Raw genomic sequence first — 55,905 nt, 5'->3', positions numbered from 1 at the left:
GGTCGCAACGATCAAACGAAGATCAGTCCGGGCGGGGTCATATGCCATCCACTGATCGTCCAAGAAACCATAGAACTGTCAGGCAGGTCCCGAGACAGAACTGTCAGAAAAGCAACGAGACAGAACACGCAGATCTCGGTGGTCATCAACCGTCTGCGTGCCAGTTCGGTCGGTAGCAACGCCCAGCACCAGGTGCAGCAGACCTTGAGGCGATTCGGCGGGCTCGATGATGCGGTCTTCGTGCCGCTCGACGTGCCGGGTGTCGATGCGGCAGTGCTCTCAGGCAAGACGATCCACGATGCGGCTCCCCGTTCTCCCGTTCGCGCAGCCATAGCGCACCTGGTCGACATCGACATCCTTCCGCCGTCGTCGCGGGGCACGTCGAGAAAAGAGGTGCGACGAGCCGCCCGACAAGGGCAGAAGGCCGGGCCGCTGCAGACTCTGCGCGCCCGTCGCCTAGGCTAGGCAGGTGTCGACGCTCAGTGATCTCGTACTTGCCCAGGGCCGCTCCTCCGAAGCGGATGTCGAATGGCTGCATCTGCTGGTCAGCGACTGGCAGTTGCTCGCCGACCTCGCCTTCGCAGACATCGTGCTCTGGGTCCCTACCGCAGACGACTCGTTTCTGGCCGTCGCGCACGCGCGCCCGTCGAGCTCGGCGACTCTGTTCTACCGCGACTTCGTCGGTCAGAAGATCAAGCCGGAGTGGAACACGCAGGTCACCGAGGCGTTCCGCAATTCGGTCATCGTCGACACTGCGGCCCCCGACTGGTACGAGGAGACCCCGACTCGTGTGCGTGCCGTTCCCGTGCTTCGACGTCTGGCGCCCAACGACCGGCAGACCACCGACAATCCCATCGCGGTGATCACCCGGCACACCAACCTCAGTGAGACGCGCACCCCCAGCCGCCAGGAGCTGACGTTTAACGAGTGCGCCAACGATCTCTTCGCCATGATCGGCACCGGCGATTTTCCCGACCTGGGCGCACCGACCGGGCCGCGCCGGGGTGCGCCCCGCGCATCCGACGGTCTCATCAGGCTCGACGCCGACGGCATCGTGACCTTCGCTAGCCCCAATGGCCTGTCGGCATTCAACCGCATGGGCTTTCCCGAGGAACTCGAGGGACAGTCGCTCGCTGAGGTCACGACGACGCTTCTCGGTGGCCGGCTCGAGGTCGATGAGTCGCTGCCGCTCGTGGTTACCGGTCGTGCGCCGTGGCGAACCGACATCGAGGCGAAGGGCGTCACGGTGTCGCTGCGCGCCATTCCGCTGCGTCTGCAGGGCACCCGCTTCGGCGCGATCGTGCTGTGCCGTGACGTGACCGAGCTGAGGCACACCGAACGCGAACTCATCACCAAAGACGCCACGATCCGCGAGATCCACCACCGAGTCAAGAACAACCTGCAGACCGTCGCGTCGCTCCTTCGAATCCAGGCCCGACGAACCCACTCGGAAGACGCGAAAGACGCTCTGACCCAGGCAATGCGCCGGGTCGCGGCGATCGCGGTTGTGCACGACACCCTGAGCGAGGGCCTCAATCAGCGTGTCGACTTCGACGAGGTCTTCGACCGCGTGCTGCTACTGGTGGCCGAGGTCGCCTCGGCTCACAACACCACCGTGCATCCGAAGTCGAGCGGAAGCTTCGGCGTTCTTCCCAGTGAGTACGCCACACCTCTCGCGCTTGCCCTCACAGAACTCGTCACGAACGCCGTCGAACACGGTCTTGCGGGGCAGGAAGGCCAGGTCGAGATCGTGGCCACGCGCTCTGACGAGAACCTGACCGTCGAGGTGCGCGACAACGGAACAGGCCTGCCGGAGGGCAAGGTCGGCTCGGGTCTCGGCACGCAGATCGTGCGCACCCTCATTCAGGGTGAGCTGGGCGGCACGATCGACTGGCACACGATGGTGGGGTCGGGCACGGTCGTCACGATCGAGATCCCGTTCCGCTGGCTGACAAAGCCGTAGCGCAACACGAACGAGCCGCGATTTCTCAGGTTGTCGCGGGTAAGTACGACAGCCGGCGAAATCGCGGCTCGTGTGTGCCGTGCAGGCTAGGAGGCGCGGCGGGCGCGGGCGGCGCGGCGCTTCAGAGCGCGACGCTCGTCTTCGCTGAGTCCACCCCACACGCCCGAGTCCTGACCGGTCTCGAGGGCGTACTGCAGGCAGATCTCGGTGACCGTGCATCGTGCACAGACGGTCTTGGCCTTGTCGATCTGGTCGACGGCCGGGCCGGTGTTGCCTACGGGGAAGAACAGCTCGGGGTCTGCGGTGAGGCAGGCTGCTTTGTCGCGCCAATCCATGGGGGGTGCTCCTTATAGTGCGGAAGCTTGGGCTGCCCTACGGTAGTAGAAAAAGGCTCGGCCTAAGATTCGGGTGAAGGTCAATGGCACAGGGACTGCTGCAAAGAAAAATCTGCATCCACCCACGTCACTGTGAGCAACATTGACCTCAAATATGGTCGCATACTGGTAATTGCAAATCAAGACTTTTCTAGGGGTAACGGCTGTGAGTGAACCGCTGAATTCGAAGCCAAATCCGGGTGAACAGCTATCGGATCAGTCGTCACGACGACCGATTCTGTTGATCGCGCTCTCTGTCGTGCTCGGTGCCGAGGCTGCGCTCGCCACGGGCGTCACGGTCTGGCTCGTCTTCGAGTTGCTCACCGCTACCCCCGACTCGTTCGCCTCGGCCGTGGTCATCCTGCTTCTTGCCGCGGGTCTCGCGTGCGCCCTCTGGGCGATGGCCGTCGGCCTTCTCCGCGGCCAGAGCTGGGTGCGGGGCGCGGCATTGACGTGGCAACTCCTGCAGATCGCCGTCGCGATCGGATGCTTTCAGGGCGTTTTCGCCGTGCCTTCGCTCGGGTGGGCGCTTCTGATTCCGGCGGTCATCGCGATTCTCCTGCTGATGAGCCCGCCCGTCGTGGCAGCGACGCGCAGGCTCTCCTAACGATCCGAGCCCTCCCTGAAATGGAGAGGGCTCGCAATCAGGAGCGCAGGATCGAGGTCATCTTCTTTCCGCGGCCGACCTCGTCGACGAGCTTGTCCATGTAACGGATCTTCTGCATCAGCGGATCCTCGATCTCTTCGACCCGAATGCCGCAAATGAGGCCCGTGATGAGCGACGCATTCGGGTTCAAGGCCGGCGCATCGTCGAAGAACTGCTCGAACGTCACCTCGTCGGAGATGGCCTTCTCGAGCTGCTCCTGGCTGTAGCCCGTGAGCCAGCGGATGACCAGATCGACGTCGGACCGCTGCTGGCCTTTGCGTTCGATCTTCGCCACGTAGTGCGGGTAGACGCTCGCGAAGCTCATCGTGAAGATGCGGTGTCGTTCCACGGCTCTGCTCCTTTCGATTCAGCTGTCGATGCCGAGCTTCTTGCGCAGTGAGGCTACGTGGCCCGTTGCCTTGACGTTGTACAGGGCGAGGGTGATGACGCCGTTCTCATCGAGCACGAAGGTCGAGCGGATGACGCCGGTGACGGTCTTGCCGTAAAGCGACTTCTCGCCCCAGGTTGCGTATGCCTCGTGCACGGCCTTGTCAGGGTCGGAGAGGAGTGGGAACGTGAGGTTCTGGTGTTCCTTGAAGGCGGCGAGTTTCGCGGGCTTGTCGCGCGACACACCGAGAACCTGATAGCCGGCGCTCGAGAGCGAGTTGAGGTTGTCGCGGAAGTCGCACGCCTGGGTGGTGCATCCGGGGGTGTCGGCCTCGGGGTAGAAGTAGACGATCGTCTTCTGCCCACGGAAGTCGCTGAGCGACACCTCAGCGCCATCCTGGTCGAGCAGGGTGAACTCGGGGGCAGGTGTACCCGCGGTCAGGCGCGAAACGGTGTCGGTCATGGTTCTCCTCAGTGTCGAAAGCGTCGCACGACGCTCATATCTCATGGTAGTGTTTTCCCTCGGCGCTGCAGTTTCGCGCCAAGGCACCTCTAGCTCAATTGGCAGAGCAACTGACTCTTAATCAGTGGGTTCCGGGTTCAAGTCCCGGGGGGTGCACCGAAGGCCCGGAATCGTGACGATTGCCGGGCCATTCCATTTTTCGACTGCCACGCAGACCTGCAGGAGCCGGACGCATCCATCGTCAAAGCGGACACTAGTCCGTTCCGTTGCAGGTGACTGCAGCGGCGGGGCCGCTCGACGTCTGTGACACGACGGACGTGCCGTCCACACTGATGTCGCAGGTGATCGTCGTGCCGCTTGAGCCGAGCTGGCCAGCCAATCTGAGGATGCTGTTGCTGAAAGCGCCGTCTGGCATCTGCACGGTCTTGCTCCATGGCAAGGTTTCATCGTTCGCCTGGGCCAACGAGACGTCGGCCCCGTCGACGATGGCGTACGTGATCGTGGCCGACGAGTTCGCGTCGCTGGTGATCGAATAGACGACGACGTGCTCGCCCCTCGCCCCGCTCTCTGCGGAGGAGCAGCCGACGAGCGCAAGGGTCGACACTGCGAGCACACAGACGGTCAGTAATTTGCGCATGGTCGTACCCTTCATCTTTTGCATTCGGAAGTCTCGCAGACATGTGCGGCTTCTGGATTCACCCCCTGGGGAAGCGAAGCGAAAGGGGCCCGAGGTTGTTGCGACCTCGGGCCTCTTTCTGTCGCGGTGCCTACGTCAGCGCGCCGTCTGCGTCAGTCCCACTTCACCACCGGGTTGTCGGATGCCATGTCGACCGACGGGGTGCCGAGCGCCGGTGCAAAGTAGATCGAGCAGCGTCCAGATGCTCCGTCTTTCGTGCAGTCGGCGCTGACCTCCGGCGAACCGATGTACTCACCCTCGACGAGCGTGGGATTGTCGTAACTCGGCGTGGCCTCGAGCGAGTCGAGCGTGGCGTTCGAATCAGCGCTCAGGGTGCGGGTGATCGTGCCATCGGTCAGCTGGGTACCGTCGCTGATGGTGGCGGGCAGGTCAAGGCCGCAGCCTGCCGCCAGCGTTGTTGAGGCGACGCAGGCTTCGACCGCCGCCCTGACGAGGCTGCGGAACTGCTGCAGTGCCTCGTCTGTGAGCGCGGGCTCGATCTGGCTGGTGTCGGCCGACGAGTAGGACTCCGTGACGGTCACGGTGGTGGGGCCGGTGAGCGTGAAGTTCTTCAGCGAGGTGGCCAGCTCGTAGGTTCCCGGGAACACGTCCACCTGGTCGGTGTCGACCGCTTGGCCGTTGATCGTCAGACCAAGGCTGTCGAACGGCTCCGTGTAGATGGAACCAGTGCCGCCGCTGATCTTCCACTTTCCGCCGTCGACGTACGCGCTGAACGTGGTGCTGACAGGCTCGCCATTCATCAGATACGAGGCCGTCACGTCTGCGGAGCCGCCCTTGCCGTCTGACTTGGGCACCTCGATCTTGGTGATCGGGCCGAGCTTGTTCGACGCCTCCAGGGCCTCGTCCGTGAGCAGTGTGGAGTCGCTCGGCGGCGAGCTGAGGTAGCTGAGCGCCGTCTTGGCGTCGCTGCCGGCGATGGCCGTGAGGTAGCCCTTGACGGCATCGGAGGGCGACGAAGCCTCAGCGGCCGGCGCGCCCCCGCCCCCGCCGCCAGGGTTTCCCACGATGCGAGAAACACCGAAGCCCACAGCGATGACGAGGAGAATGACCAGCACGAGTGCTCCGCCGACGATGCCGATGATCGCGCCGGTGCCCAGCTTGCCCTTCGGTTTGGTCGGCGGCGCATAAGCGCCGGCGGGCTGCGATCCGTACTGCGGAGAGGCGTACGGGGGAGTGCCGGGCTGAGGGGCCCCGTACTGCGGCTGCTGCGGCGCGGCTGGAGCCTGTGGTGCCTGGGGCGCGGTCGGAGCCTGGGCCGCCGACGGAGCCTGAGGAACATAGGGTGCCTGCGGTGCGGCGGGCGCCTGGGGCACATACGGCTGCTGCGGCGCGGAGGGCGCCGGTGGCGTGATCGGCGCCTGTGGCATATCCGGCTGCTGTGGCCCGGCGGATGCCGGCGGTGCGCTCGGCGCGTCCGGCTCGGCGGCGGCACCGGGGAAGGCCGGCAACGGGTTCGCGCCGTTCTTGTCTGCAGCCTTGTCGTCGTTGTCGCTCATGGGATCCTTCTCGTTTGGGGGGTATCGGCTTTACCCAGTGTGGCCTCTGACGAAGTCGACGGCTAGGTTCAGCGCGGCAAGTCCTTCGGGGCGGTCGAGATCGAACTGGTACTCGTGCGGCAGCGGCGGCGTGAGATCGGTGGGCTAGAAGAGCCGCGTCACGTCGACTCCGAGCGACTCGAGCCGGTCGGCGAACGGCTTCGCCTGGGTTTCGGTCAGCGGATCGCCGTTGCCTCCGCTGATGAAGGTCGGTGGAAAGGCGGCGGTCGCCCGGTGCATCGACGACATCTCTGCGAGAGCGGGCGACTCGGCGAAGCGCCGCCCTCCCACGTATGCGCGCAGTGCTGTGCGGTTGCCCCATCCGATGATGCCTGTCGCGTCGAGCAGGCCGGACATCTCGTAGATTCCGCAGTGCAGAATCACCCCGCGCAATTGGTGCGGGGCCAGTCCGGGCCGGATGCCGAGCTCGGCCGCGAAGGCCGGATCGGTGATGGCGGTGGCCAGCTGGCTCGAGAGCTGCGCGCCCGCCGAGTCGCCGGCGAGAACGATGCGGTCGGGGTCGATGTGCAGCTCGTCGGCGTGAGCGACGAGATAGGCGTGGGCGTCGTTCAGCTGGTGCACGGCGGCGGGATATCGGCTCGCCGGACCTCGGGAGTAGTCCACGCTCACCACGGTGAAGCCCGCCGCGGCGAGCAGCTCGAAGTAGGGTGCGGCATTCGCGCGCCCGCCCGAGATCCACGCGCCGCCGTGCGTCCAGACCACGGTCGGCAGGCCGGCCGACGCGCCCGACGGGTGGTAGACATCCAGAAGCGTATGCGGGTCATGCGGGCGGTATCGGATGCCGGTGGCCCGGTCGATCCCGCCCGGCGCGTGGGCCTGGAGCGCCTTCAAGACCCGCGCGCCGTCTTTCTCGAAGATGTATCGCACGAGGAGCGCCGACGGCCAGGGGCTCAGCTTCCAGGCGGAGATCGCGGCCGCCGTGGCGGCGCCGATCACGACTGCCGTCGTGCCGATGCGGGCGCGTGCGCGTCGATGGGTCATTGCAGGGCTCCCGTGATCGTGTCGGTGATGATGTCGCGCATATCGGAGTCGTCGATCGAGGAGTCGCCATCGCCCGCCTGCAGTCCGTAGTTGCCGAAGGCCGCGTGGTTGGCTCCCTCGATCTCGACGAAGGTCGTGTCTGCGGGCAGGGTCTTTGCATTGGCGGCGATATTGGCGGGCGTGCTGAGCCCGTCGTCGCTTCCGGAGAGCGAGATCGCGGTCAACTCCGAGTCGGAGAGGTCGTTGGCGCAGTACGACCCGAAGAGAACGAGCCCCCTCACATCGGGCGAGTCCGCGTACATGCACGCCTTCACGCCGCCCAGGGAGTGCCCGCCCACGAACCAGTCGGAGACACTCGGAGCCAGGTCGGTGAAGGCCGAGAGTGGCCGCGTCTCGAACAGCCCGAAATTGAGGAACGGACGCACGATCACGACCGTGTATCCGGCATCGACGAGGCCTGAGAGTTTGTAGGCGTACGCGACGGGCTCGATCTTCGCTCCCGCGATGAAGACGAGGCCTTCGCCGTTCGGATCGGAGGCGGGAGTGAGCACCACCGAGTCGTGCGAGTAGTCAATGACGACGGCCGGGTCGTCGGCGACGTCAGCGAGGGGCGCGCGCTCGGCGGCGGATGTGACGTTGGCATACACGAGAAAGCCGCTGGCGCCCACAACCAGCGCGGCCAAGGCGACGACCGCGACGGTGCGCAGCGCGGCTCGGCGGCGGAGAGACATGCCCTCATTCTGCCTCGAAGCGACCGCGCGCAGGGAGTTAGGCTGACCACTATGTTACGTCGAGGTGAAGAGGCGGCGATGGTCGGCGAACGACCACCCCGGCAGACGCGCTGGCGCGTCGTCCGGCGAATTGTCGGAATAGTGGTCGTGCTCCTCGTGGTGGGTTTCTTCGTCCGTCAGTGCGCATCCATGACGATCGCATCCCTGCAGGCGGTGCCGAAGCTGCAGAGCGTCGTGGGGGACCACGGCACAGTGTCCAGCTACACGCGCGAGTCGCAGATCAATGTGACGCCCACGTGCACGCTCACGATCGAATTCGCCGAGACGGCGTCAGCCGAGGGGATGGCTGCTGTTCTGTCTGAGGTTGCTCCGCTCGACCGCTATGGGGCGTGTCAGGTGGACGGCGCAAACATTGCGAATCTATCGTCCAGAGGGAAACTGTTCGTTGACCCGGATGCGTGGGAGACCATTTCTCCAGAGGGATGGCGCGCGGTCGCCGAGAAGCTGACTCTGCCTGATGCAGTCTGGATCTCGCTTCATATGGACACCGCATCCGTTCTGACCAGTCATGCTGTCTCGGCCGATCCTTTCTATATCGGCCGAGCAGTCTCAGACGACGAGTATTCGGCGTTCGTCTCGATGCTGGGCTCCCTGACTGAAGGCACTCCGCTCGAGGAGACCATCGGGCCGATTCGCTGGAAGCTTGACTGGTCTCATCGTGCAAGCGCTTTTACCGGGGTAAGAATCACGACAGATGCGACGACGCCGCCGGCGGAACTGGCTGTGCTCCTTGACGCCCTGACGCCCTATCTGGATGGGAGGACGACGTCGGTAGACAGCCTCTCCTTCGACGTCGAGGGCGGGTCGATGGTCACTCATGTCGCACTCACCCAACCCGACGACGGCGCGATCGAGATCATCAAGCGAGAATTCGAGACCTCGGGCCTCCGGGGCGAGATCGAGTTCTCCACAAGAGCCTCCGGCGAGTAATGGCCGCACGAATCGTGCAACGCTAGCTGTATGGATCTCGAGGTGGTGCCTGGCCTCACCATCCCGGCGGCAGAGCTCGACTGGCGATTCTCGCGGTCGTCCGGGCCGGGCGGCCAGCACGTCAACACCTCCGACAGCAGGGTGCAGCTAACGTGGAACGTCGCCGACTCCACTGTGCTGAGCGAGTCGCAGAGGGCCCAGCTGCTGAGCCGGCTCGGTCGACGCCTGACCGCCGGACGCATCACGGTCACGGTCTCCGAGCAGCGCTCGCAGCTGCGCAACCGTGAGACCGCCCTCGAGAATCTCGGCGAACTCGTGCGCGACGCACTGGCGCCTCCCGCGCCGCTCCGGCGCGCGACCCGGCCTACGAGAGGCTCGGCGAGGCGGCACCTCGCCGGCAAGAAACGCCGGTCAGAGACCAAGCAGCGGCGTCAACGGCCGTCAGCCGAGTAGACGAGCAGGGCGTCGCCCGCGTTAGTTCTCTTCTGTCGTCGTCGGTGAGTTGCGGGCGATGGCGTCTGCCGCGCGAACCAGGGCGAGGTGCGACAGAGCCTGGGGTGTGTTGCCCATCTGTCGACCGGCGGCGGGGTCGTACTCCTCCGATAGGAGCCCGACGTCGTTGGTGAACGAGACGAGCCTGTCCATCAGCGTGACAGCGTCGGCGAGTCTGCCCGATGCGGCCCACTGCTCCGCAAGCCAGAACGAGCAGGCGAGAAACGGATGCTCGCCGGCCGGCAACCCGTCGACGTCGCTTTCGGTGCGGTAGCGCATCACCAGCCCGTCGTTAAGGAGGTCGCTCTCGATCGCCTTCACCGTGCCGAGCATCCGCGCATCCGTCGGCGTGCAGAAACCGGTCTGGGGCAGCAGTAGCAGTGACGCGTCGACCTCGGTGCTGCCGTAGTACTGAGTGTAGGTACCGCGCTCGGCGTTCCACCCGTTCTCTTCGATCTCGGCCCGCACCTCGTCGCGCAGCTTCTCCCAGGTGTCGGCAGGCCCGTCGAGACCGAACTCGCGAACACCACGCACCGCCCGATCGAGCGCCACCCAGATCATCACGCGCGAGTGCGTGAAGTGCTGCACCTCGCCCCTGATCTCCCAGATGCCGTTGTCGGGCCTTGTCCAGTTGTCTTCGACGAAGGCCATGAGAGACCGCTGAAGCGGCCAGCTGAACTCTGTCTCCTCTGCGCCCGCGACACGCGCTTCGTGAAGGGCCATCATCACCTCGCCGATCACGTCGGCCTGATACTGCAACGCCGCCCCGTTGCCGACGCGCACGGGGGAGGCGCCCTGGTAGCCGGGCAGGCTCGTGATCTCGCGCTCGGGCAACTCCCGTTCGCCCGCGAGCCCGTACATGATCTGGATGTCGGCCGGGTCGCCCGCGATTGCGCGCAGCAGCCAGCCGCGCCAGTTCACGGCCTCATTGTCGAAGCCGTGCGAGAGCAGCACCTGCAAAGTGAGCGAGGCGTCGCGCAGCCACACGTAGCGGTAATCCCAATTGCGCACCCCGCCCTGCGACTCGGGAAGCGAGGTCGTGGCCGCGGCAACGATTCCGCCAGTGTCCTCGTGGCTGAGCGCGCGCAGCACCAGAAGCGACCGGATGACCTCCGGCCCGTACGGCCCGTCGTGGGTGAGCGTCTTCGACCACTCGGCCCACCAGGCCTTTGTCGCAACGACCCTCTCGTCGAAGTTGAGCTGATGCGGGGGCTTCCTGTGCGACGGGAACCAGGTGAGCGAGATGTCGACGTGGCTTCCTTCGCGCACCGCGAAGACGCCGCGGTGCCGGGTGCCGGCGGCCGTGAGCCGCGGGCCTCGCCGCACCAGCGCATCCGGCCCCGCTATGGCCACGAGCATCGGATGGCCGTTCTCGCTCGACTGCCGCACCCATGGCACGGCCGTCGCGTAGACGAAACGAATGACCAGCTCTTCGACCATCTCGACGTGCCCCGAGATGCAGCGCACCCGACGCAGAACGTCGGCGCGCCGATCGCCGTGAGGCATGAGTTCGGTGACCTCGACCACGCCCGTCGGGGTTGTCCAGGTCGTGACCAGAATGAAGGAGTTGCCGTCGTAGGCGCGCGTGGCGGTGGCATCGGGCGACGTCGGTGCGAGCAGCCAGCGCCCGTGCTCCTCGTCGCCGAGGAGCGCGCCGAAGGTGGAAGGAGAGTCGTATCGGGGGAGGCACAGCCAATCGATGCTTCCGTCGCGACCGACGAGGGCTGCCGTGTGGCAATCGCTGATCAGGGCATAGTCTTCGATGGCCAGGCTCATGACCCCATACTGGCACTATCCGGCCACGATCAGCGCCGACGACTAGCCTGTCTACCATGTCGAAGAAACAGTCATCGTTGATCATTCTTGGAGCCTCGGGAGACCTCACGTCACGCCTGCTGCTGCCCGGCCTAGGCCAGCTGCTCGATGAGCAGGACGAGCGTCATCTGCAGCTGATCGGAGCGGGGAGCGCCGACTGGAGCGATGACGACTTCAAGAAGGTCGTCGACACCGCGTTCGACACTGTGAACTGCACGGGCCCGTCGGGAGACCGCACCCGGACCACGGCCACCTATGTCAAAGCCGATGTCACAGACCCGGCGGTGCTGCAGCAGCTCATCGACTCGTGCGATGCGGCCCCCGCGATCTACTTCGCGCTGCCCCCGGCGGTGGCCGTCGCCGCTTGCAAGGCGCTCGAGCAGGTGAAGCGGCCGGCCGGCCTGACGTTGGCTCTCGAGAAACCGTTCGGCACCGACGTGGCCAGCGCGGAGGCATTGAACGCCCAGCTCGCCCGCCTGGTTCCCGAGAACCAGATCCACCGCGTCGACCACTTCTTGGGTCGCTCGACGGTCTTCAACCTTCTCGGCCTGCGCTTCGCGAACCGTATGTTCGAGCCAATCTGGAACGCGGAGCACATCGAGAAGATCGACATCGTCTACGACGAGCAGCTCGGGCTCGAGGGCCGTGCCGGCTACTACGACACCGCGGGCGCCCTCATCGACATGATCCAGAGCCACCTGCTGCAGGTGATGGCGGTCGTCGCCATGGAGCCGCCGTCGACCCTGGGCGCCGACGACGTGCGAGACGCGAAAGAGATCGTGCTTCGTGCCACGAAACTCAAGGGCGGCGACCCGTCGGCCTCATCGAGGCGCGCCCGCTACACGGCCGGCGACGTCGACGGCCGGGAGATGCCGGCCTATTCGAAGGAACCGGGAGTGGTCGCGTCGCGTAAGACGGAGACGCTGGCAGAGGTCACGGTGCAGATCGACACCTGGCGCTGGACGGGCGTGCCCTTCACTCTGCGCAGCGGCAAAGCGCTCGCAGAGCGTCGTCGCGAGATCGCCATCACGTTCAAGAAGGCCAACAGGGTGCCGACAGGACTCACCGGCACGGAGCATCCGAACGTTCTGCGCATCTTCCTTGCGCCAGACAAGATGTCGCTCGAACTCAACGTCAACGGCCCCGGAGATCCCTACGCGTTGGAGAAGACTCAGCTCGAGGCGCTGTTCGGCGACGGACAGCTGCTGGCCTACCGAGAGGTGCTCGCAGGCATCCTCGATGGTGATCCGTCGCTGTCGGTGCGCGGCGATTCGGCCGTGGAGGGATGGCGAATCGTCGCCCCCGTGCTCGAGGCGTGGCGCGCTGACGAGGTTGCGCTCGACTCGTACAAGGCGGGATCAGCAGGCCCGTCGAGGTGGGCGCGCATCGGCTGATACTCGCGATGGTGTCCTAAGAAGCTATGCGGCGCGCACGGGCCCGACGAGCGTCGTGGTGCGCGGCGCCGCGTCGGTGACAGCCTTGGCCAGCTCGGCGGGAACATCAACGGTGTTGATCGGGGCGAGAGGGGTGCGCGATGCGGGCGTCTCTGCGACGCGGAAGACTCCGTGGCTCGTCAGTGTCGAGACGATGTCGCGGGCGACCGATGCCGCCAGAACGGTGTGAAAGATGTCGTCGGTGTCGACCTCGGTGCGCCGCGTGATGGCGAATGACCCATACGGTCCGAAGTTCTCCATGAGGGTCTGATTCACCAGCTCGGAAAGTCGCTGCTGGTTAGCCTCGTCTTGTTGTTCTGCCTTTGCGCGTCGTCGCCATCCGAGCATCTGTCACACCTTCCCACCACGGTCGTAAGAGAAGTGTGCTCTGCAGGCTCCGAATAGGGCCGCAGACACGCCGCGATCCCGCCTGATAGACGGGATCGCGACCTGTGGGCGACAGGTTTCAGAAGGGTCTCGTTAACCCTTCGGGTGGCCGGAGGGGTCGAGGTCCTCCGACCGGATCTCCTCGGCCACCGCGCCGCCGTAGCCGTCGGTCTCGGGGTCGCCGTGTAGTCCGCCCGAGAGCGCGTACTCCTCTTCGGGAGACAGCACGAGCTGCTTCCGCCCCCACAGGGCGAATCCGAGGAGGATCAGCGCATAGACGATCACGATCGCGATGATTGCCGGCTGGAAGGTGACGTTGAGCAGGAAGCCCAGGAAGATGAGCGCGGAGATCACGCCGGCGACCACAGCGCCCGGGATGCCCCACGGACTCACGTACGGACGCTTGGCGTTGGGGAACTTCTTGCGAAGGATCACGAAGGAGATCATCTGAAGCAGGTAGGCCACGACGGCGCCCCACACGGCGATGTTCAGAATGATGGCGCCCGCCACCGCGCCGGCGCCGTCTTTGTCGACCTTCGAGAGCACGTCGAGCACGATGAGGGCGATGAATCCGATGACCGCACCCACAGTGAGGGCGACCCACGGCGTCTGGCGCTTGCCGGTGAGCGAGAAGAACTTCGGGTAGTAGCCGGCGCGCGAGAGGGAGTACATGTTGCGTCCGTAGGCGAACATGATGCCCTGCAGCGAGGCGAGTAGTCCGACTAGCGCGAAGAGAGCGAGAGCGGCCGCCGCCTGGTCGCCGACGATGGCGCGGAATCCGTCGAGCAGAGGCTCGGCCGAAACTCCCATCTTCTCTGCACCGATCACGCCGGTGTTCAGGAACAGGATGAGCAGGCCCGTGACGATGAGCGTTCCGCGGGCCCAGAAGCCGGCTTTGGGGATGTCTCGAACGGGGTTGTGTGCCTCCTCGGCAGCGAGCGGCAGCTCTTCGATTCCCAGGAAGAACCACATGGCGAACGGCAAGGCGAACAGGATCGGAACCACGCCGTGCGGCAGGAACGCAGACTGGCCCGGGTCGGGTTCGATGTTGAAGAGGCTGTCCCAGCTGAAGAGGCCAGAGAAGGCGGCCATGGCCGAGAAGACGAGCAGGATCGCGATGGAGATGATCGAGACGACGATCGCGAACTTGAACGAGATCGCCGCCCCTGCGGCGTTCAGTGCGATGAAGGCGACGTAGAGCACGAGCCACCAGATCCACATGTTGTCGGAGAGATCGAAGTTCAGCAGTTCTGTTGTGATGCTGTTCGCATACTGCGCGGAGAAGAAGACGATCACGCCCGTGGTGGCCACGTACTCGATAGTCTCAGCCAGGCCCGTGACCAGGCCTCCCCATGGCCCCATAGCCGATCGCGCGAACGAGTATGCGCCTCCCGTGTGAGGCATGGCAGCAGCCATCTCGCCGATCGAGAAGATCATGCCGTAGTACATAACGATGAGTAGGGCGAAGGCGATGAGCATTCCGCCGAAGCCGGCAAAGTCGATTCCGAAGTTCCAGCCCGAGAAGTCACCCGAGATGACAGCAGCCACGGCAAGGCCCCACAGGCCCCAGATGCCGGCTGATCTCTTGAGGGTGCGTTTCTCGAAGTAGCCGTCTGCGGCCTTGCTGTAGGTGACGCCAGAACGGCGGGTCTTGCTGTCAGTCACGTGGATCCTCCGGTAGCTCGTTGTCTCGGCAGTGCACAGCGGAACGCCATCGGCTTCCTCGCACGAATTGACCACACACTAGCGTTCTATTGGTTGGTTCATGCAACCTTTGTGTGTAAATTGCGTGTTACGAACTCCGGTAAAAATGCAGACCAAGCCAGTAAAGCTGTGTGGTGTAATGGTCGGGTTGACGGGTTCTGCAGTGCAGGAATCGCCCGTGGCGACCATCGATGAAGGAGCACACCGTGGCATCCACCGCAGGAAATCTCACGCTCGACGCCCTGACCGCACAGGTCTCGGCGGGCGAGATCGACACCGTGATCGTGGCCTTCACCGACATGCAGGGTCGGCTCGTGGGCAAGCGGCTCTCGGCTCGCCTCTTCGTCGAAGACGCCGCCTCGCACGGTGCCGAGTGCTGCAACTATCTGCTCGCGGTCGACGTCGAGATGAACACCGTCGACGGCTACGACATGTCGAGCTGGGAGCACGGCTACGGCGACATGGCGATGATGCCCGACATGTCGACCCTGCGAACGATCCCGTGGTTGCCGGGCACTGCCATGGTCACCGCAGATCTGCACTGGCTCGACGGGGCACCGGTCGAGCCGTCGCCCCGGCAGATCCTGGCCGCGCAGATGAAGCGCCTGGCTGACCGCGGCCTCGAGGCCTTCGTCGCCACCGAACTCGAGTTCATCGTCTTCGACGACAGCTACCGCTCGGCGTGGTCGAAGGGGTACCGCGACCTCACTGCGGCGAGCGACTACAACATCGACTACGCCCTGCTCGCCTCCACGCGCATGGAGCCGCTGCTGCGCGACATCCGGGTGTCGATGGATGGCGCGGGCATGTACTGCGAGGGCGTGAAGGGCGAGTGCAACTTCGGGCAGCAGGAGATCGGCTTTCGCTACGACGACGCCATGGTCACCTGCGATAACCACTCGATCTACAAGAACGGCGCGAAAGAGATCGCGGATCGGCACGGCAAGTCGCTCACGTTCATGGCCAAGTTCAACGAGCGCGAGGGCAACTCGTGCCACGTGCACATCAGCCTCAGGGGCACCGACGGCACGGCCGTCTTCGCCGACAAGGATGCCGAAAACGGCATGTCCGACATGTTCCGTCATTTCATGGCCGGCCAGCTCAAGACCCTGCGCGAGCTGACGCTGTTCTTCGCGCCCAACATCAACTCGTACAAGCGTTACGTCGACGGCTCGTTCGCGCCGACGGCGGTGGCATGGGGCCTCGACAACCGCACCTGCGCCCTGCGCGTGGTGGGCAAGGGCCTCGGAATGCGCGTCGAGAATCGCGTTCCTGGGGGTGACGTGAACCAGTACCTCGCTACGGCGGCGCTGATCGCGGGCGGTCTCTACGGAATCGAGAACCAGCTCGAACTCGAAGACGCGACCGTGGGCAACGCCTACACTTCGGGTGCGCCGCGCGTGCCCACAAACCTGCGCGATGCGGCCGAGCTCTTCGCCTCGAGCGAGATCGCGCGGGCCGCGTTCGGCGACGAGGTCGTCGACCACTACGTGAACAACGCGCGCATCGAGCTGAAGGCCTTCGACAGCGCCGTCACCGACTGGGAGAGGGTGCGCGGCTTTGAGCGCCTCTGATCACCTGCCCGTCATTGGCCTCACGACCTACCTCGAACGCGCGAAGACCGGAGTCTGGGATGTTCCCGCCTCGTTCCTTCCGAAGGTGTACTTCGATGCCGTAGAGAAGGCCGGGGGCATCGCCGTGCTGCTTCCACCCCAGGCCATCAGCGACGCGATCGCGGATCGCCTTCTCGACTCTCTCGACGGCCTGATCCTCACCGGCGGCAAAGACATCGAGCCGTCGCGCTACGGGCAGGATGCGCACCCCGAGACCGACGAGCCTCGTCTCGACCGCGACGCGTGGGAGGACACCCTGCTGCGCCGCGCCATCGACCGCGAGATCCCATTCCTCGGCATCTGCAGGGGAGCGCAGATGCTGAACGTCGCGCGGGGCGGAACCCTGCACCAGCACCTTCCCGACGTGGTCGGTGACCGTCGGTACCAGGCGGGTGGCGGAGTCTTCAACCACGTGGAGGTCGGCGTCGAACAGGGGTCGCGCCTCGCGTCGCTTCTCGAGAGCGACGAAATCGACGTTCCCGTCTACCACCACCAGGCCATCGACGCGCTCGGAGACGGCCTCGTCGTCACCGCGCGCACCCCCGATGGAACGATCGAGGCCGTCGAGCTCGACTCGGTGCCGTTCGGCGTCGCCGTGCAGTGGCACCCCGAGGAGTCGCCCGACGACATCCGGCTGTTCGCCGGCCTCGTCGACGCCGCCCGACAGTACCGAGCACAGGAACAGGAAAACCCGACAGCATGAGCAGCTATACCGTGATCAACCCGGCTACCGAAGAGGTTGTCACCGACGTCGAGCTCTTCGACGTGGCGGGCACCGACGACGCCATCGCGCGGGCGGCGGATGCGCAGAAGGCATGGGCGCGTCGGGCCCCGGCTGAGCGGGCCCAGGCCCTGCGCGACTTCGCCGCGGCCGTCGACGCGAACGTCGAGGCCCTCGCCCGGCTGGAGACTGTGAATTCCGGCCATCCGATCGGCCAGGCACGCTGGGAAGCGGGCCACGTGCGCGACGTGCTCACGTACTACTCGGCCGCGCCGGAGCGTTTGTTCGGCAAGCAGATCCCTGTCGCGGGTGGACTCGACGTGACCTTCCACGAGCCGCTGGGAGTCGTCGGAGTCATCACGCCATGGAACTTTCCCATGACCATCGCCGCGTGGGGATTCGCCCCGGCGCTCGCGGCAGGCAACGCGGTGGTGCTGAAGCCGGCCGAGTGGACGCCGCTGACCTCGATGCGGCTCGCCGAGATCGGCCGCGAAGCCGGGCTGCCCGACGGGCTGTTCCAGGTGCTGCCGGGCCACGGATCGGTGGTCGGCGACCGCTTCGTCACGAACCAGACCGTGCGCAAGGTCGTGTTCACCGGATCGACCGCGGTCGGCAAGAAGATCATGGCGGGCAGTGCCGAGCAGGTGAAGAGGGTGACCCTCGAGCTCGGCGGCAAGAGCGCCAACATCGTGTTCGCCGACTCCGATCTCGAGAAGGCCGCGGCGTCGGCGCCTGCGGGAGTCTTCGATAACGCGGGGCAGGACTGCTGCGCGCGCAGTCGCATCCTTGTCGAACGCAGTGTCTATGACCGCTTTATGGAGCTGCTCGAGCCCGCGGTGAACAAGGTCGTGGTCGGCGACCCGAACGACGAGGCCACGGAGATGGGTCCGCTCGTCTCGGCGAAGCACCACGCGTCGGTGAGCTCGTACGTTCCCGACGACAGCCAGGTCGCCTTCCGCGGATCCGCGCCGCAGGGCCCGGGCTACTGGTTCCCGCCGACCGTGCTCACTCCCGGGCGCACCGACCGCACGGCAACGGAGGAGATCTTCGGCCCGGTCGTGACAGTGCTCCCGTTCGACGACGAGGCCGACGCGGTCTCGCTGGCGAACGCCACCGAGTACGGCCTGTCGGGCTCGATCTGGACCCGCGACGTCGGCCGCGCGCTGCGCGTCTCCCGCGGCGTCGAGGCCGGCAACCTCTCGGTGAACTCGCACTCCTCCGTGCGCTACAGCACCCCGTTCGGCGGCTTCAAGCAATCGGGCCTCGGCCGCGAGCTCGGCCCCGACGCACCCCTCAGTTTCACCGACACCAAGAACGTCTTCATCGCCGTAGAGGAGCTCTCATGACCGACCTGCCCACCATCGACCTCACGAAGCGCCTCGCCGGAAAGGTGGCGGTGATCACGGGCGGGGCCAGCGGCATCGGCTTCGCCACCGCCCGCCGCTTCGCCGCCGAGGGCGCCACGGTCGTGATCGGTGACATGGATGCCGCATCGGGCGAGCGCGCGGCCGCTGCCGTCGGCGGCCTCTTCGTGCAGGTGAACGTCACCGACGAGGCGCAGGTCGACAACCTGTTCAAGGTGGCCTTCGACACCTACGGCTCGGTCGACGTTGCCTTCAACAACGCAGGAATCTCGCCACCCGACGACGACTCCATCGAGACCACCGAGCTTCCCGCGTGGGAGAAGGTTCAAGACGTGAACCTCAAGTCGGTGTATCTGTGCTCGCGCGCCGCGCTGCGCTACATGGTTCCGCAGAAACGCGGATCGATCATCAACACCGCGTCGTTCGTCGCCGTGATGGGCTCGGCGACCTCGCAGATCTCGTACACGGCATCGAAGGGCGGCGTACTCGCCATGTCGCGCGAGCTGGGCGTGCAGTTCGCCCGCCAGGGCATCCGGGTCAACGCCCTCTGCCCGGGCCCCGTGAACACGCCCCTGCTGCAGGAACTGTTCGCCAAGGACCCGGCCCGCGCCCAGCGCCGTCTGGTGCATATTCCCCTCGGACGGTTCGCTGAGCCGGAGGAACTGGCTGCCTCGGTCGCGTTCCTTGCCAGCGACGACTCGTCGTTCATCACGGGCTCGACCTTCCTCGTAGACGGAGGCATCAGCTCGGCCTACGTGACGCCGGAATAGAGGGCGGCCACGCGATGACCGATTCCGTGGGCGGACCACAACCGGATGCTGCCGGTTTGGCCGGCGACGCCCTGTTGCGCCGGGTGCGCACCGGCAACGCGTTCGAAGACACCGTTTCGAGGCTGCTGCAGACGATCCGGCTCGGGGTTGTTCCACCGGGGGAGGCGCTTCCGAGCGAGCGCGATCTCGCTCTGCGCTTCGGGGTGAGCCGCGACACCGTGCGCGATGCGATCAAGGCACTCGCGGATGCCGGCTTTCTCGTGTCGCGGCGCGGGCGTTACGGCGGAACCTTCGTGAGCGATCGGGTTCCGCTGGTCGGCCTGAGCGGTGTGCTCGATGACACCGCACCGCAGTCGGAGCAGGTATCGCCGGAGGATCTCGACGACGTGCTTGGCCTGCGCGGCATCCTCGAGGTCGGTGCCGCTCGGGCGGCGGCTGACCGAGCGCTGACGAAGGCCCAGCGCGAACTGCTGTGGACGAGCATGCGTGAGACCGCCGATGCCGCGGTCGACGACTACCGACGACTGGACTCCCGTCTGCACCTCGCGATCGGAGAGCTCGTGGGCGTTCCGTCTTTGATGGCGCTGCTGGCAGACAATCGCATGCGCGTCAATGAGTTCCTCGACCACATCCCACTGCTCGAGCGCAACATCGCCCACTCGAACGAGCAGCACGAGCAGATCGTTCTCGCGATCCTCACGGGCGACGCCGAGAAGGCCGCCGTCGCGATGCGTGAGCACCTCGAGGGCTCGGAGGCGCTGCTGCGCGGCTTCCTCGCCTGAACGGCTACTTCGCGTCGAGCTCGCGCGCGTCGTCGTCTGCCTGCAGCACGCTGCCGATGGCGAGGGCGACGGTGATTCCCCAGCTCACCCACATAAGAACGAGGCGCCAGTCGCGAGGCCCCTGCCTCGTGGTCTGCAGCACCGACCAGGCGCCGACGACGGCACCGATCACACTCGAGTTGAAGATGAATTTGCGCATGCGTTCCTCCGTGGTCGTGCTTTCAGGCTAGTCGTTCGTGCCGCCCTTCCACCCGGGGTTCCGGATGCCCGGGGTCGCCTTGTATAGCGCGCGCTTGGGCACCCCGTGTATGCGGGGGACGGACTGGTAGCCTGATCACTGGTCTACACGGTCGACGCCTTCGGCGGCCGCAAACGAGGAGTTCACCATTTCCACGGACGAGGCCGCATCGCGGCCGAACACCCCTGTCGGTACCTACGACCTCGTCGTCGTCTCTAACAGGCTCCCTGTCGACAAGGTGACCCGCGCCGACGGCAGCATCGAATGGCGCACGTCTCCGGGCGGCCTCGTGACCGCGCTCGAGCCGGTCATGAAGCGGGCCGACGGCGCATGGGTCGGATGGGCCGGCGTAGCCGATGACGAGTCGGAGCCCTTTGAGCACGATGACATCTCGATCGTCCCCGTGCCCCTCAGTGCTGCCGACATCGAGGAGTATTACGAGGGCTTCTCCAACGACACCCTGTGGCCGCTCTATCACGACGTGATCGCGCCCCCCACGTACCACCGTGAGTGGTGGGAATCGTATGTGCGCGTCAATCAGCGCTTCGCCGAGAAGGCCGCATCGGTCACCGCAACGGATGGCACGGTGTGGGTTCAGGACTATCAGCTGCAGCTCGTTCCCAAGATGCTGCGAGACCTGCGCCCGGATCTGACCATCGGCTTCTTCAATCACATTCCTTTTCCTGCATACGGCATCTTCTCCCAGTTGCCGTGGCGGGCCCAGATCATCGAGGGGCTCCTCGGAGCCGACCTCATCGGGTTCCAGCGCGCGGCCGACGCCGGCAACTTCACGCGGGCCGTGCGTCGTCTGCTCAGCTTCACAACGAAGGGCACAGCGATCGACGTGCCGATCGACGAGGAGATCTCGGAGGCGATCGAGCCGGCCCGGGTCTCCACGTCGAGGAAGGGCAGCCTGGTGCGCACCGTGAACGCCCGGCATTTTCCCATCTCTATCGACACGCAGAGCTTCGAAGACCTCGCCCGTCGTCCCGACATCCAGGCCAGGGCAAAGGAGATCCGCGCCGGTCTCGGAAATCCCAAGGTGGTCATGCTGGGCGTCGACAGGCTCGACTACACGAAGGGCATCGGCCATCGGCTCAAGGCCTTCGGTGAACTCCTCGCCGACGGCGCGGTGTCCGTCGAAGACGTGACGCTTGTGCAGGTCGCGAGTCCGAGCCGCGAACGCGTCGCGGCCTACCAGCAGCTGCGCGACGAGGTGGAGCTCACGGTCGGGCGCATCAACGGCGATTACTCGAGCATCAGCCACACCGCGATCAGCTACCTGCACCAGGGGTACCCGCGAGAAGAGATGGTGGCCCTCTACCTCGCCAGCGATGTGATGCTCGTGACCGCTCTTCGCGATGGAATGAATCTCGTCGCCAAGGAGTATGTGGCGAGCCGCTTCGACAACGACGGCGTTCTGGTCCTCAGCGAGTTCGCCGGCGCGGCCGACGAACTGAAGAGTGCTCTCCTCGTGAACCCGCACGACATCGACGGCCTCAAGGAATCGATTCTCGAGGCTATTCACATGACGAAGAGCGAACGCACGAAACGGATGCGCGTGCTGCGCAAACGGGTGCGCGACTACGACGTGTCGCGCTGGTCTACCGCCTTCCTGTCGACCCTGACCGATCCGAGCGGCACGCCCTCGTACGTCGCGACCAAGTGGGGAGCATCCGACCGATGAGCACTCCGTCGAGCACCGCAGGCCATGTCGGCGAGTCCGGCATCCAGCCCGATGAGACCGACGAACTGATCTCTCGCCTGCGCGAGCTGGCACGAACTGAGCGCCTGCTCGTCGCACTCGACTTCGACGGCACTCTCGCGCCAGAGGTCGACGTGCCGAGCCATGCCCGGGCGCTGCCCGAGGCTCGGAAGGCTCTCCTCGACCTGTTGAAGCTCGATTCCACGCGAGTAGCGCTCATCTCGGGTCGTGCGATGGAGAGCCTCGAACACGTGACCGACCTGCCCGACGACGTGCTCCTCGTGGGGTCGCACGGTGTCGAGATCCGGCTCGACAGCCCAACTCGCCTGACGCTCGATACACAGGAGCTGGCCCAGGTCGATGTGCTCAGCGATGTTCTCGAAGACGTGGCAGAACGGGTCGACGACGTGTGGATCGAATCGAAGCCAGCGGGCTTCGCGCTGCACACGCGTCTCGCATCCGAGGAGGGCAGTCGGCAGGCCCATCTGATGGCCCTGGCCGAGACGAAGTCCGAGATCGAGGGCCTCACGGTGCGCGAGGGCAAGAACGTGCTCGAGTTCTCGATCCGCTCGACCACGAAGGGCGAGGCGCTGCTGCACTTGAAGGAGTACACGAAGGCGACGGCCGTGCTCTATGCGGGCGACGACGTGACTGACGAAGACGCGTTCGCGGTGCTGCGCAGCGGCGACTTCGGGCTGAAGAGCGGCGCAGGCAAGACCATCGCCGAGTTCCGCGTCAGCGACGAAGCTGAGGTCGCGCAGGTGCTCGCGCTGCTCGCACAGTTCCGCGCGGAGGCGTGCACTTCCGCGCCGTGAGTGGTTCTAAACTCGTAACATGCCCGAAATAGACATGAAGCCGCGCAGTCGCGTCGTCACCGATGGAATCGAAGCCACCACCTCGCGCGGAATGCTTCGGGCCGTCGGCATGGGAGACGCCGACTGGGAGAAGCCGCAGATCGGTATCGCCAGCTCGTGGAACGAGATCACCCCCTGCAACCTGTCGCTCGACCGCCTCGCGCAGGGCGCCAAAGAGGGCGTGCACTCGGGCGGCGGCTACCCGCTTCAGTTCGGCACCATCTCCGTCTCCGACGGCATCTCGATGGGCCACGAGGGAATGCACTTCTCCCTCGTGTCGCGCGAGGTCATCGCCGACAGCGTCGAGGTCGTTATGCAGGCCGAGCGCCTCGACGGCTCAGTTCTTCTGGCCGGATGCGACAAGTCGCTGCCCGGCATGCTCATGGCCGCTGCTCGCCTCGACCTCGCCAGTGTCTTCCTCTATGCCGGCTCGATTGCGCCCGGCTGGGTGAAGCTCTCCGACGGCACCGAGAAGGACATCACGATCATCGACTCGTTCGAGGCGGTCGGTGGAGTGAAGGCCGGCACCATGAGCGAGGCGGACGCCAAACGCATCGAGTGCGCGTTCGCGCCGGGCGAGGGCGCGTGCGGCGGCATGTACACGGCGAACACCATGGCGAGCGTCGCCGAGGCCCTCGGTATGAGCCTGCCCGGTTCCGCCTCTCCCGCTTCTGCCGACCGTCGTCGCGACTACTACGCGCACCGCAGCGGCGAGGCCGTCGTCAACATGCTGCGCCTCGGAATCACGACCCGCGACATCCTCACCAAGCCGGCGTTCGAGAACGCCATCGCCGTGGCGATGGCTCTCGGAGGCTCGACCAACGTCATCCTGCACCTTCTCGCGATCGCCTACGAGGCCGAGGTCGACCTCACGATCGACGACTTCAACCGCATCGGCGACACCATTCCCCATCTCGCCGACATGAAGCCCTTCGGCAAGTACGTCATGAACGACATGGACCGCCACGGCGGCCTGCCGGTTCTGATGAAGGCCCTGCTCGACGCAGGTCTGCTGCACGGCGACGTGCTCACCGTTACCGGCAAGACGCTGGCCGAGAACCTGGCCGAGCTCGACATCCCCGAGCTCGACGGCAAGGTGCTGCGCACGCTCGACAACCCCATCCACCCCACGGGCGGCCTCACGGTGCTCAAGGGCTCGCTCGCCCCGGAGGGCGCGGTCGTCAAGACGGCCGGATTCGACGCCGCGGTCTTCGAAGGACCGGCGAAGGTCTTCGAGCGCGAACGCGCCGCGATGGATGCCCTGACGGAGGGTCTGATCAACCACGGAGACGTCGTGGTGATCCGCTACGAAGGCCCCAAGGGCGGCCCGGGAATGCGCGAGATGCTCGCCATCACGGCCGCCATCAAGGGAGCAGGCCTCGGCAAAGATGTACTACTATTGACCGACGGCAGATTCTCAGGCGGCACAACCGGACTGTGTATCGGCCACATAGCACCCGAAGCGGTGGACGCAGGTCCTATCGCCTTCGTGCGCGATGGTGATCTAATACGGGTCGATATCGCCGCTCGCTCCCTCGAGTTACTCGTCGAGGCCGATGAGCTTGCAGCCCGCCGAGACGGCTGGGCCCCTCTTCCCCCGCGCTATACCCGTGGCGTTCTGGCAAAGTACTCGAAGCTCGTGAAGTCGGCAGCGACCGGCGCGATCACGGGGTAGTACCGCGCTCCACCCTCATCACCGTTCGTCTGCTGCAGCGCAAGGCGACAAGCTGTGCAGGCACCAAGCTAGGAAAACAACATGCCCGTGGATCCATCTCCCGTGCCAAGCTCTCCGGCGATCCCCAAGCCGGCCACCTCCTCCGCTGGAGCGAACGCCCCTGAAGTGTTGACGGGTTCGGGCGCAATCCTGCGCTCGCTCGAGCACCTCGGGGTGAAAGACGTCTTCGGTCTTCCCGGCGGCGCCATCATTCCGTTCTACGACGAGCTCATGGCATCGACCGCTATCCGGCACATCCTCGTTCGGCACGAGCAGGGCGCGGGCCACGCCGCAGAAGGCTACGCCTCGTCGACCAACAAAGTCGGCGTCGCCATCGCGACGTCTGGCCCCGGCGCGACCAACCTGGTCACCGCCATCGCCGACGCCTACATGGACTCTGTTCCCGTGCTCATCATCACCGGACAGGTCTTCTCGACGCTGATGGGAACCGACGCGTTCCAGGAGGTCGACATCGTGGGAATCACGATGCCGATCACCAAGCACTCCTTCCTGGTCACCAAGCCGGAGGACGTTCCCGAGACCCTCGCGGCCGCGTATCACATCGCATCCACCGGCCGGCCGGGCCCCGTTCTCGTCGACATCACCAAAGACGCGCAGCAGAACTCGGCTCCATTCGTGTGGAACCCGAAGGTCGACCTCGCGGGCTACCGCCCGGTGACGAAGGCGCACGGCAAGCAGATCCAGGCTGCGGCTCAGCTCATCCTCGAGGCGAAGAAGCCCGTCTTCTACGTCGGCGGCGGAGTCATCCGGGCCCAGGCCTCGGCCGAACTCGCCGTCCTGGCTGAGGCGACCGGAACGCCCGTCGTCACGACGCTGATGGCTCGCGGCGCGTTCCCCGACTCGCACGAGCAGAACCTCGGCATGCCTGGCATGCACGGAACCGTGCCCGCCGTTCTCGCGCTGCAGGAGAGCGACCTCATCGTCGCCCTTGGGGCCCGATTCGACGACCGAGTCACGGGAAAGGTCAGCGAGTTCGCCCCCAACGCCAAGATCGTGCATGTCGACGTCGACCCCGCCGAGATCGGCAAGATCCGCGCGGCCGACGTTCCCATCGTGGGCGACGCGAAAGACGTGATCGCCGATCTCACCAAGGCGTTCGTGGCCACGGCCGCCGCCACGGAGATGCGACCCGACATCGACGAGTGGTGGGAGTACCTGCGCGGATTGCAGACCGAGTTCCCGCTCGGCTACGCCGAGCCCACCGACGGTCTGCTCTCGCCGCAGTATGTGATCAAGCGCATCGGCGAGCTGTCCGGACCCGAGGCGATCTATGCATCCGGCGTCGGCCAGCACCAGATGTGGGCCGCCCAGTTCATCAAGTACGAGCGGCCGAATTCGTGGCTCAACTCCGGCGGCGCCGGCACGATGGGCTACTCGGTTCCCGCAGCCATGGGAGCGAAGGTCGCCGAGCCCGATCGCCTCGTGTGGGCGATCGACGGTGACGGATGCTTCCAGATGACCAATCAGGAACTCGCGACCTGCACGATCAACAAGATTCCGATCAAGGTCGCGATCATCAACAACTCGTCGCTCGGCATGGTGCGGCAATGGCAGAGCCTGTTCTACGACGGGCGCCATTCGTTCACCGACCTCAACACCGGCCACGGCACGCAGATGGTGCCCGACTTCGTGAAGCTGGCAGACGCATACGGCGCTCTCGGAATCAGGGTCACTAAGGTCGAGGAGATCGACGCGGCGATCAAGCTCGCGATCGAGACCAACGACCGGCCGGTCGTGATCGACTTCATCGTGAGCCGAGACGCCATGGTATGGCCGATGGTTCCGCAGGGGGTCAGCAACTCGCTGATCGAACACGCACAGCAGATCGCCCCAGAGTGGGATGAGGAGTAGACCATGAGCCACCACGTTCTCTCCCTGCTCGTCGAAGACAAACCCGGTCTGCTCACGCGAGTCGCCGGCCTCTTCGCCCGCCGCGGATTCAACATCGAGAGCCTCGCCGTGGGCGCATCCGAGATCGAAGGACTCTCGCGCATCACGGTCGCCGTCGATGTCGAGGAGCTTCCCCTCGAGCAGGTCACCAAGCAGCTGAACAAGCTCGTCAACGTGATCAAGATCGTCGAGCTCGACCCCGACCAGTCGGTGCAGCGCGAACACCTGCTGGTCAAGGTGCGCGTCGACAACTCCACCCGGTCGCATGTGCTTGAGGCCGTAAATCTGTTCCGTGCCCGCGTCGTCGATGTATCGACCGACGCGCTGGTGATCGAGGTCACCGGCGACTCCGGCAAGACGAACGCGTTCCTGCGCGTCGTCGAGCCATACGGAATCAAGGAGCTCGCCCAGTCGGGCCTGCTTGCCATCGGACGCGGCTCGAAGAGCATCACTGAACGCGTCTTCAAGAATTAAAGACCCAAGAACTAGATCCACCACGGACTTCACCCACACAACAAGGAGCAGTAATAAAGTGACCGAAATCTTCTACGACAAAGACGCAGACCTGTCGCTCATCCAGGGCAAGAAGGTGGCCGTCGTCGGCTACGGCTCGCAGGGCCACGCTCACGCGCTCAACCTGCGCGACTCGGGCGTCGATGTCGTCATCGGCCTGAAAGAAGGATCGAAGTCGATCCCCAAGGCGCAGGAGGCCGGCTTCACGGTTCTCAGTGTCGCCGAGGCGACCGCGCAGTCCGACGTCATCGTGCTGCTCGCTCCCGACCAGTTCCAGCGCCACATCTACCGCGACGACATCGCACCCAGCCTGAAGCAGGGCGCGACCCTCGTCTTCGGCCACGGCTTCAACATCCGCTACGACTACATCCAGGCGCCGGATGGCGTCGACGTGATCCTCGTCGCCCCCAAGGGCCCTGGCCACACCGTGCGCCGCGAGTACGAGGCCGGCCGTGGCGTTCCCGTCATCGTCGCCGTCGAAAAGGATGCGTCGGGTTCTGCGTGGGACCTCGCCTGGTCGTACTCGCGTGCGATCGGCGGACTGCGTGCCGGTGGCATCAAGACCACGTTCACCGAAGAGACCGAGACCGACCTGTTCGGTGAGCAGGCCGTTCTCTGCGGTGGTGTCTCGCAGCTCGTGCAGTACGGCTTCGAAACCCTGACCGAGGCCGGCTACCAGCCGCAGATCGCTTACTTCGAGGTGCTGCACGAGCTCAAGCTCATCGTCGACCTCATGTGGGAGGGCGGCATCGCCAAGCAGCGTTGGAGCGTCTCCGACACGGCCGAGTACGGCGACTACGTGTCAGGCCCCCGCGTGATCACGCCCGACGTCAAGGAGAACATGAAGGCCGTTCTCGCCGACATTCAGAACGGCGCGTTCGCCAAGCGCTTCATCGACGACCAGGATGCGGGAGCCCCCGAGTTCCTTGCGCTGCGCGAGAAGGGTGCCCAGCACCCCATCGAGGCCACGGGCAAGGAGCTCCGCGCCCTCTTCGCGTGGAAGCAGCAGGACGCCGACTACACCGACGGCTCTGCCGCACGCTAGTCTCCTGGCTCTCGAATCGATGGCCGCCCCGACCGTGTCGGGGCGGCCATCGCCGTTCGCACGGGGTACCGCCGGTCTCGGCATGACCCTCGTTGTGCTGTACGTCGTCGTCGACGTCGTGCTGCAGTCGCTGCCGCCGCATTACAGCGTGATCTCGGATGCCGAGAGCAACCTCGCGGTCGGTGAGTTCGGTTGGGTCATGAATCTCAACTTCGTGAGCCGGGCGGTCATGACGCTGTGCGTCGTGCTCGTCGTGAGTCGCTCTGGTGCACCGTCGGCGCTGCGCCTCGTCGGGTGCGTTCTCCTTGGCTTAGCGGGCGCCTGCTCGGCGGCGCTGGTGTTTTTCCCGACCGATGTGAACGGCCCGGGGGAGTTCGGCATCGCCCCCACCACAGAGACCGGAGCGGTGCACGTCGCCTTCGCGACGACCGGCTTCCTGTGCGCGTTGACCGGCATGCTGCTGCTGGCGATCTGGATGCGCGGGGCGCCCCGATTCGCCGGCGTGCGGCGTGCGGCCAACGCATTCGTCGCCCTGGCCGCTACCGGACTCGTGCTGCTGTCAGTGTCGATCGCCTGGGTTCCGTCGATTCTCGGTCTCACCGAGCGCGTGTGCCTGGCGGGCATCCTGGGGTGGGCCTTCGTCGTGTGTTGGGGTGCACGCCGTGTCTCCCGCCGCGGAGGGCGCCCTCCCGTGCCCTGAGGTGCGCTGAGGTGCGGAGTATGGCCGCCTCGCGCGGTCCGGAGGCGGCCATACTCCGCACCTCGACGCAATCGGCTCTAGAAAGACTCCGCGCGACTCCGTGAGGTGTGGCGAATGGTCGTTCCCGGGCATCCGGAGGGGCTGTTTGCTGCACCTCGCGGCTGTCGGCCGCGTGACGCAGACGCTCCGGCCGTCAGCCGACCGTCTGCCTGGTGCGATGCCGGATGCCGGTGCTCCCGCTCGGCGCGGATATCCCGGCGCCGACGCTTCTGCGACACGCCGAGGCTGTTGACACGGCTCGTGTCTGCTGGCCATACTCGGATAAATGTTTGCGTAAACATCACTGAATTTACCTCAGTGTTTGCGTTAACACGATTGCGTCGGCGGCTCCCGCGAATGCCGGCATTTCCAACGGAGGAAAGGTCCATCTATGACAACGACGTCACCATTGAAGAGACGCGTGCTCGCAGCCACCACGGCCCTGGCTCTCGGCGCCCTGACACTGGGAGTGGGCGCGACCGCGGCGCCATCCGCCAGCGCCGCCGAATCCACAGCGATCACGATCACGCCGAACCCCGCCTACCAGGGCGAGTCCTTCGAGGGCTGGGGAACGAGCCTGGTCTGGTTCGCCAACGCCACCGGCGGCTACCCCGACAGCATGCGCCAGGAGCTGCTCGAGAAGGTCTTCGGCGAAGACGGCCTGAACCTGAACATCGCCCGCTACAACATCGGGGGCGGCAATGCCACCGATGTGCCGCCGTACCTGCGTGCCGGTGGTGCCGTCGAGGGGTGGTGGAACCCCGACCTTGCGACTCCGGCTGGCAGCCCCAAGGTCACGTCCACCTATGCCGATCGGGATGCCTACGCCGCGGCCTGGGACGCGAGCGATCCCGATTCCTACAACCTCGACGCCGACAAGACCCAGCGGTGGTGGGTGAGCGCACTGAAGAACAAGATCACCAAGTGGGAGGCCTTCAGCAACTCCCCGCCCTACTTCATGACCGAGAGCGGATACGTCTCTGGCGGCTTCAACTCCAGCGCGGAGCAAATCAAGCCGTCTGCGGTCGCCGACTTCGCCACGTACCTCAAGACCGCGGCCCAGGCCGTAGAGAAAGAGGAAGGCATCTCGTTCGACACGATCGAGCCCCTCAACGAGCCCAACACGAACTACTGGGGCACGAACATCGACTCCGCCACCGGATGGCCGAAGAAGGGCGGGCAGGAGGGTGCTCACGTCGGTCCCGCCATGCAGGACGCCGTCGTCAAGGCGCTGTCAGCGGAGCTGGCGAAGAGCGACACAACGACGAAAGCCACAATCGCCGCCATGGATGAGACGAACCCGGGCACCTTCGTGACGAACTGGAACGGCTGGACTCAGGAGGCGAAGGACTCGGTGTCGCAGCTGAATGTGCACACCTACGGCACATCCAATCGCATCAATGTGCGCGACATCGCGAAGACAGCCGATAAGCCGCTCTGGATGAGCGAGATCGAGGGCGACTGGGACGGCACGGGCGTGAACAACCAGACCAACATGAACAACGGCATCGGCATGGCCACCCGTGTTATGGACGACCTGCGCGAGCTGGAGCCCTCGGCCTGGGTGCTGTGGCAGCCGGTCGAGGACTACTACAACATGCAGAAGGTCGAGAAGCTGAACTGGGGCAGTGTGCTCATCGACTTCGACTGCGATGCCGACGGAAACTCTGTCCGTCGTCTGGCGGACGGTGACGCGGATCCGTCGTGCAAGATCGTCACCAACGCGAAGTACAACACGCTCCGCAACTTCACGCACTACATCCACCCGGGCGACCACATCATTCCCTCGACCAACGCCCAGACGACGTCGGCCGTGTCTGCAGACGGAACGGGGGTCACCCTGGTTCACGCCAACAGCGATTCGACGGCACGCACGATCACGGTCGACCTCTCGAAATTCGGAACCATCGCACCCGGTGCAACACTGACCCCGATCGTGACGACCGAATCTCCCGCCGACGACACGACGAAGAACGCTCTCATCCAGGGTGCCCCCGTCGCGATCGACTTCGCATCCAAGACGGCCGTCGTGACCGTTCCCGCAAAGTCCGTCAGCACCTTCGTGATCGACGGCGTCAGCGGCATCGCCCAGGGCGCCTCTCCTCTCGAAGACGGGCACACCTACCGCATCGTCGGCAAGCAGAGCGGCAAGGCGATCACGGCGAACACGAGCGCTGCCGCCGGCTCAACCCCGGGCGCGACGATCACGGCCCTGGCCATGACCACCGAAGCTGCCGGCCCGCAGGTCTGGACCGCCGAGAAGGTGACGAACGGCACCTCGAATGCGGAGCGCTACGTTCTGCGCAGCGCATCCGGTCTTGTGCTGGCAGCCAACAGCCAGGGAACGCTGCTCGTCGATTCGACGCGTGAGAACGCGGCGGCGACGCCATCCCAGCAATGGATTCTGACGACGACCGACGGCGCGACATGGAGCCTGGTGAATGCAGCCTCCCCACAGGCGCTCGAGGTGCCCGGCGCATCGACTGCCGAGGGTGCCCCTGTGAACGTGTACTCCTCGAACGGCGGCGCCAATCAGGCGTGGTCGTTCCAAGACACGAGACTCTCCGGCTTCGAGCCCGTCGCCGTGAGCACCATCGCGGGGATTCCCGCGAAGCTCCCCGCCACGGTGACGCCGCTCTACAACTCCGGGCCGGGGGCTCCGGTCGCGGTGACCTGGAACACGCAGGGCGTCGACTGGAACTCGGGCCCGCTGACCATCACGGGCTCCGGCACCGACCTCTTCGGCGCGGCATTCACCGATCTCGTGGCGACGGTCGAGGTCGGCGGATTCGCATCGACCGACCCCGTCTCCCTGACGAGCTACGCCGGGGTGTCGAGAGAGGCCGTCATTGCCGCGGCACCCGCGACGGTTCCGGCGCGAATCGGTCAGAGCAGCAACCGGTTCGACGCTGCCGTCTCGTGGGATTTCGACGCCGTCACCACCGAGAGCCTGGCGTCGGTCGGCGTCGTCACCGTTCCCGGCACGGCACAGTCGAATGACCCCTCTGCGCAGCCGCTCGCGGCCACGCTGTCTGTGATCCTGACGGAGCCCGGTGAGGTGAACGTGGCCCCGCTGCCGTCGACGACGGCACAGGCGACGTCGACGGAGTCCGGCTATCCCGTGGACAATACGCGCAACGACGTCACAAGCGACAAGGGCTGGTCGAACTGGCGAAGCGGAACGAAGTCGGCCTCGGACACACTGACCTACGACCTGGGCTCCTCGATGCCGCTGACTCATACGAAGGTCTACTTCTACAAAGACGGCGGAACCACGAGCTGGGCCTCGGAGATCGCGGTGCAGTACAAGGACGCCTCCGGTTCCTGGACGACGGTTCCCGGTTCTCCGACGGCGGTTGAGACGCCCGCCGACGGGTCTGCACCGGTCGTCGATGTACCCCTGTCTGGCATCTTGACAGCACAGCTGCGCGTGGTGCTCACGGCCTATCCGAACACGCACATGATCGTGTCGGAGGTGCAGATCTTCGCCCTGGCCCCGGGCGTGGCCTCCGTCTCGGATCTCGCGCGGCTCTCAGTGAACGGCACGGCCGTCGACGGCTTCGACGGTTCGACGCTGGAGTACGCCGTGCCCCTCTCGGGCTCGGCCCTGCCGGTCGTCACGGCCTCGCCTGTCGATACCGCGGCCACGGTCGAGATCATCCAGGCGACGGCTTCCGTGGGTCCGGATGCCGCGGCGAGCGTCACGGTCACGGCCGCCGACGGGGAGACGGTCTCGCGTTACAGCGTCACCTTCGTGCGCACGGCGACGGTGGCGCCCGTCATCCTGGGCGATGGCATCGTCGGATCCGAGCTCGTGGCGACCGCGACGTCGGACCCCGCGGATGCCGCTCTGTCGTACGCGTGGACGAAGAACGGTGAACGCATCGAGGGCGCAGACTCCGGGCGGTACACGCCGAGCGCGACCGATGTCGGCGCCTCCATCGGGGTGACGGCGACCGCTGTGGCCGAGGGGTACTCGACCGCCAGCGCCAACTCGAGAACCGTCGTCATCGCGGCTGCGGGTACGGGACAGCCCGGAACGGGTGAGCCCGGATCCGGTTCGGCGAAGCCGTCGGTGAACCTCTCCGATGCAGGGGGCGCTGGGGGCACGCTAGCCCGCACCGGGGTCGACGCGTCGTGGGCGCTCGCGCTGGGCGTGGGCGGCCTCCTCTTGGCGTTCGGGCTCGCGCTCACCGCGACGAGACGTCGGCGTAGCTCGCTGGTCGAGTAACGAGTAACGAGTAACGAGTAACGAGGAACGAGGAACGAGGAACGAGGAACGAGGAACGAGGAACGAGCGTATCGAGACACCGCCGATGGTGGTCTCGATACGCCGGCTCCGCAGTCGGAGCGGCGACTCGACCAGCGCAGTTGTGCGGGAATCGGTGCGGCGGTTCGCCTGTTGAGAGGATCATGGACTCCGTGACCACATCTTCCACCTCTGCCGCCGAAGCCGACTTCCTCCGATTCCGACAGGCACGCCACCGTTATGTGACCTCGCCGCAGGGGCCGCTCGCCCTCGTCAGCACGACCGAGATCGACTCCGAGCGCGAGATCGACGGCGTGCCCGGCCTGTGGGCGCCGATCCCGACCGGCGGGGGCGTGCGAGTGACCGCGGTCGCGACCGACGGCATCCGGGTGGATGGCGACCTGGTCGACGGCACCGTCGACATCGCTGGGTCAGACACGGTCGTTCCGTCGACCCTCGCCTTCGGCGGGGGAGTGACCGGCACGGTCTACCCCGGGGTCGAGGGCCACTACATCGTGCGCGTTTGGGATCCGGCGAACCCCAAGGCCGAGAACTTCGACCGCATCTCCGCCTACGACTTCACACCGGAGTGGGTTCTCGAGGGAACGTTCACGCCTACCGAGAAGCGCGCCATCGGCATCGAGCACATCAAAGACGACGGGCGCCTGCGCGACGAGGTTCTTCCCGGCGACATCGACGTGGTCATCGGCGGACAGTCCCGCACGCTGGCGGCCTTCGAAGACGAGGGAAAGTTGTTGCTCGTCTTCCAAGACCTCACCACCGGTGACGAGACCTACGACGTGGGGCGCTTTCTCGCCGTGCGTCCTCGCCGCGACGGAACCGTCGAGCTCGACTTCAACCGCGCCTACATCCCGCCGTGCGGATTCTCGGACTGGTTCAACTGCCCGATGCCTCCGCAGCAGAATCGCTTCGTGTTCCCAGTCGACGCGGGGGAGAAGCGCGTTCTCTCGGTTTAGCGGCTGCCCCGAGCAGCTAACCTTGCCTACATGACGACGAGCCGCGATGATGATGCGCTGAGCTGGGCCGGCGATGACGACCCGACGCTGACCCCGCCCATCCAGGCCGGTACGGCTGGTGCCGCCGGTACGGCTGGTGCCGAGAAGACCGAGCGGGCAGAGGCGCCGACCGTTCTCGAGCAGGCAGAGCTGGCCGAAGACGCCGAGGTCGAGGCCGAACTGGCTGCGGCAGAGAAGGCCTCGGCGCAGCTGAGTTCGGCGGCCCTAATCACGCTCGGAATCCTCGGCGGTGTCTACCTGCTCTACACGATCGGCTGGGGCATCGTCGTGGCCCGCACGACCGTCACTTTCTTTCCGCTCGACAGCCTCTTTCTCGAGATCTGCTTCCGTATCGGCCAGTTCCTCTCGATCGCAGCTGCGCCGCTGTGGTTCGTGTCCACCCTGCTGCTGACGCAGAAGAGAACCTGGCGATCCCGCCTCGGCTGGCTGCTGCTCGGAGTCTTCGTGCTCGTGCCCTGGCCCTTCATTCAGGGAGCATAGGACCTCGCCATGACCAAGAACACCTCTGCAACTCCGAACTCCGCCGCCGCACGATCGACCTTTCGCGATCTCAGCTTCTCGAAGAAGCTCGGCTGGGGCATCGCTCTGCTCTTCGCGCTGATCTCCGCCATCTGGGTCTGGGTCGGAGTTGCCAACCTCTTCGAGGCGATCGCCACCTTCGGCCTCGGTCTCTCCGGCGTCTCGTGGCTGGTCTTCGTTGGTTCGATCGCCGCGCCGATCGTCACCTACGCGCTCGGGTTCCTCGTCGGGTGGAGACTGCCGGCGTGGGCGAAAGCTGTTGTCTTCCTCGTCGCCCTCGCTGTCGCGATGGTGATCAAGGCCGATCTCGAGTCGTTGCTTCTCGGCGGGCTCTAGGCGGTAACGCCCACCCACACGATCAGCGCAGCCAGCACTATTTGGCCTGCGAGTCGTGGCCAGAACGGGATGGCGACGGCACCGAAACGCTCGCGATTCGCGGCCGCATAAGCGTTGGCAGGAAAGACGGCGGCAAGGAACACGACCAGCGCGATTGCGGCGGCGAGGCGAGTCTGCGGCACGAGCAGCCCGATGCCGCCCGCGATCTCGCAGACGCCCGTGAGGTAGACCAGGTTCAGTGGGTTGAGCGCGCCCTCGCGGCGCAGAATCGGCGGAATCATCTTGGACATCACCCGCGCCGACTTCGGCACGAAGTGATTGATGCCCATGCCGATGAAGACCACGGCTATCGCGATGCGCAGGATCGTCACTATTACGGTCAGAGTCGCATCGGTCATCACCCCATTGTGCCTGCCTCTAATATGGTTTCTGGCCGCGCTGTCTCGCGGAAATCCTCTTTACAGAGCCAAACCGAAGGATCCGCTCCGTGTCGAAACCGGTTGTCTTGATCGCCGAAGAACTGTCGCCCGCCACCGTCGAGGCCCTCGGCCTCGACTTCGATGTGGTGAACGTCGATGGAACGGATCGACCGGCGCTGCTCGCCGCGCTCGCCGACGCAGACGCGATTCTCGTGCGTTCCGCCACGAAGGTCGACGCTGAAGCCATCGCAGCGGCCCGCAAGCTCAAGGTTGTGGCCCGTGCGGGTGTGGGTCTCGACAACGTCGACATCAAGGCGGCCACGGCAGCCGGGGTCATGGTGGTCAACGCGCCCACCTCGAACATCATCTCGGCCGCCGAGCTCACCGTCGGTCACATCCTGAGCCTCGCCCGCCACATCCCGGCCGCACACGCGGCCCTGGCCGACGGCAAATGGAAGCGCAGCGCCTACACCGGCGTCGAGCTCTACGAGAAGACGATCGGAATCATCGGTCTCGGCCGCATCGGCGCGCTGATCACAGCCCGCATGCAGGCGTTCGGCACCAATGTCGTGGCCTACGACCCCTATGTCACCTCGGCGCGCGCCCAGCAGCTGGGCGTCACGCTGCTCAGCCTCGACGAGCTGCTCGCGCAGAGCGACTTCATCACCATCCACATGCCGAAGACCCCCGAGACCACCGGCATGATCAGCGACGAGCAGCTGGCGCTGATGAAGCCCACCTCGTTCATCGTCAACGTGGCCCGCGGTGGGCTCATCGATGAGGATGCGCTCTACCGCGCCCTCACGGCAGGCACCATCGCGGGGGCCGGACTCGACGTCTTCGTCAGCGAGCCGCCCACCGACTCGCCGTTGCTCGCCCTGCCCAACGTTGTGGTCACGCCCCACCTGGGCGCATCCACCGACGAGGCGCAGGAGAAGGCCGGTGTCTCCGTGGCCAAGTCGGTTCGCCTGGCCCTGTCGGGCGAGCTGGTTCCGGATGCCGTCAACGTCGCCGGCGGAGTCATCGACCCGACGGTGCGACCCGGTATCCCCCTGGTCGAGAAGCTCGGCCAGGTGTTCTCGGGCCTCGCGCACAGCCCACTCACCAGCGTCGACGTCATCGTGCGCGGCGAGATCGTCGACTTCGACGTGAGCGTTCTCAAGCTGGCCGCACTCAAGGGCATCTTCACGAACGTCGTCAGCGAGACGGTCTCCTATGTCAATGCGCCTCTGCTCGCCGAGCAGCGCGGCGTGACGACGCGCCTGATCACCGAGTCGGTGTCAGAGGAGTACCGCAACCTCATCACGCTCGAGGGCGCGCTGAGCGACGGATCGCAGATCTCGGTGTCGGGAACTCTGACCGGCACGAAGCAGATCGAGAAGATCGTCGAGATCAACGGCTACGACGTTGAGGTTCCCTTCGCAGAACACCTCATCGTCATGACCTACGACGACCGCCCCGGCATCGTCGCGATCTACGGCAAGGAGTTCGGCGACGCCAACATCAACATCGCCGGAATGCAGATCGCGCGTCACGTGGCCGGCGGCAAGGCGCTCAGCGTGCTGACCGTCGACTCGCCGGCGCCCGAAGAGCTGCTCGAGAAGCTGCGCACGGCCATCGATGCCGATTCGCTGCAGGAGATCGACCTCACGGAGTGACCGTTCGCTGAGCCTGTCGAAGCGAGCCCGCGGCCCTTCGACAGGCTCAGGGAATGACGTGCTCAGTGCCCCGCGCGCTGCGCCGTGACCTCGGTGATCAGATCGACGAGGTCGTCGATGTCCGAAGCCGAGAGTTCGGCCGTTTCCGGTGTCGATGATCCGGGTAGAAAAGCAGACCCATACGCGAGGCCGTCGCTGATGAGCATGATCGCGCGCGAGAGCACCGGGTCGCCCGTGCTCTCGAGAACGATGCCGTACCAGGCGTCGTTGGCGGCGCGCAGAGCGTCGCGGGCCGTCGAGTTCGACGCCTGAGCCAGGCGAGACGTGGCGACGAGCGCCTTGTCGAGGGCGCTGCCCGTGGCCATTGATGTGCGGATCAGGTGAGCCACAGGCCCCGACGGCGACGACCGGATGGCCGCGACATCGCGCTCCACCAGGGTGGCCAGGCGCTCGAGCACGCCCTCGATCAGGGCCTCTTTTGAGCCGAAGTGGTAAAGCAGGCCGCCCTTGGATACCCCTGCGGCGGCGGCGACAGCGTCGAGGGTAGCGGCCCGTTCGCCGTTCTCGCCGAGCAGCTCTGCGAAGGCGTCGATGATTCGATCGCGCGTGGACGCCGAGGCGGGCGCGGCGGTGTCGATCGGCGGGTTCTCTGGGGTGTCGGGCATCGCTTCGATGGTAGCCGCCCCGGCGCCGTCGAGCAGCACCCGACACAACCTCACGGCCCTGCTCGGGAATAGAGAGCCAGGTTCGCTCGTTGTGGACATTGTCACTGTACCGGCTGGACGGTATAGTGGAATCCGCACCACTTCTCGAATCGAAACGAAGAACTCCGATCATGGCCCTCCTCACCACCCCCACAGCCGCCCAGCGAGCCGTCGACGCGCGGCCGCCCCGCGCATCCGTTCGCAATTGGTTCGCACTGGCCGTTCTTATGCTGCCCGTGCTCATCTCGAGCGTCGACAACACCGTGCTGAGCTTCGCCTTGCCCGTGATCTCCGAGTCGCTTCGCCCGTCGGCTGCGGCCCAGCTCTGGATCATCGACGCCTACCCGCTGGTGCTCGCGGGACTTCTCGTCGCGATGGGAAGCCTCGGCGACCGGTGGGGTCGTCGTCGCCTGCTACTGATCGGCGCCACGGGGTTCGCGCTCGTGTCGATCGTGGCCGCTTTCGCCCCCACGGCCGAACTGCTGATTCTCGCGCGGGTTGGCCTGGGCTTCTTCGGCGCCATGCTCATGCCGTCGACGCTCTCATTGCTGCGCAGCATCTTCCTCGACCGCGAGCAGCGTCGACTCGCCATCGCGATCTGGGCAGCCGGATTCGCCGCAGGATCGGCGCTCGGCCCGATCGTCGGTGGGATCCTGCTCGAGCACTTCTGGTGGGGCTCAGTCTTCCTCATCGCCGTGCCCGTGCTCATTCCCCTTCTCGTGTTCGCGCCGCTGCTGGTTCCCGAGTCGCGCGATCCGAACCCCGGCCGCATCGACCTCCTCAGCATCGGCCTCACGATGGTCACGCTCGTGCCGCTCGTCTTCGCCGTCAAGGAGTTCGCGACGCACGGCTTCGAGTGGTCGCAGATTCTGCTCGTGCTCATCGGCGCGACGGCAGGAATCCTCTTTGTGCGACGTCAGCTTTCTCGAGAGAATCCGATGCTCGACATGAGGCTGTTTCGTCGCGGAGTATTCACCGGAGCCGTGCTGATCAACCTCGTGAGCGTCTTCTCGCTTGTGGGCTTTCTCTTCTTTGTCTCGCAGCACCTGCAGTTGGTTCTTCGGTTGAGCCCGCTCGATGCCGCGTTCGCCCTGGTGCCCGGGCTCATCGTCATGATCGTCGCCGGGCTCGTAGTCGTGCCGATCGTGCGCCTCATCAGGCCGAGCTTCGTCGTCGCCACGGGACTCGCGCTGGCCGGCACGGCCTACGCGATCATCATGGTCACGGGCCAGGAGGCGACCGAGGCCACGCTGGCGATCGCCTTCGCGGTGCTCGGCCTCGGAATCGGCGCTGCCGAGACGATCTCGAACGACCTCATCATCTCGTCCGTGCCCGCCGACAAGGCCGGTGCGGCATCCGGAGTGTCAGAAACCTCGTACGAGCTCGGAGCGGTGCTTGGCACAGCAGTGCTGGGAAGCATCCTGACCGCGGCCTACCGGGGTGGCGTCAGTCTGCCGGCCGGGCTCAGCTCACAGGATGCCGACACGGCGCGAGAGACGCTCGGTGGGGCCGTCTCAGTGGCCGAGTCGATCGGTGGCCCGGCGGGAGCCAACCTGCTCGAGTCGGCTCGAACCTCGTTCGACAGCGGCGTGGTTTTGACCTCGGGAATCGGTGTCGGCCTGATGGCGCTGGCAATCGTGCTGGCGCTGGTCTCGCTGCGAAACACGCGTTCCTAGTTGAGTGATCTGTCTCGTCAACGGCCCGATAGAGCTGTCAGGCGCGACTCGACGGCCTGATTCAGCGTCGCTCTATCGCTGTCGTCGAGCCAGGCTGCCGTCACCGCGTTGCGCGTGAAGCCCGCGAACTCGGTCAGGCCGTAGCCGAGGGCACGGGCCAACGCCCGGAAGTCGTTGACAGCGTCGGTGCCGAACATCGGCGGATCGTCGGAGTCGATCGTGATGCGGAGGCCCGCGTCGACCATCTGCGCGATCCGCCGGTGCGAGCCGTCGCCACTTCCGGAGTACCGGCCGATGTCCGAGCTCACGGGAGTGCAGGTGAAGGTGATTCCCTCCTCTACGCACCGCGCTGTGATCCGGGCGTCGTCGACGACGTGGTAGCCGTGGTCGATGCGCTCGCCACCGAGCTCGTCGAGGATGACCTCGATGTTCGCGGGTGGACCGCTCTCGGAGTGCGCGGTGCGGTGAAGACCCGACCGACCGGCGAGCCGGAAGGCGTCGACGAAGCGCGCCGGCGGTCCGATCAGCTCGGAATAGTCGAGCCCGATGCCCACGACCTCGTCGATGCGGTGCTCGATCACCTGTTCGACCAGCTCGACGGCGGCCGATGCGGAGTCGTTGCGGTTGAGGCCGATCACCATTCGACTGGTGATGCCCGTCTCGGCCTCCGCCTCGCGCATGCCCGCCAGTACGCCATCGATGATCGTGCGATACGGCACGCCGGGGTGCCCCGGCGGGCTGAGGAAGATCTCGCGGTGCACAACGCCGAGCGCTGCCCCTCCGTCGGTCAAGGTCTCGAAGGCGACTCGGCGAAAGTCGTCTGCGTCGCGCATGACGGAACCGGCGACGTCGAGTACACGCAGGAATTCGTTGAGATCCTCGTAGGAACCGTGGTCGTACAGCGACTCCGCATCGTGACCGCCGTCGAGGACCACGTCGTGCTTGCGAGCGAGATCGAGCACGGTCTGGGCCGAGACGGCACCGATCAGGTGGTTGTGCAGCGAGACCTTGGGCAGTGCGAGGAGGAGTGCCTCTGTGGCGCTGTCGAGGGGATCGTCCATAGCCTCATGCACCACTCTGGGCGCCGCGGACGGCTCGAGCAGGGTGCCACTCAGGCACGTCGGGCTCTCCGGTCAGCATGCTGCGGAGAGTGCCTGAGCGCGCGACGTCGGGCAGCAGCCCCCGCTCTCGCAGAACAGGCATCAGCTGCTCGACGAAGTCGCGATAGCCTTCGTAGCCGCCGTACCAGTTCTCGACGAGGAACCCGTCGATGTCCGTCTCCTCGACGAGGGCCTCGACCTCGGCTGCGATCGACTCGACAGTGCCGGTGAAGCGCATGCCGCCGAAGGTTGAGGCGAGCGAGTCGAGGATTTCGCCGACCGTTGGGCTCGTGCCATTCGGATTCCGCCACATGTCGATCATTGTGTGGCCCACTTCGGTCGAGACGGAGTCGAGCGTGGCATCGGGGTCGAGGGCGCCGAGGTCGACTCCTGACCAGCCGAGGAACAGGGCTGCGGTCGCCTCCCTGGTGGGGGTGGCGTTGAGCTCCGCCCGCAACCGCTGCGCCTCGTCCACCGTGTCGGCGATGACGAAGCTCGCACCGTTGATGATCTTGACGGAGTCGGCCGGCCGGCCGGCCGCAACGGCCTGGGCTCGCAGGCGAGCGACGGTCGCTGCGAGTCGCGCGGCTTCCCTGTCCTGCGTGAATACGCACTCGGCGTAGCGCGCGGCGAATGCGGTGCCGGCAGCTGAGGTTCCCGCCTGGAACAGGGTAGGGGTGCGCTGCGGAGACGGCGTCGCGGGGAAGTACCCGTCGAACCGGAAGTATTTTCCGTCGTGCTCGATGCGGTGAACCTTTGCGGGATCGGAGAACGTGCGGGTCGCCTTGTCGGCGAGCACCGCCCCCTCGTCCCAGGCCTCCTCCCAGAGTCGCAGCGACAGGTCGACGAACTCGGTCGCGCGGGCGTAGCGCTCGTCGTGCGGCGTGACATCCGTCTGACCGAGCAGTCGCACGAGGGCCTGCTGGTTGTCGCTGGTCACGATGTTCCAGCCCATGCGTCCGCCGGTGAGGTGGTCGAGGGTGGTGAAGGTCCGGGCGTTGAGCAGGGGGTGCTGGGCGGTCGTCGACGCCGTTGCGACGAAGCCGATGCGCGGGGCGGCGGTGGCGAGTCCGGAGATCAGCGCGAGAGGATCGTGCACGGGGAATTGAACGGCGTCGCGGATGACGGCCTCGGGCACCTGGCCCGCGTCGTTCATGGGGTAGCCGATCGCCTCAGCCAGAAAGAAGAAGTCGAATCCGGCCGCGTCCATGCGGGCAGCCAAATCCTGCCAGAACTCCAGCGTCGCGAACGCGCTGGTGTCTCCCCGCTCGTGATGCCACGCGTTTGCGATGAAGTTCGGAGTGAACTCCTCGAACGCCCCGAGGACGAGCTGCTTGACCATGCGTTCTCCCTGTCGAATGTGCCGCCACCCGGTCTGGGTGATATCTCAGAGCGATCATTGCATGCGGTGTCTGCAGTCGACAAGCGGCGCAACGACGCCTTGATGGAGGCTTCGCGGCATGTCGCGATAACTGTTACACATCGTTCTCGGCGACGTAACGCACGCGAAACGTAGCGGCGGGAGGCTCGGGACGAGACGTGAGTTCTGAGGGCTCTCGGGAAGGGAGAGCGATGGAGTGGACGCAGCCGTGGGCCGAGTTCGAATCGCCCGACGATGATTCGGATCGAGTGGCCATGCCGCCCGTTCCGTCCGACCCCGCGGCGGTGCGGCAGATGTTCGCCGAGTACCCGGCCGGCGTCGCGGCAATCTGCGCAGACGTCGACGGGCGCGCGGTGGGCATGGTCGTGACCTCGCTGACCGTCGGAGCATCGTTCGATCCTCCGTGCGCACTTGTCTCCATCCAGCGAGAATCGCAGACGTGGGTGTCGCTGAAGACAGCCCCGCGCATCGGCGTCTCAGTGCTGTCGGAGAACAATACGGAGGCGGTTCGTCGGCTCGCTTCACGCAGCGGAGACCGCTTCGACGGATCCGTGCTCGGGCGCACAGCGGACGGCGCGGTCTTCATCTCCGGTGCGAGGCTCTGGCTCGAGTGCCGCGTCCTGAGTGCGATACCGACCGGTGACCACGTCGTCGTCGTTCTGGAGGTGGTCGGAGCGAGCGCGCACCGAAGCGCACGGCCGCTCGTCTATCACACGGGCTCGACCGTGGCCCTCCCGTCGTCCGCCTGATCGGCGTCTCAGCGGTGCGCCCGCCGCTCAGCGGGCGGTGATCACGATGATGCGCACGCCGGTGCGCCCGAGGGGCTGGATCGAGTGCGGAGCCGAGGAGTCGAGCCACGCGGCATCGCCCGCACGCAGCTCCTGGTCGCGGTCGCCGACGGTCAGTGTCATGCGCCCCTCAAGCACCATGATGATGTCCTCGCCTGAGTGCTGGAAGGGTTCGGGGTCTGTCTGCCCTGGCGGATAGCTGGACATGTACACCTCGATGCGGCGCCCCGGTGCTCCGTACAGCATCCGGGTCGACACGGCCTCGCCGGGGCCCGCGGACGGGAGGGGTACCCCGTGCTCGGTCAGTCGGGCGCTGTCGTCGTCTTGCGGCAGCAACTCGGCCGGCCCTGTTCCGAGAGCCTCCGCAATCGCATAGAGCGAGGCGACGCTGGGCACAGTCCGGCCATTCTCGACGTCTGAGAGCAGAGACTGCGACAGCCCCGCAAGGCTGGCGAGCGCCCGGGTCGTCAGTCCTCGTTCCTCGCGGGCGGTCCGCACGCGGGCGCCGACCCCGAGCTCCCATTCCTCGGCCATCATGAGTGCGCTTCCAGTGCATCGCGTCCGACAAGCGCGATGAAGGCAGAGCCCGGTACGGGCGAGTCATCGGGGCAGGCGAAGCGATGCGGCACGGTGCCGTCCAGCCAAAGGGTGTCGCCGCCCTCCATTCGAAGTGGAGCGAGCCCCTCGCGCAGCAAAACGAGTACGCCCTCGAGCAGAACGAGGAATTCTTCGCCCTCGTGCACCACCGGTCGTCGCTCGACGTCGCCGGGGGCGAGCTCGATGCGCACGCCTCGGAGCTCGCCGGTGGTCAGTAGGGGCCGAACTGGGCCCTCGTTCCGTGAGCGCGCCCGCCTGATCTTCGACGCCGCGACGCGCTCGACCCGGTCGGTGCTGGGTAGGAGGCGAGCGACGGGCACCTCCAGCGCCTCGGCGAGTCGCCCGAGGGTGCGCAGGCTCGGAAAGATGCGGCCGTTCTCGATGTTCGAGACGAAGGGCTGCGAGGTGCCGATGCGTGCGGCCAGATCCCGCATGCTGATTCCGAGCAGAACCCGGGCTGCACGCACTTCGGAGCCGATGCCCTCGGCGACAGAGGGGCGGGCATCCGTCGTCGACAAGCTGTCTTCCGGAAGGCGTTCGCTCACCGTTGCGATCCTACCGAAAGGCGTCCCCCTGAACGGCGAAGCCGCCGCGCCTGCCGCACTCTCGGACTACTCCTCGCCGATGTCCTCGTTCCACAGGGCCGGATTTGCCTCGATGAATTCGGCCATCATGGCGATCAGCTCGGGGTCGTTGACCACGGCGACGTCGCAGCCGTGTTCGGCGATCCAGTCCTGCCCGCCCAGGAAGTTCTGGTCGTCGCCGACCACGACGCGGCCGATGCCGAATTGGCGCACGAGGCCCGAGCAGTACCAGCACGGAGAGAGGGTGGTGACCATCACGGTGTCTCGGTAGCTGCGCTGGCGCCCGGCGTTGTGAAAAGCGTTGGTCTCGGCATGCATCGCCGCATCACCGTCTTGCACCCGGCGGTTGTGCCCGCTCCCGAGCAAGACCCCCGCGCTGGTGAACAACGCGGCGCCGATCGGGATGCCGCCTTCCGCTGCTCCCTTCTCGGCCTCGGCTCGTGCGACGGCCAATTTGTCTGCGTCTGTCTCGTAGATCACGCGTCAGCCTCGACACGGGCCGCCGGCAGGATCGTCTCGCTCGACAGCGGAGCACCGAGCACCGGCCGCACGATTCGGAAGACCACAACGTACAGCACCGCCGCGAGAGCAAAACCGACCAGGGCCGTGAGGTCACCGATCTCGGGCGTCGATCGCACGATCAGACCCACGTAGACGGCCTGGTTGGAGAAGAGCCCGATCGAGACCACCGCTGCCACGACGAAGGCGATGATGCCGGCAGGGTTGCGGTACTTGTTCTTCTCGTCGACGACGAGCGCCAGCACGGCCGTGCCGCGGCGAAGCCAACGGTCGGCGAGAACGATGCCGAGCCAGGGAGCGATCCAGTAGGCGATCACGAGCAGGAAGTTCTCGTAGCTCGCACCGGCATCGGGCATCGAGAGCAGGGCGATCACAAAGCCCAGCACGCCGAACCCGAGCGCCACGATGGCGCGACGGCGCTCGAAGGGAATCTTGATTCCGATCGCCAGGAATGACATCGACCCCGAATAGATGTTCAGTGCGTTCGCCGAGATGGCGCCCACGGCGATCGCGAGAAGCGTGATCGCGGAGATCCAGCCCGGCATACCTGCGGTGAACGTATCGGTCGGGCTGGCGTCGTCGGCCAGGCCGCTGTGCACGATGGTGGCCGATGCCGCGCCCACGATCATAAGAAAGCTGGTCGAGACGAAATTGCCGAGGCCGGATGCGACGGCGATCTTCGCGCGGCTCGTGTCGGCGCGCAGATACCGGGTGTAGTCCGCCGCGTAGGGGTTCCAACCGGCCGTGTAGCCGAATGCGGCACCGGCCGCGAGCATAAAACCGGCGAAGCCGCCGAAGCCACCGGAGCCGTCGCCGCCTGCTGGGGCCGACGTGTCGGCGTTAGCGAGGATGAAGATGCCGGCGATGAGGAAGATCGCGCCCAGAACGAACATGGCGTAACGCTCGAAGAGCTGCACGATGTCATGGCCGACGAAAGCCACGGTCACCTCGACGACAACGACGATGGCGAGCGTGAGCACCGGGTTCCAGCCCGTCAGTGTGGCCAGCGCGAAGGCTCCGCTGATGGAGTTGACGGCGAACCAGCCGAGTCCGGCCATCGCCGTGTTGAGGCCGGCGGGCACGATGTTGCCCCAGAAACCGAAGGCCGTGCGCCCGAGCAGCATCTGGGCGAGGCCCTCGCGCGGCCCCCACGTCGAGAGGAAGCCCTGACTCAGGCTGCCGAGGAAGTTGCCCAGGAGCACGGCGGCCACGGCCTGCCAGAAGCTCAGCCCGAAATAGAGAACGGCGATGACTCCCACGAAGATCGTGGCGAATTCGAGGTTGGGCGAGGTCCAGGTCGCGAACAACTGCCACGGCGATCCATGGCGCCTGTCCGATGGAATCGGCTCGATTCCACCGGGTTCGACGAGTTGTGTTTTTGGCGCAGCGGTCAGTGTCATGATCGGATCTTAGAACTGCGCACGTCTCGAGAACCCGCGGTGCGACAACGCGTTACAGGCCATTTACACGGCTGAAACGAAGCACCTGAACCGGGCCACGAACATCCGGTCGACCGCCGCCGTTCAGAGTGGATCCTGCGAGTTCTCCTGGCGCGTGACGCGCTGGCCGGTGGCGGGGTCGACCGCGGTGCGCGTCGTCGATGTGCTCTGGCGGCGACGCGCCATCAGCACCAGTCCCAGGACGGTGACCACGAATCCGGCGCCCATCAGGATGTAGCCGACCATGCGCAGGTCGATCCAATCCACTTGAATTTCCACCGCGAACGCGAGGATGGCGCCGACGGCGAACAGGAAGATACCGAATCCAATACTCATAATTGGCATCATATGAACGCAGCGTCCTCTGCGGTAAGGCGTTGACAAGTAACCTTGCACTTGTCGTTTTCGCACCGATCCAATGCAGGAGCACTATGTCGCGCACCATCAGACTCGCCGTCATTCCCGGAGATGGCATCGGCCCGGAGGTCGTCGCCGAAGCCGTGAAGGTGCTCGACGCGGTGGCGCCGTCTGCCGGTCTCTCCATCGAGAAGACGCACTTCTCTCTCGGCGCGACCCGGTTTCTCGAGACCGGCGACGTGCTGACCGACTACGACCTCGCATCCATCTCGTCGCACGATGCCATTCTTCTCGGCGCCGTCGGGGGAGTGCCCGGCGACCCGCGCCTCGCGAACGCGAACATCGAGCGCGGTCTGCTGCTGAAGCTGCGCTTCACGCTCGACCACTACGTGAACCTGCGCCCCACCACCATCTACCCCGGTGTCGCCAGCCCGTTGTCGAACCCGGGCGACGTCGACTTCGTTGTCGTGCGCGAGGGAACGGAGGGTCCCTACGTCGGCAATGGCGGAGCCATCCGCGTCGGAACGCCCCACGAGATCGCGAACGAGGTGTCGATAAACACGGCATTCGGTGTCGAGCGTGTCGTGCGCTTCGCCTTCGAGCTGGCCCAGTCGCGCCCGGCCAAGAAGCTCACCCTCGTGCACAAGACCAATGTGCTCACCTTCGCGGGCGGCATCTGGCGTCGGCTGGTTGACACTGTCGGGGCCGAGTTCCCGGATGTCGCCGTCGACTACCTGCACGTCGACGCCGCCACGATCTTCCTAGTCACCGATCCTGCTAGATTTGACGTCATCGTCACAGACAACCTCTTCGGCGACATCCTCACCGATCTGGCCGGCGCAATCAGCGGCGGAATCGGCCTGGCGGCCTCGGGCAACATCAACCCCGACGGAGCCTTCCCCAGCATGTTCGAGCCGGTCCACGGATCCGCGCCCGACATCGCAGGCAAGCAGATCGCCGACCCCACGGCCGCGATCCTGTCGGTGGCACTCCTCCTCGATCACCTCGGGGTTCCGGATGTCGCGGGCACAGTCCGCGACGCCGTGACGGCCGACATCGCAACCCGGCAGGCAGACAGTCCGCGCACGACGAGCGCCGTAGGCGACGCCATCCGCGACGCGGTCGCCTCGTCGCTCGCCCGCTGACACCGAACCTTTTCGACTAAGGAATTCGCAATGACCGATCTCGACAGCACCTTTCCCCTCACGTTCACCCTCACGCCCTCCGAGACGGTGCGTGCCGAGGTTGAGCGCGAGGCGATCCTCGCCGATCCCGGCTTCGGCAAGCACTTCACCGACCACATGGCGAAGATCGACTGGACTGTGGCCGATGGCTGGCACGACGCGGCCGTCGTGCCCTACGGCCCGCTGCTGCTCGACCCCGCGGCATCCGTTCTGCACTACGCACAGGAGATCTTCGAGGGGCTCAAGGCCTACCGTCACGCCGACGGATCAGTCTGGACCTTCCGCCCCGAGAAGAACGCCGAGCGTCTGCAGCGGTCGGCGCGCCGACTCGCCCTGCCCGAACTCTCCACCGAGGACTTCGTGGAGTCGCTCAAGCAGCTGATCGCTGCCGATGGCGCGTGGGTGCCCGAGGGCGGCGAGACCAGCCTCTACATCCGGCCGTTTATGTTCGCCAACGAGAGCTTCCTCGGTGTGCGCAGTGCCCAGAAGGTGGGCTACTACGTCATCGCGAGCCCGGCGGGAGCGTACTTCCCCGGGGGAGTGACACCGGTGTCGATCTGGCTGTCGACCGACTACGCGCGTGCGGGTCGCGGCGGCACGGGTGCTGCGAAGACCGGCGGCAACTACGCGTCGTCACTGCTTCCCCAGGAGGAGGCCTACGCCAACGGCTGCGCGCAGGTGCTGTTCCTCGACTCGTCGGAGGGCAAGTACCTCGAGGAGCTCGGCGGAATGAACGTGTTTCTGGTGAAGAAAGACGGCACGCTCGTCACTCCGGAGTCGTCGTCGATCCTCGACGGCGTCACGCGCGACAGCATCATCGAGCTGGCCAAGGCCCGCGGCCACAAGGTGGAGCACCGCAAGGTGACGTTCGACGAGTGGCGCGACGGCGTGGCATCCGGTGACGTTGTCGAGGTGTTCGCGTGTGGCACTGCCGCCGTGGTCACGCCGATCGCAGCGCTCAAGGGCGCGGACTTCGTGATCGGCGACCCGGATGCTCCGGCGGGCGAGCTCACGATGTCGCTGCGCAAGGAGCTCACCGACATTCAGTACGGGCGCATACCCGACGTGAACGGCTGGCTGACCCGCCTCGACGCGTAGATACTGGCGCTGGTCGAAGAGGGCTATCTGCGCTGGTCGGGTAGGCCGCGGCGTCCGTATCGAGCGGCGAAGCTGCTACGTAATCAGCGCGGGGCTGGTTTGCTCTTCTGAGAAGACCCCGGAACGGCCGGGCGGGCTGCTTCATCGTGCCACGACCATCGTCGGCGCGTTCAGTCACTTCGGGGAACGGAACGCGGGGCTCGCTGAGGTCGTGATCGCACGAACGGGAGGAAATACGCGCATCTGACGCGAATAGCGCGTCGATGTGCGAAATCTCCTCCCGTTCAGCGCGGAACGGACGGAGAACAGCGCATCCGAGCCGAATACGGTGTCGGGTGAACGGATCTCCGCCCATTCCGACGGCAACTCGATGAGCGCATCGTTGGGCCGTTAGAAGACTCGCTACTCGCGCTCGCGGTCGTCGGCCATCTCGAGGTAGCCGCTGAGAGCTGCGATGAACTCGTGGCTCGGAACGTGGCTCGGGTCGGCCTGAATCTTCACGTATTCCGCCTGCAGCTCGTCGATGGCCTGGTCGATCTCGAGCACGGCGAGGGCGTTGCGCTGTTCGTTGTCGAGGCTCACGAGGAATCCGATCGCGCGGTCGATGTCGGCCGCTCCGCCGAAGGAATAGTCAGACATGGGTGTGCTCCTCGAGGCTTGCTCCGTGATGGGCGAGGAGTTGCTCGCCCCTCGTTAGCGTAGCGTTCGGACTAGGCTCGGAACCGTGAAAATTGCGCGCTTTACGGTCAGCGGGGGAGAGCCCCGGTTCGGAATCGTCGATGAGACGGAGATCGTGGTTCTCGTGGGTGATCCCATGTTCGTGGGCTACGAGACTACCGAGGAGCGGGTGCCGCTCGACGCGAACGTCAAGCTGCTCGCGCCGGTCATCCCACGTTCGAAGATCGTCGCCGTCGGCAAGAACTACGCCGACCACGCCGCCGAGATGGGTGGCGAGGCGCCGACGACTCCGCTCATCTTTCTGAAACCCAACACCTCCGTGATCGGGCCGGGCGACGCCATCCAGTTGCCGCGTGAGAGTTCGCAGGTCGAGCACGAGGGCGAACTGGCCATCGTGATCGGCAGCATCGCCCGCGACGTGAAGAAGGAAGACTATGCCGACGTGGTCTTCGGCTACACGATCGCGAACGACGTGACCGCGCGCGACATTCAGAAGGCCGACGGCCAGTGGGCCCGCGCCAAGGGCTACGACACCTTCTGCCCGCTCGGCCCGGTCATCGAGACAGATTTCGACTTCTCGGATGCCGCCATCGAGGTGCGCGTCGATGGCGAGTTGCGCCAGAGCGGCAACACGAACCAGATGATTCATTCGATTCCCGAGATCATCGCTTTCGCGTCGAGCGTGTGGACCCTGCTGCCGGGTGACGTGATTCTCACGGGAACGCCCGCAGGAGTCGGTCCGTTCGTCGATGGTCAGAAGGTCGAGATCTCCATCGCGGGGCTAGGCCTCCTGAGCAACCCGGCCAAGAACCGCTGATCGAACGCACTCCTCGGTAGGATTGAGGAGGTATGTCGAATCCCTCCCTGCACCCTGTGTCCACCGCGACCGGCACCGACGTTCGCGTTCGGTTCTGCCCGTCGCCCACCGGTACGCCGCACGTCGGCCTGATCCGCACCGCCCTGTTCAACTGGGCGTACGCCAGGCACACGGGCGGCAAGCTCGTCTTTCGCATCGAAGACACCGACGCGGCGCGTGATTCAGAGGAGAGCTACGGCCAGCTGCTCGATGCGCTGCGCTGGCTGCGCCTCGACTGGGACGAGGGCATCGACGTCGGCGGACCCGACGCGCCCTACCGCCAGTCGGAGCGCACCGACACCTACCTCGAGGTCATCGAGAAGCTGAAGGCATCTGGCCACCTCTACGAGAGCTTCTCGACCGCCGAAGAGATCGACGCGCGCAATGAGGCGGCCGGGCGCGCTAAGCAGCTCGGCTACGACAACTTCGACCGCACGCTCACCGACGAGCAGCGCGAGGCGTTCAAGGCCGAGGGCCGCCAGCCGGCGCTCCGTCTGCGGGTTCCCGACACCGAGCTGAGCTTCACCGACCTGGTTCGCGGCGACATCACGTTCCCCGAGGGCTCGTTCACCGACTTCGTGGTCGTGCGCCCCAACGGTGCGCCGCTCTACACGTTGGTGAACCCGGTCGACGATGCGCTGATGCACATCACGCACGTGCTTCGCGGAGAAGACCTGCTCTCGTCGACGCCTCGCCAGATCGCGCTCTATCACGCGCTCATCGACATCGGCGTGGCCGAGTGGGTGCCGCAGTTCGGCCACCTGCCCTACGTTATGGGCGACGGCAACAAGAAGCTGTCGAAGCGCGACCCTGAGTCGAACCTCTTCCACCACCGCGACCGGGGCTTCATTCCCGAGGGCCTCGTGAACTACCTGGCTCTGCTCGGCTGGTCGCTCACCCACGATCGCGACGTCTTCTCGATCGACGAGATGATCGCGGCGTTCGACGTGACAGACGTCAATCCCAACCCTGCGCGCTTCGACCTGAAGAAGGCGGAGTCGATCAACGGTGACCACATCCGTATGCTCGCCAGCGTCGATTTCGCGGCCCGTACCATTCCCTATCTCGTGCGCGACGGCATCCTGACCGAGCCTCTCAACGACTACGAGGAGCAGCTGCTACTCAAGGCCGCGCCGCTGGTGCAGGAACGCATGGCGCTGCTGGGTGACGCCCCGGCGATGCTCGGCTTTTTGTTCGTGCAGGGTGCGAACCTCGAGTACCAGCCGGATGCCCTCGCCGGGCTCCCCGAGAACACCGGGCTCGTGCTCAGCGCGTCGATGAACGCCCTCGAACTCGTCGAAGAGAGCAACTGGAACGCTGCCGAGATCCAGGCAGCGCTGCAGGCCGCGCTCATCGACGGACTCGCGCTCAAGCCGCGCGTCGCCTACGGCCCGCTGCGCGTTGCCGCGTCGGGTCGTAAGGTCTCGCCGCCGTTGTTCGAATCGTTCGAGCTTCTCGGCAAGACCGAGTCGATTGCGCGCATAGACCGTCTCTCGAGTCGGCTGGGCTAGTCCGTGATCGAGATCTTGCGCCCCCAGGCGGCCGCGCCCGTCGAAGGGCACGTGGACTGCGTGATCATCGGCGCGGGTCCTGCCGGAATGTCTGCTGGGCTGAACCTCGTGCGGGCACGTCGCAAGGTACTTCTCATCGACAGCAACCGGCCGCGGCACTCCGCCACGCTCAAGAGCCACGGCTTTCTCACGCGCGACGGCGTCTCGCCGCTCGAGCTGCGCAAGACAGGTCGGGCCGAGTTCGAGGCCTACCCGATGGCGTCGTTCCAGCAGGCTTTGGTCACGAGCGTCTCGGTCTCGGATGCGGCGGGCCCGCCGGCCGAGCAGCTGAGAGACCGGCCCGAGTACCGGGTGCAGGCCACGGCGATTCGCGGGGGCGGGTCGGTCGATGTCACGGCATCGGCCGTGCTGATCGCATCGGGTCTCAGCGAGACGCTTCCGGCGCTGCCCAGCGTTCGGGCCTATTACGGATCGAGCCTGCACAGCTGCGTCGAGTGCGACGGCTTCGAGAAGAGCGATGAGCCGCTCGCCCTCATCGGCGAGAGCGACGACCTCGCCGAGCGCGCTCTGCTCATCTCGCAGTGGTCAAGCGATCTCATCGTGTTCACCAACGGAGTCGGAACCGTCTCTGAAGCCGACGAGGCGGCCCTGGCCGCGCGCGGCATCCGGGTGGAGCGGCGGGCTATCGCCGATGTCGTGGGCGACCGCGAGGGACTTACGGGGGTGCAACTGGTCGACGGCGAGGTGATTCCGCGCACGGGTGGCTTCATTCGGCCGCTGTGGGAGACGAAGCTGGAGTACGCGTCGTCGCTCGAGATTCCGGAGACGGCCGACGGCTGGATCGAGGCGGATGCCGACGGACGCACTGCTGTGGCGGGAATCTACGCGGCGGGCGACGTCGTTCCTCCGGGGCCGCACCAGTTGATCGTGGCGGCCGGCGAGGGCGCACGCGCCGCGGCCGTGATCAACCGCTACCTGATCGGGTCGCTGTAGGGTCGCTCGGTTTGAGCGCAGCCTCTGCGTAGGCTAGTGTTGACTCTCGGTCAGGACTTCGGTTTTGATGCAGTGGGGTATGGTGTAATTGGCAACACGGAAGATTCTGATTCTTTTGTTCTTGGTTCGAGTCCAGGTACCCCAGCAGTAGAGGCCCGCCAGTTCTTACGAACACGACGGGCCCTTTTTTGTTTGGCTCGTTGCCGCGGCTTCCGACAGGAAGATGTTGACGTGAATGGGTTTGCGCGGCCGAGGCTTCTGGCATCAGCCCCGACCGAGGTCATCGAGTATGTTCGCGCGATCGTGGGCGGCCGCGTTCTTCGCGAGGAGCCTGCGTCTGATGGGTTCACGCCGAGCGTGGCGTCGGTTGTCGTCGCCGATGGCATTCGGCAGGTCTTCGTGAAGGCCGGTCCAAAGAACGATGAGGGCGGGCGAGCTGTTCGCACAGGTGCTGAACTCTCGGAGGTAATCATAGATCTTGGTCCTGCTCTTATCGGTTGGGCTGAGCGCGCGGGCTGGTACGTCGCGGTCTACGAACGGCTCGCCGGAGCTGCCGTGGTGCAATGGGAGGCCAACGATATTGCGGAGCTGTCGGCGCTTGCCGCCACCATGCGCGATCGGTTGAGTCCGAGTCCCATCGCCGATACGAAGCCGTTCGCCGACGCATTCGCGCCGCTGCTAGGTACGTGGAGGGCGTTGGTCGAGCCGGGCCATCCACAGAGCGGAACGGTCGAGCATGTTCGTGACCGAACGTTGCCGTATGGGCTGCAAGCCGAAACGCTTGCGGGCCTCGAGTCGGACTGGTTCGAGGCCTTACGCGAAGGCTCGTCCCTGCAACACGGAGACCTTCGACGCGACAACATCCTGCGTGAGCCATCCGGTCGGCTGAGACTGGTGGACTGGACTCACCGCTGGACGGCGCCGAGGTGGGCCGATTGGGTGAGGCTCGTTCCGGATCTCGCTGCCGACGGGTTCGACCCACAGGCCGCGTTCGAGGCAATCGCTGGGCGTGAGGCGAACGAGCACGAGGTGAACGTGATGCTGGCGGGTTTGGCCGGGCGCTGCTGGAGAGACGGGCACCTCGCGGCGGTGCCCGGATTGCCTCAGCTGAGACCCATGCAGCGTCTTCAGGGCGACATGACGCTGAGGTGGATGGCCCAGCGTGGCCTGCGGTAGCTTCAGCGCGGTCGAGTCCAGACATCACATTACGCAGGTGAAGGTCTTCGGCTCGGCGGTGCATGGCGCGAATACGCCTCACTCGGATATCGATCTTCTCGTCTCATTCAGTGACGGTGCAAGCCTGCTCGACCAAGCGGGATTTCAACGCGAGGCAGAAGACCTCCCCACTTGAATGGCCGAGGGCTGACGTGGGAGTTGAGACACCGTGAGACTTGGCGAAGAAGGTGCCCGCCGTCTTGCGCAGAGTTGGACTAGCGCGCCGCGCAGTATGGAGACTGCTTCTTCCTCCTCGGCATCGTAAGTTCGTCAGACGGAGTGAGGTTCATGGTTCCTTTGAGCGCGGTTCCTAGGGTTCCACGTCGTTCAAGTCGGTAACACGGCCGACGGCCGAGAGTGCGAATATCAGTGGAGCTGCGGCGGAAGCGACGCCAATCACCACGAGACTGATCTTGGGCGTCGTTGTCTGTGCCAGAATGCCGGCTATCAGACTTCCCAAGGGCAGACAGCCCCACGAGATGAATCGGACAGTGGCCATGACACGGCCCAACAGCTCTGGTGGTGTTTCCCGTTGACGGTAGGAGCGCGTGGTGATGCTCACCACGACCGCTCCCGCTCCGGCGAGAACTGAGCCGGCTGCGAATGCCGACAAGCCCCAACCGGGCAGAGCCACGGCAAGGAGTATGCATCCGGCGGTAGTGGCCCAGGCGGCCTGGAGCGTCGTCCGCGCGCTCCCGAGACGTCGGATCATCGTTGTCGCTATGGCGGCGCCGATCAGCGCGCCGACGCCGTCGAAGGCCAGCAGTAACCCCACCACTGCGACATTTACGTCCAGTTCGCGGACGAGAAACACGGCGACCAACGCTGCCTGCGCTCCGACGGCGAAGTTGAGGACGGCCGCCAGTATGGTTGTCGGCCGCAGGACTGGATGGCTGAATACGTGACGGACGCCCTCGCCGATCAGAGATCGGTAAGTCCGTTCTTTGCCCGTTGCAGCCGCGTCGACTGAAGGGAAGCCGCTGAAGATGAACGCGGACGCCAGATAGCCGATTCCCGTGGTGGCCAGTGTCAGCACCGGTCCGAGGATCCCAGCCATCACACCGCCCAACGCCGGGCCGCCAGTGGAGGCCACCGCGTGGGTGGCGGACATCAGGCTGTTCCGCTGTTCCAGCTCGTCGTCGTCGATGATGCTGGGCAGATACGTGGAGTTGGCGACGTCGAAGAGTACGTCCGCGCAGCTGACGACGAATCCCGCCACCACTAACGACCAAATACTCAGGACCCCCGTCGCCCACATCGCGACGATGGCGGCGATCACTAGAAGGCGAAGCAGATCCATGCTTATCTGCACTCGTTTCAACGCGAACCTCTCGGCGATCACACCCGCGGGCAAGCCAAGCAGCAACCAGCCGATGTTGCTCGCTGCCGCGACAATTCCGAGTTCCAGTGGCGACGAGCCAAGGGTCACCACGGCGACCAGAGGGAAAGCGACGGACGCGATGCTGAGGCCAACCCCACTCAGAGAGCTGGCAAGCCAGTACCTCCAAAACAAGCTCAGCCGGGACTGCGTTTGGATGAGAGGCAACTGTCTGGTCATGCCTGTCCGCCTGCGGAGGGGTCTGCGGCCCGATCGTGTTCCGGCTGACCACCGACATCGAGATATTGGCGCCAACGCGCGGCCGCGGCATCGAGCTCGTCCCGCTCGGCGACGGGGTCATCGGACGACAACACCATGCTGTCGTCCGTTGTTCGCGGTACGAGATGGAGGTGCGAATGGAAGACTGACTGGCTGGCGGCGGGGCCCTCCGACATGAGGATGTTCAATCCCTCGGCATCCGGGAACGCAGTAGACAGATTCGCGGCGAGCGTGTGAGCCAAACTGGCGAGCTGTATGAATAAGGTCAGTGGAAGGTCTGAGAGTGCCACGTAATGCTCTTTCGGCAGAACAAGGACATGGCCCCGCGAAACAGGTCGGACGTCCATGATCGCCAAGATCGAGTCGTCCTCGAAGACCTTGGACGCTGCAAATGTGCCGTCAACGATCCTGCAAAACAGGCAATGAACCTCTACTGCGGCCTTTGCGCTCATGCGCGCAACTCGAGCACGCCGGCGTCGAGCCCTTCGAGGCAGAGACGTTTGACTTCTTCACCAGAGACCGCCATCTCGGCAGCCAGGAGCGTGATGTTCATCGGCTCCGTCAGCAGAGAAAGGAGCAGCACCCAGGCGGCCCTGTCCACCCCGTCGAGGGTGAATGCGAGTCGTCCGTCGACGGCAACGATCTCGCTACCGTTCGGATCGTTGACGTTCCTGAGAACACTGACTTGCGGGCCGCGGGCCAGCGTGCTGTGTTCGTTGAGAGGGGGCGCGTAGAGCACCGCGTCACGGACTTCGTCGCGAGAGGCGTCCCAGTCCTCGATACGGAGTTCTATGGGGACACTCGCGTTATCGCGCCTGTCGA

General features: G+C 65.6%; 56 protein-coding genes and 2 tRNA genes (1 of these 58 running past the window's edge). 34 read left to right on the top strand and 24 right to left on the bottom strand.

The genetic code is table 11. From position 1 onward, the window contains the following. The first annotated feature begins 138 nt into the window (after window positions 1-138). Together TZ00_RS13125 and TZ00_RS13120 are read left to right on the top strand one after the other, a co-directional pair. Window positions 139-465, top strand: coding sequence for a MinD/ParA family ATP-binding protein (locus TZ00_RS13125; RefSeq protein ID WP_044442299.1), 327 nt, complete (start codon window positions 139-141; stop codon window positions 463-465). 4 nt (window positions 466-469) lie between these two features. Next, complete coding sequence (locus tag TZ00_RS13120) at window positions 470-1,963, top strand: sensor histidine kinase (protein WP_044442297.1); 1,494 nt, start codon at window positions 470-472, stop codon at window positions 1,961-1,963. 86 nt (window positions 1,964-2,049) lie between these two features. Here the strand turns inward: TZ00_RS13120 and TZ00_RS13115 are convergent, their stop codons facing one another. Then, on the bottom strand, window positions 2,050-2,298 hold the full coding sequence (locus TZ00_RS13115; protein WP_044442296.1) for a WhiB family transcriptional regulator: 249 nt from the start codon (window positions 2,296-2,298) through the stop codon (window positions 2,050-2,052). Window positions 2,299-2,578: 280 nt separating this feature from the next. Between TZ00_RS13115 and TZ00_RS13110 the strand changes: the two genes are divergently transcribed. Further along, on the top strand, window positions 2,579-2,944 hold the full coding sequence (locus TZ00_RS13110) for a hypothetical protein (RefSeq protein ID WP_238579685.1): 366 nt from the start codon (window positions 2,579-2,581) through the stop codon (window positions 2,942-2,944). Between the two features lie 37 nt (window positions 2,945-2,981). On the opposite strand, the gene TZ00_RS13105 is transcribed toward TZ00_RS13110, so the two are convergent. Beyond that, entirely contained in the window at window positions 2,982-3,332 is a 351-nt protein-coding gene (locus tag TZ00_RS13105; protein WP_152631194.1) for a DUF2200 domain-containing protein, read from the bottom strand. A gap of 18 nt (window positions 3,333-3,350) precedes the next feature. Then, the gene (gene bcp / locus TZ00_RS13100) at window positions 3,351-3,833 is read right to left on the bottom strand and encodes a thioredoxin-dependent thiol peroxidase (RefSeq protein ID WP_044442294.1); all 483 of its coding nucleotides are present in this window, start codon (window positions 3,831-3,833) and stop codon (window positions 3,351-3,353) included. A gap of 83 nt (window positions 3,834-3,916) precedes the next feature. Here bcp and TZ00_RS13095 point away from each other — a divergent pair. Continuing rightward, window positions 3,917-3,989: transfer RNA gene (locus TZ00_RS13095), tRNA-Lys, on the top strand. A gap of 97 nt (window positions 3,990-4,086) precedes the next feature. On the opposite strand, the gene TZ00_RS18980 is transcribed toward TZ00_RS13095, so the two are convergent. The 4 genes from TZ00_RS18980 to TZ00_RS13070 form a co-directional block, all read right to left on the bottom strand. Next, the gene (locus TZ00_RS18980) at window positions 4,087-4,470 is read right to left on the bottom strand and encodes an MmpS family transport accessory protein (RefSeq protein WP_161793771.1); all 384 of its coding nucleotides are present in this window, start codon (window positions 4,468-4,470) and stop codon (window positions 4,087-4,089) included. Window positions 4,471-4,622: 152 nt separating this feature from the next. Further along, a complete protein-coding gene (locus TZ00_RS19980; protein WP_052521556.1) occupies window positions 4,623-6,026 on the bottom strand; it encodes a nuclear transport factor 2 family protein in 1,404 nt (467 codons plus the stop codon). Between the two features lie 144 nt (window positions 6,027-6,170). Beyond that, on the bottom strand, window positions 6,171-7,067 hold the full coding sequence (locus tag TZ00_RS13075) for an alpha/beta hydrolase (RefSeq protein ID WP_202965851.1): 897 nt from the start codon (window positions 7,065-7,067) through the stop codon (window positions 6,171-6,173). Then, window positions 7,064-7,798 (bottom strand): alpha/beta hydrolase, encoded by a 735-nt coding sequence (locus TZ00_RS13070; RefSeq protein WP_044442293.1) that lies wholly within the window; start codon window positions 7,796-7,798, stop codon window positions 7,064-7,066. Before TZ00_RS13070 ends, TZ00_RS13075 begins: the two co-directional genes overlap by 4 nt. Window positions 7,799-7,987: 189 nt before the next feature. Between TZ00_RS13070 and TZ00_RS13065 the strand changes: the two genes are divergently transcribed. Both TZ00_RS13065 and arfB read left to right on the top strand, forming a co-directional pair. After that, window positions 7,988-8,788 (top strand): hypothetical protein, encoded by an 801-nt coding sequence (locus TZ00_RS13065; RefSeq protein ID WP_152631193.1) that lies wholly within the window; start codon window positions 7,988-7,990, stop codon window positions 8,786-8,788. A 30-nt stretch (window positions 8,789-8,818) separates the two neighbouring features. Beyond that, window positions 8,819-9,241, top strand: a complete 423-nt coding sequence (gene arfB / locus TZ00_RS13060) for an alternative ribosome rescue aminoacyl-tRNA hydrolase ArfB (RefSeq protein ID WP_044442289.1) — start codon at window positions 8,819-8,821, stop codon at window positions 9,239-9,241. Window positions 9,242-9,262: 21 nt separating this feature from the next. On the opposite strand, the gene TZ00_RS13055 is transcribed toward arfB, so the two are convergent. After that, complete coding sequence (locus TZ00_RS13055; RefSeq protein WP_044442287.1) at window positions 9,263-11,056, bottom strand: glycoside hydrolase family 15 protein; 1,794 nt, start codon at window positions 11,054-11,056, stop codon at window positions 9,263-9,265. 56 nt (window positions 11,057-11,112) lie between these two features. On the opposite strand from TZ00_RS13055, the gene TZ00_RS13050 reads away from it, so the two are divergent. Next, entirely contained in the window at window positions 11,113-12,489 is a 1,377-nt protein-coding gene (locus TZ00_RS13050; RefSeq protein ID WP_174436073.1) for a glucose-6-phosphate dehydrogenase, read from the top strand. A 24-nt stretch (window positions 12,490-12,513) separates the two neighbouring features. On the opposite strand, the gene TZ00_RS13045 is transcribed toward TZ00_RS13050, so the two are convergent. After that, entirely contained in the window at window positions 12,514-12,876 is a 363-nt protein-coding gene (locus TZ00_RS13045; RefSeq protein WP_078714159.1) for a hypothetical protein, read from the bottom strand. 132 nt (window positions 12,877-13,008) lie between these two features. Continuing rightward, on the bottom strand, window positions 13,009-14,580 hold the full coding sequence (locus tag TZ00_RS13040) for an amino acid permease (RefSeq protein WP_044442281.1): 1,572 nt from the start codon (window positions 14,578-14,580) through the stop codon (window positions 13,009-13,011). 230 nt (window positions 14,581-14,810) lie between these two features. On the opposite strand from TZ00_RS13040, the gene TZ00_RS13035 reads away from it, so the two are divergent. Genes TZ00_RS13035 through TZ00_RS13015 form a run of 5 tightly spaced genes read left to right on the top strand, consistent with a single transcriptional unit; the run spans window position 14,811 to window position 19,869 of the window. Beyond that, window positions 14,811-16,193, top strand: coding sequence for a glutamine synthetase family protein (locus TZ00_RS13035; RefSeq protein ID WP_078714160.1), 1,383 nt, complete (start codon window positions 14,811-14,813; stop codon window positions 16,191-16,193). Further along, on the top strand, window positions 16,180-16,935 hold the full coding sequence (locus tag TZ00_RS13030) for a gamma-glutamyl-gamma-aminobutyrate hydrolase family protein (protein WP_044442279.1): 756 nt from the start codon (window positions 16,180-16,182) through the stop codon (window positions 16,933-16,935). The genes TZ00_RS13035 and TZ00_RS13030 overlap by 14 nt, the downstream gene beginning before the upstream one ends. After that, on the top strand, window positions 16,932-18,299 hold the full coding sequence (locus TZ00_RS13025) for an aldehyde dehydrogenase family protein (RefSeq protein WP_044442277.1): 1,368 nt from the start codon (window positions 16,932-16,934) through the stop codon (window positions 18,297-18,299). The genes TZ00_RS13030 and TZ00_RS13025 overlap by 4 nt, the downstream gene beginning before the upstream one ends. Further along, window positions 18,296-19,087, top strand: a complete 792-nt coding sequence (locus tag TZ00_RS13020; RefSeq protein ID WP_044442276.1) for a 3-oxoacyl-ACP reductase — start codon at window positions 18,296-18,298, stop codon at window positions 19,085-19,087. Before TZ00_RS13025 ends, TZ00_RS13020 begins: the two co-directional genes overlap by 4 nt. 14 nt (window positions 19,088-19,101) lie before the next feature. After that, window positions 19,102-19,869, top strand: a complete 768-nt coding sequence (locus TZ00_RS13015; protein WP_044442275.1) for a FadR/GntR family transcriptional regulator — start codon at window positions 19,102-19,104, stop codon at window positions 19,867-19,869. A gap of 4 nt (window positions 19,870-19,873) precedes the next feature. On the opposite strand, the gene TZ00_RS13010 is transcribed toward TZ00_RS13015, so the two are convergent. Beyond that, complete coding sequence (locus tag TZ00_RS13010) at window positions 19,874-20,068, bottom strand: hypothetical protein (RefSeq protein WP_044442273.1); 195 nt, start codon at window positions 20,066-20,068, stop codon at window positions 19,874-19,876. Window positions 20,069-20,255: 187 nt separating this feature from the next. Here TZ00_RS13010 and otsA point away from each other — a divergent pair, with 187 nt between their 5' ends. The 11 genes from otsA to TZ00_RS12955 all read left to right on the top strand — a co-directional run bounded on the left by otsA (window position 20,256) and on the right by TZ00_RS12955 (window position 34,729). Then, window positions 20,256-21,794, top strand: coding sequence for an alpha,alpha-trehalose-phosphate synthase (UDP-forming) (otsA, locus tag TZ00_RS13005; protein ID WP_044442271.1), 1,539 nt, complete (start codon window positions 20,256-20,258; stop codon window positions 21,792-21,794). Next, window positions 21,791-22,627: a trehalose-phosphatase gene (gene otsB, locus TZ00_RS13000; protein WP_052521555.1), complete on the top strand. Its 837-nt coding sequence runs from the start codon at window positions 21,791-21,793 to the stop codon at window positions 22,625-22,627. Before otsA ends, otsB begins: the two co-directional genes overlap by 4 nt. 19 nt (window positions 22,628-22,646) lie before the next feature. Beyond that, the gene (ilvD, locus tag TZ00_RS12995; RefSeq protein WP_044442268.1) at window positions 22,647-24,341 is read left to right on the top strand and encodes a dihydroxy-acid dehydratase; all 1,695 of its coding nucleotides are present in this window, start codon (window positions 22,647-22,649) and stop codon (window positions 24,339-24,341) included. Window positions 24,342-24,422: 81 nt separating this feature from the next. Next, window positions 24,423-26,252: an acetolactate synthase large subunit gene (locus TZ00_RS12990; protein ID WP_044442266.1), complete on the top strand. Its 1,830-nt coding sequence runs from the start codon at window positions 24,423-24,425 to the stop codon at window positions 26,250-26,252. A gap of 3 nt (window positions 26,253-26,255) precedes the next feature. Then, window positions 26,256-26,765, top strand: coding sequence for an acetolactate synthase small subunit (gene ilvN, locus TZ00_RS12985; protein WP_044442265.1), 510 nt, complete (start codon window positions 26,256-26,258; stop codon window positions 26,763-26,765). Between the two features lie 58 nt (window positions 26,766-26,823). Further along, window positions 26,824-27,849, top strand: a complete 1,026-nt coding sequence (ilvC, locus tag TZ00_RS12980) for a ketol-acid reductoisomerase (protein ID WP_044442264.1) — start codon at window positions 26,824-26,826, stop codon at window positions 27,847-27,849. A 19-nt stretch (window positions 27,850-27,868) separates the two neighbouring features. Next, a complete protein-coding gene (locus TZ00_RS12975; RefSeq protein WP_044442262.1) occupies window positions 27,869-28,549 on the top strand; it encodes a DUF998 domain-containing protein in 681 nt (226 codons plus the stop codon). Between the two features lie 430 nt (window positions 28,550-28,979). Continuing rightward, window positions 28,980-32,819 carry an RICIN domain-containing protein gene (locus tag TZ00_RS19360; RefSeq protein ID WP_084606090.1) on the top strand — a complete coding sequence of 1,280 codons (3,840 nt, stop codon included), beginning with the start codon at window positions 28,980-28,982 and terminating at the stop codon, window positions 32,817-32,819. Between the two features lie 191 nt (window positions 32,820-33,010). Beyond that, on the top strand, window positions 33,011-33,814 hold the full coding sequence (locus TZ00_RS12965) for a DUF1684 domain-containing protein (RefSeq protein ID WP_238579684.1): 804 nt from the start codon (window positions 33,011-33,013) through the stop codon (window positions 33,812-33,814). 30 nt (window positions 33,815-33,844) lie between these two features. Then, complete coding sequence (locus tag TZ00_RS12960; RefSeq protein ID WP_052521554.1) at window positions 33,845-34,354, top strand: hypothetical protein; 510 nt, start codon at window positions 33,845-33,847, stop codon at window positions 34,352-34,354. Between the two features lie 9 nt (window positions 34,355-34,363). Further along, on the top strand, window positions 34,364-34,729 hold the full coding sequence (locus TZ00_RS12955; RefSeq protein WP_044442258.1) for a hypothetical protein: 366 nt from the start codon (window positions 34,364-34,366) through the stop codon (window positions 34,727-34,729). On the opposite strand, the gene TZ00_RS12950 is transcribed toward TZ00_RS12955, so the two are convergent. Next, window positions 34,726-35,127, bottom strand: a complete 402-nt coding sequence (locus TZ00_RS12950; protein ID WP_044442257.1) for a DoxX family protein — start codon at window positions 35,125-35,127, stop codon at window positions 34,726-34,728. The genes TZ00_RS12955 and TZ00_RS12950 overlap by 4 nt on opposite strands. A gap of 89 nt (window positions 35,128-35,216) precedes the next feature. Between TZ00_RS12950 and serA the strand changes: the two genes are divergently transcribed. Further along, on the top strand, window positions 35,217-36,806 hold the full coding sequence (gene serA / locus TZ00_RS12945; RefSeq protein WP_044442256.1) for a phosphoglycerate dehydrogenase: 1,590 nt from the start codon (window positions 35,217-35,219) through the stop codon (window positions 36,804-36,806). 62 nt (window positions 36,807-36,868) lie between these two features. Here the strand turns inward: serA and TZ00_RS12940 are convergent, their stop codons facing one another. Further along, window positions 36,869-37,471 carry a TetR/AcrR family transcriptional regulator gene (locus tag TZ00_RS12940; RefSeq protein WP_044442378.1) on the bottom strand — a complete coding sequence of 201 codons (603 nt, stop codon included), beginning with the start codon at window positions 37,469-37,471 and terminating at the stop codon, window positions 36,869-36,871. 170 nt (window positions 37,472-37,641) lie between these two features. Here TZ00_RS12940 and TZ00_RS12935 point away from each other — a divergent pair, with 170 nt between their 5' ends. Next, the gene (locus TZ00_RS12935) at window positions 37,642-39,186 is read left to right on the top strand and encodes an MFS transporter (protein ID WP_044442254.1); all 1,545 of its coding nucleotides are present in this window, start codon (window positions 37,642-37,644) and stop codon (window positions 39,184-39,186) included. A gap of 17 nt (window positions 39,187-39,203) precedes the next feature. Here the strand turns inward: TZ00_RS12935 and add are convergent, their stop codons facing one another. Continuing rightward, window positions 39,204-40,247, bottom strand: coding sequence for an adenosine deaminase (add, locus tag TZ00_RS12930; protein ID WP_044442253.1), 1,044 nt, complete (start codon window positions 40,245-40,247; stop codon window positions 39,204-39,206). A 4-nt stretch (window positions 40,248-40,251) separates the two neighbouring features. Continuing rightward, window positions 40,252-41,628, bottom strand: coding sequence for an NtaA/DmoA family FMN-dependent monooxygenase (locus tag TZ00_RS12925; protein ID WP_052521553.1), 1,377 nt, complete (start codon window positions 41,626-41,628; stop codon window positions 40,252-40,254). 230 nt (window positions 41,629-41,858) lie between these two features. Between TZ00_RS12925 and TZ00_RS12920 the strand changes: the two genes are divergently transcribed. Continuing rightward, window positions 41,859-42,416 carry a flavin reductase family protein gene (locus TZ00_RS12920; RefSeq protein ID WP_052521552.1) on the top strand — a complete coding sequence of 186 codons (558 nt, stop codon included), beginning with the start codon at window positions 41,859-41,861 and terminating at the stop codon, window positions 42,414-42,416. 27 nt (window positions 42,417-42,443) lie between these two features. Here TZ00_RS12920 and TZ00_RS18970 read toward each other — a convergent pair whose 3' ends face one another. The 5 genes from TZ00_RS18970 to TZ00_RS12895 form a co-directional block, all read right to left on the bottom strand. Next, the gene (locus TZ00_RS18970; RefSeq protein ID WP_084606089.1) at window positions 42,444-42,992 is read right to left on the bottom strand and encodes a helix-turn-helix domain-containing protein; all 549 of its coding nucleotides are present in this window, start codon (window positions 42,990-42,992) and stop codon (window positions 42,444-42,446) included. Further along, window positions 42,989-43,597, bottom strand: a complete 609-nt coding sequence (locus TZ00_RS12910; RefSeq protein WP_052521550.1) for a helix-turn-helix domain-containing protein — start codon at window positions 43,595-43,597, stop codon at window positions 42,989-42,991. Before TZ00_RS12910 ends, TZ00_RS18970 begins: the two co-directional genes overlap by 4 nt. 66 nt (window positions 43,598-43,663) lie before the next feature. Next, window positions 43,664-44,116, bottom strand: coding sequence for a nucleoside deaminase (locus tag TZ00_RS12905; RefSeq protein ID WP_044442252.1), 453 nt, complete (start codon window positions 44,114-44,116; stop codon window positions 43,664-43,666). Beyond that, window positions 44,113-45,555 carry a purine-cytosine permease family protein gene (locus TZ00_RS12900; protein ID WP_044442251.1) on the bottom strand — a complete coding sequence of 481 codons (1,443 nt, stop codon included), beginning with the start codon at window positions 45,553-45,555 and terminating at the stop codon, window positions 44,113-44,115. Before TZ00_RS12900 ends, TZ00_RS12905 begins: the two co-directional genes overlap by 4 nt. A gap of 123 nt (window positions 45,556-45,678) precedes the next feature. Continuing rightward, window positions 45,679-45,930, bottom strand: a complete 252-nt coding sequence (locus tag TZ00_RS12895) for a DUF6458 family protein (protein ID WP_044442249.1) — start codon at window positions 45,928-45,930, stop codon at window positions 45,679-45,681. A 95-nt stretch (window positions 45,931-46,025) separates the two neighbouring features. Here TZ00_RS12895 and TZ00_RS12890 point away from each other — a divergent pair, with 95 nt between their 5' ends. Together TZ00_RS12890 and TZ00_RS12885 are read left to right on the top strand one after the other, a co-directional pair. Further along, a complete protein-coding gene (locus TZ00_RS12890) occupies window positions 46,026-47,096 on the top strand; it encodes a 3-isopropylmalate dehydrogenase (protein ID WP_044442248.1) in 1,071 nt (356 codons plus the stop codon). A gap of 30 nt (window positions 47,097-47,126) precedes the next feature. Continuing rightward, window positions 47,127-48,233 carry a branched-chain amino acid aminotransferase gene (locus tag TZ00_RS12885; RefSeq protein WP_044442246.1) on the top strand — a complete coding sequence of 369 codons (1,107 nt, stop codon included), beginning with the start codon at window positions 47,127-47,129 and terminating at the stop codon, window positions 48,231-48,233. A gap of 402 nt (window positions 48,234-48,635) precedes the next feature. On the opposite strand, the gene TZ00_RS12880 is transcribed toward TZ00_RS12885, so the two are convergent. Beyond that, window positions 48,636-48,872: a hypothetical protein gene (locus tag TZ00_RS12880; protein WP_044442245.1), complete on the bottom strand. Its 237-nt coding sequence runs from the start codon at window positions 48,870-48,872 to the stop codon at window positions 48,636-48,638. A gap of 85 nt (window positions 48,873-48,957) precedes the next feature. Here TZ00_RS12880 and TZ00_RS12875 point away from each other — a divergent pair, with 85 nt between their 5' ends. The 6 genes from TZ00_RS12875 to TZ00_RS20630 all read left to right on the top strand — a co-directional run bounded on the left by TZ00_RS12875 (window position 48,958) and on the right by TZ00_RS20630 (window position 53,622). Beyond that, entirely contained in the window at window positions 48,958-49,728 is a 771-nt protein-coding gene (locus TZ00_RS12875; RefSeq protein ID WP_044442244.1) for a fumarylacetoacetate hydrolase family protein, read from the top strand. A gap of 32 nt (window positions 49,729-49,760) precedes the next feature. After that, the gene (gene gltX / locus TZ00_RS12870; RefSeq protein WP_044442243.1) at window positions 49,761-51,278 is read left to right on the top strand and encodes a glutamate--tRNA ligase; all 1,518 of its coding nucleotides are present in this window, start codon (window positions 49,761-49,763) and stop codon (window positions 51,276-51,278) included. 87 nt (window positions 51,279-51,365) lie between these two features. Next, window positions 51,366-52,271, top strand: a complete 906-nt coding sequence (locus tag TZ00_RS12865; RefSeq protein WP_084606096.1) for an NAD(P)/FAD-dependent oxidoreductase — start codon at window positions 51,366-51,368, stop codon at window positions 52,269-52,271. 73 nt (window positions 52,272-52,344) lie between these two features. Beyond that, window positions 52,345-52,416: transfer RNA gene (locus TZ00_RS12860), tRNA-Gln, on the top strand. An 86-nt stretch (window positions 52,417-52,502) separates the two neighbouring features. After that, window positions 52,503-53,447, top strand: coding sequence for an aminoglycoside phosphotransferase family protein (locus TZ00_RS12855; RefSeq protein ID WP_044442242.1), 945 nt, complete (start codon window positions 52,503-52,505; stop codon window positions 53,445-53,447). Next, window positions 53,434-53,622 carry a nucleotidyltransferase family protein gene (locus tag TZ00_RS20630; protein WP_078714183.1) on the top strand — a complete coding sequence of 63 codons (189 nt, stop codon included), beginning with the start codon at window positions 53,434-53,436 and terminating at the stop codon, window positions 53,620-53,622. Before TZ00_RS12855 ends, TZ00_RS20630 begins: the two co-directional genes overlap by 14 nt. Window positions 53,623-53,796: 174 nt before the next feature. Here TZ00_RS20630 and TZ00_RS12845 read toward each other — a convergent pair whose 3' ends face one another. The 3 genes in view from TZ00_RS12845 to asnB are tightly spaced (each overlapping or abutting the next) and all read right to left on the bottom strand, a layout consistent with a single transcriptional unit that may run on beyond the window. Further along, the gene (locus tag TZ00_RS12845; protein ID WP_044442241.1) at window positions 53,797-55,044 is read right to left on the bottom strand and encodes an MFS transporter; all 1,248 of its coding nucleotides are present in this window, start codon (window positions 55,042-55,044) and stop codon (window positions 53,797-53,799) included. Then, window positions 55,041-55,535, bottom strand: a complete 495-nt coding sequence (locus TZ00_RS12840) for an HIT family protein (RefSeq protein ID WP_044442240.1) — start codon at window positions 55,533-55,535, stop codon at window positions 55,041-55,043. Before TZ00_RS12840 ends, TZ00_RS12845 begins: the two co-directional genes overlap by 4 nt. After that, window positions 55,532-55,905: the 3' portion of an asparagine synthase (glutamine-hydrolyzing) gene (asnB, locus tag TZ00_RS12835; protein WP_044442238.1), read on the bottom strand. The gene runs 1,810 nt beyond the window's last position; the window shows 374 of its 2,184 coding nt (coding positions 1,811-2,184); its start codon lies beyond the right edge, outside the window — the gene reads right to left on this strand; the stop codon is at window positions 55,532-55,534. Before asnB ends, TZ00_RS12840 begins: the two co-directional genes overlap by 4 nt.

Source organism: Agreia bicolorata (genome assembly GCF_000938265.1).
GTDB lineage: Bacteria > Actinomycetota > Actinomycetes > Actinomycetales > Microbacteriaceae > Agreia > Agreia bicolorata.
The sequence above is the reverse complement of the archived record's forward strand: the minus strand, read 5'-3'. Positions and strand labels throughout refer to the sequence as shown.

Excerpts from the sequence above, each read along its gene's own strand:
- TZ00_RS13035 (WP_078714160.1), top strand. The coding sequence starts at position 14,811 with ATGAAGGAGCACACCGTGGCATCCACCGCAGGAAATCTCACGCTCGAC.
- gltX (WP_044442243.1), top strand. The coding sequence starts at position 49,761 with ATGTCGAATCCCTCCCTGCACCCTGTGTCCACCGCGACCGGCACCGAC.
- TZ00_RS13070 (WP_044442293.1), bottom strand. The coding sequence starts at position 7,798 with ATGTCTCTCCGCCGCCGAGCCGCGCTGCGCACCGTCGCGGTCGTCGCC.
- TZ00_RS12880 (WP_044442245.1), bottom strand. The coding sequence starts at position 48,872 with ATGTCTGACTATTCCTTCGGCGGAGCGGCCGACATCGACCGCGCGATC.
- TZ00_RS13075 (WP_202965851.1), bottom strand. The coding sequence starts at position 7,067 with ATGACCCATCGACGCGCACGCGCCCGCATCGGCACGACGGCAGTCGTG.
- TZ00_RS13020 (WP_044442276.1), top strand. The coding sequence starts at position 18,296 with ATGACCGACCTGCCCACCATCGACCTCACGAAGCGCCTCGCCGGAAAG.
- TZ00_RS12920 (WP_052521552.1), top strand. The coding sequence starts at position 41,859 with ATGGAGTGGACGCAGCCGTGGGCCGAGTTCGAATCGCCCGACGATGAT.
- TZ00_RS13055 (WP_044442287.1), bottom strand. The coding sequence starts at position 11,056 with ATGAGCCTGGCCATCGAAGACTATGCCCTGATCAGCGATTGCCACACG.
- TZ00_RS12955 (WP_044442258.1), top strand. The coding sequence starts at position 34,364 with ATGACCAAGAACACCTCTGCAACTCCGAACTCCGCCGCCGCACGATCG.
- TZ00_RS12935 (WP_044442254.1), top strand. The coding sequence starts at position 37,642 with ATGGCCCTCCTCACCACCCCCACAGCCGCCCAGCGAGCCGTCGACGCG.
- TZ00_RS18980 (WP_161793771.1), bottom strand. The coding sequence starts at position 4,470 with ATGCGCAAATTACTGACCGTCTGTGTGCTCGCAGTGTCGACCCTTGCG.
- TZ00_RS12900 (WP_044442251.1), bottom strand. The coding sequence starts at position 45,555 with ATGACACTGACCGCTGCGCCAAAAACACAACTCGTCGAACCCGGTGGA.
- TZ00_RS13065 (WP_152631193.1), top strand. The coding sequence starts at position 7,988 with ATGACGATCGCATCCCTGCAGGCGGTGCCGAAGCTGCAGAGCGTCGTG.
- TZ00_RS12890 (WP_044442248.1), top strand. The coding sequence starts at position 46,026 with ATGTCGCGCACCATCAGACTCGCCGTCATTCCCGGAGATGGCATCGGC.
- TZ00_RS12895 (WP_044442249.1), bottom strand. The coding sequence starts at position 45,930 with ATGAGTATTGGATTCGGTATCTTCCTGTTCGCCGTCGGCGCCATCCTC.
- TZ00_RS13015 (WP_044442275.1), top strand. The coding sequence starts at position 19,102 with ATGACCGATTCCGTGGGCGGACCACAACCGGATGCTGCCGGTTTGGCC.
- add (WP_044442253.1), bottom strand. The coding sequence starts at position 40,247 with ATGGACGATCCCCTCGACAGCGCCACAGAGGCACTCCTCCTCGCACTG.
- TZ00_RS12885 (WP_044442246.1), top strand. The coding sequence starts at position 47,127 with ATGACCGATCTCGACAGCACCTTTCCCCTCACGTTCACCCTCACGCCC.
- TZ00_RS13050 (WP_174436073.1), top strand. The coding sequence starts at position 11,113 with ATGTCGAAGAAACAGTCATCGTTGATCATTCTTGGAGCCTCGGGAGAC.
- TZ00_RS13010 (WP_044442273.1), bottom strand. The coding sequence starts at position 20,068 with ATGCGCAAATTCATCTTCAACTCGAGTGTGATCGGTGCCGTCGTCGGC.
- TZ00_RS12845 (WP_044442241.1), bottom strand. The coding sequence starts at position 55,044 with ATGACCAGACAGTTGCCTCTCATCCAAACGCAGTCCCGGCTGAGCTTG.
- bcp (WP_044442294.1), bottom strand. The coding sequence starts at position 3,833 with ATGACCGACACCGTTTCGCGCCTGACCGCGGGTACACCTGCCCCCGAG.
- TZ00_RS13045 (WP_078714159.1), bottom strand. The coding sequence starts at position 12,876 with ATGCTCGGATGGCGACGACGCGCAAAGGCAGAACAACAAGACGAGGCT.
- TZ00_RS12960 (WP_052521554.1), top strand. The coding sequence starts at position 33,845 with ATGACGACGAGCCGCGATGATGATGCGCTGAGCTGGGCCGGCGATGAC.
- TZ00_RS18970 (WP_084606089.1), bottom strand. The coding sequence starts at position 42,992 with ATGATGGCCGAGGAATGGGAGCTCGGGGTCGGCGCCCGCGTGCGGACC.
- TZ00_RS13025 (WP_044442277.1), top strand. The coding sequence starts at position 16,932 with ATGAGCAGCTATACCGTGATCAACCCGGCTACCGAAGAGGTTGTCACC.
- TZ00_RS12940 (WP_044442378.1), bottom strand. The coding sequence starts at position 37,471 with ATGCCCGACACCCCAGAGAACCCGCCGATCGACACCGCCGCGCCCGCC.
- TZ00_RS13115 (WP_044442296.1), bottom strand. The coding sequence starts at position 2,298 with ATGGATTGGCGCGACAAAGCAGCCTGCCTCACCGCAGACCCCGAGCTG.
- TZ00_RS12925 (WP_052521553.1), bottom strand. The coding sequence starts at position 41,628 with ATGGTCAAGCAGCTCGTCCTCGGGGCGTTCGAGGAGTTCACTCCGAAC.
- TZ00_RS12990 (WP_044442266.1), top strand. The coding sequence starts at position 24,423 with ATGCCCGTGGATCCATCTCCCGTGCCAAGCTCTCCGGCGATCCCCAAG.
- TZ00_RS12840 (WP_044442240.1), bottom strand. The coding sequence starts at position 55,535 with ATGAGCGCAAAGGCCGCAGTAGAGGTTCATTGCCTGTTTTGCAGGATC.
- ilvN (WP_044442265.1), top strand. The coding sequence starts at position 26,256 with ATGAGCCACCACGTTCTCTCCCTGCTCGTCGAAGACAAACCCGGTCTG.
- TZ00_RS19360 (WP_084606090.1), top strand. The coding sequence starts at position 28,980 with ATGACAACGACGTCACCATTGAAGAGACGCGTGCTCGCAGCCACCACG.
- arfB (WP_044442289.1), top strand. The coding sequence starts at position 8,819 with ATGGATCTCGAGGTGGTGCCTGGCCTCACCATCCCGGCGGCAGAGCTC.
- otsB (WP_052521555.1), top strand. The coding sequence starts at position 21,791 with ATGAGCACTCCGTCGAGCACCGCAGGCCATGTCGGCGAGTCCGGCATC.
- TZ00_RS12865 (WP_084606096.1), top strand. The coding sequence starts at position 51,366 with ATGTCTGCTGGGCTGAACCTCGTGCGGGCACGTCGCAAGGTACTTCTC.
- ilvD (WP_044442268.1), top strand. The coding sequence starts at position 22,647 with ATGCCCGAAATAGACATGAAGCCGCGCAGTCGCGTCGTCACCGATGGA.
- TZ00_RS12975 (WP_044442262.1), top strand. The coding sequence starts at position 27,869 with ATGGCCGCCCCGACCGTGTCGGGGCGGCCATCGCCGTTCGCACGGGGT.
- TZ00_RS19980 (WP_052521556.1), bottom strand. The coding sequence starts at position 6,026 with ATGAGCGACAACGACGACAAGGCTGCAGACAAGAACGGCGCGAACCCG.
- TZ00_RS12950 (WP_044442257.1), bottom strand. The coding sequence starts at position 35,127 with ATGACCGATGCGACTCTGACCGTAATAGTGACGATCCTGCGCATCGCG.